The following is a 57,671-nucleotide window of genomic DNA, read 5'->3' as shown; positions in this document are numbered from 1 at the left end:
TACAAATTATTCGTCAGACCTATCAAGCGATTCGAGCACAGCTCGAATTAGACGTGAGCTACACCGGCTCGGAGATTCGCAAACATATTCAGCAACTACCCAAGCCACTCAAACCCGAGAGTAGCAAGAGCCGCCTAAAAGCGTTACGCCTGAGTCAACTAACGCTGAGCTTACCGATAGTGCAACAAACCGAGATCGATAGCCTATCAGAAGCGCAGCAAAACAAGTTCAATCAGCTACATCAAAGCCTCGCAGAGCTCATTTCAGAGCAGCGTTCGCTACAACAAAAGCTGATCAGTGAACTATCACAACTACTGCTCATACAGGAGCAATTTAATCAGCAGATCATAGATAGTCGAACACTGTTTAATAAACATCTACTCTGGCTACCCAGTACCACCCCTCTATCGCTGCAGTGGCCTAACCAAGTTGGCCAAGGTTTTATCTTACTCATCGATGAGATTCCCCGATTACTACAACCCTATCTCAGCCAGTTGAGCAATACATTAGCCCTCCCCCTCGGATTACTGATCATCACTTTACCGCTGGCACTGTTCTGCCGTCGCTACCTAAATAACCGTCAACCGCAATGGTGTCAGCTGATAGGAAATGTCTCGCAAGATAATATTCGTCATACCCTTCGCCCACTGTTGTATGGCCCCTTGATTGCCTTACCAATCCCATTGTCTCTATATGCCCTCGGTCGGCAGTTCGATGAGGATGCTGCATCGATGAGTAACCTGCTGTACCTGCTGGCATTTATAAGTTGGCTCTATCTCACGTTCATGCGTTGGCTGCAACAACCCTATGGCCTATTACAAGGACAATTTAGCCTGCCAGAACAGACGACTCAAACTTTACGCCAACGCTTACACCTGTTGTTCTGGACCAATACCCCCTTAATCGCGTTACTGTTTATACTCGACCTAAGTAACCACGAGCTTATTATCGCCGGCCCTACTCGATTGATCTTACTGATCATCACGCTCGGTTTCACACTGTTCTGGATCAGTTTATGGCGCTCTATACCGCAATCTCAGGCGCCCGACCCCTCGCGCTTATGGCATAATGCAGGTCTCTGGATCGGATTTATCATTGCCTTTAATATGGCCATGGCAGGCCTAGTGATATGGGGTTATATGCTCTCGGCCAGTATTCTAACCGGGCTGATGTTGCTCTTGGTGTGTATCGCCATCTTAGCCTACCTTATGTTTCATTTAGGTCGACGTTGGTTATTGATTGAAGAACGCAGACTCTACTTTAACCGCGCACTCGCTCGTCGAGCCGATATCCTGTCTGCCCGAGAAGAACAAAAAGATACGCCACCGATAAAAGAAAACTTTATCGATATTCAGACGATTTCAGAGCAGGGTAATATGCTGCTCAAGACGGTCACCGCACTCATGTTTATCACCCTCGCGTGGTTCACTCTCGGCTGGACACTGCCGGCCCTCGATATGCTCGATTCAGTGACGCTCTGGTCAACCAGTAGTAGCGACAATGGCATCCTCAGCTTTATCACCCTCAAGCAGATTATTTTTGCCCTCGCCGCACTCACAATTACCTTTATTGCGGCCCGCAACTTACCGGGGTTATTCGAATTACTGGTGCTGAACTATCTACCACTGGCACCCGGCACCGGTTTTGCGATATCCACCCTACTGAAATATTCACTCTATATTATCGGCTTGATCAGTTTCCTCAATTTTCTCGGTTTAGAATGGGGCAAGCTACAGTGGCTCATCGCGGCAATGGGGGTAGGCTTGGGGTTTGGTCTACAGGAGATCGTGGCCAATTTTGTTTCCGGCCTCATTATCTTGTTTGAAAAACCTATTCGTATCGGCGATACCATCACCATCGGCGGCGTCACCGGCAATGTCAGTCGCATACATATTCGCGCTACCACCATTACCGATTGGGATCGCAAAGAGGTGATTATTCCCAATAAAACGTTCATCACCGATCAGTTAATCAACTGGTCACTCACCGACCCTATCACTCGCATTATTGTACCGGTGGGGGTTGCTTATGGTTCCGATACGGGGCTAGTCACTGAGTTACTATTGCAAGCGGCTGCGGTTAACAAAAACGTGCTCACTGAACCGGCACCACTGGCTTACTTTCTCTCCTTCGGTAACAGCACACTAGATTTTGAACTACGCGCTTATATTAGTTCAATGGATAAACGTAATCAGGCGACTCATGATCTCCATCGCACCATTGATCAACTATTCAAGGAACACGATATCGAGATCGCCTTCCCACAACTCGATCTGCACGTGAGAACGAATGATGGCGCTAAACAAACCGATCAAAATGAGCAAAAATAGTTTAATATCAGCTAAATAGTAACGACGACAAAGGACATGCCGTGATCAGCAAAGAAGATAATTTCCGCCAGCTACATCAATGTCAAATCCCCGTCCGCTGGGGCGATATGGATGCCTATGGGCATGTTAATAACGCGCTCTATATGCGCTATCTCGAAGAAGCCCGCGTACAGTTTTTGGCGCAGCTTGGTGCAGCCGTCGATGGTAACGGTACCGACCCAGTGATTATCAATGTCGGCTGTACCTTTCTACGCCCCATCAGCTATCCGGCCACCGTTAATATCAAAATATCTGTCGGTGAGATTGGCCGCAGCAGCTTTATGACCTGGTATGAACTCAGCACCACCGATGCACCTGATGTGATCTGCAGTGAAGGCTACTCTAAGGTCGTCTGGATGGATCATAACACCGGCCGCTCCGTGCCCCTACCGGACGCTATCCGTCAACGTATTTCATAACCGCTAAAAGGAAATTAACCTTCATGAATGACGTAACACAAGCCTCTAGCGATAAAGGCAGTAACGCGAAAATTATCTATATTCTCTATCTCGCCAGTCTCATCTTCGGTATTACGGGCCTCGTCGGCCTGATCATGGCCTATGTCAATAAAGCCGATGCTCCCGAGTGGTTGAAAAGCCATTATCAATGGCAGATCCGTACCTTCTGGATGGCCCTGCTCTATACCGTGATTGGCATTATCACGGCCTCGTTCCTGATCGGCTTTCTGATTCTGCTATTAAATGTTGTGTGGTTTATTATCCGCTGTATCAAAGGCCTAAGCGCACTGGATAAACAACAACCACTGCCACAACCCACCAGCTGGTTGTTCTAAGCGCGACAACCCTGCATGAAGCTGCTCATGGCAGCTTTTTCTTTATTCACGCAAGCGCTTCTCGCTTGATCGAAGCGCTATCCCACATTGTGAAATGAATACCTCTGATTAGCTTCATACTTTAGCATTGCTAGAGAGGACAGGCTCGGTAAAGTGCGATACTGTTGCGATGCACAAGCCGAAACAGCAGTGATACCGATAGGCACACTGAATTGCGGCATACAAAAAATCACCTAATCCGGTTGCCTCGCGCCGGATGCTGGACGATTAAAAATGAGGCAGTATATGACGAGTCAACGGATACAAACAGGCGGCCTGCAGGTTGCTGAAGCGCTTTACACTTTTGTTAATCAGCAGGTTATTCCGGGCACCGGCGTGACCGAAACACAGTTTTGGACCGGCCTAGACGCCATCGTCCACGACCTAGCCCCCGAAAACCGCGCCCTGCTGGCAAAACGAGATGCCATTCAAGAACAGATCGACAACTGGCACCGCGAAAACCGTGCCAATGGCTTCGATCTGGCAAGCTATAAAGCATTTCTGCAGGAAATCGGCTATCTGCTACCGGAAGGCGAAGACTTCAGCGCCACCACCAGCAATGTTGACCCAGAAATGGCCACCATGGCCGGCCCTCAGTTGGTGGTGCCGGTGATGAACGCTCGCTTCGCTCTAAACGCAGCCAATGCTCGCTGGGGAAGCCTATACGATGCCCTCTACGGCACCGATGCTATCGCCGCAGATAATGGCGCCGAGATCACCGCCAGCTACAATCCGGTTCGGGGCGCGAAAGTCATCGAATTTGCTCGCAACGTCTTGAATGAAGTCGCCCCGCTAAGTAATGGCTGCCATAAAGACGCTGTTCGTTACAGCATCGAGAACGGTCAACTAATAGTCACGCTCAACAATGGCACTGAAACGGGCCTACAAGATGCGTCGCAGTTGATTGGTTATAACGGCGAAACCTCTACACCGAGTTCTATTCTGCTGCAACACAACGGCCTGCATCTCGACATTCAAATCGATCGCAGCAGTCAAACCGGCGCAACCGATGCCGCAGGCATCAGCGATATTATCGTCGAAGCGGCGTTAACTGCGATTATGGACTGCGAAGACTCCGTTGCCGCCGTTGATGCGGAAGACAAAGTAGTGGCTTACAAAAACTGGCTCGGCCTGATGAAAGGTGATCTCACTGAAGAAGTGACCAAGGGCGGAAAAACCTTCACTCGACGCATGAATCCAGATCGTCAATACACCGGTGTTGATGGTACTCAGGTTAGCCTCAAAGGCCGTAGTTTGATGTTTGTGCGTAACGTTGGCCATCTGATGAGCAACAACGCCATTCTCGATAAAGACGGCAATGAGATACCTGAAGGCATTCTCGATGGTATGCTTACTAGTCTGATCTCAATTCACGATGTCAAAGGCACCGGTCAATTCAGTAACACCACCACCGGTTCTATCTATATCGTTAAACCGAAGATGCACGGCCCCGAAGAAGTCGCCTTTGCAAATACTCTATTTGGCCGTATCGAAACCGCCCTAGGATTGCCAAACTTCACGATTAAAATGGGCATCATGGATGAGGAACGTCGCACCACGGTTAACTTGAAAGAGTGTATCCGTGCAGCCAAAGACCGTGTGGTGTTTATTAATACTGGTTTCCTCGATCGTACCGGTGACGAAATCCATACCTCAATGGAAGCCGGCCCCATGATCCGTAAAGGTGAGATGAAAGCCGCTGCATGGATCGGCGCTTACGAAGATTGGAACGTTGATAACGGCCTCTCCTGCGGTCTACAAGGGCGTGCTCAGATTGGTAAAGGCATGTGGGCAATCCCCGATCAGATGGCCAACATGCTGACGGCTAAAATCGGACATCCGCTGTCTGGGGCAAACACCGCCTGGGTACCATCGCCAACGGCGGCGGCACTGCACGCACTGCACTATCATAAGGTTGATGTTTTCGCCCGTCAGGAAGAACTCAAAAGCCGCCCTCGTGCCAGCCTCGATGATATTCTGACCATCCCCGTTGCCAGCGACACTAACTGGTCGGCTGACGAGATTCAGAACGAACTGGACAACAATGCTCAGGGTATCCTCGGCTATGTGGTACGTTGGATCGATCAAGGCGTGGGTTGCTCGAAAGTGCCAGACATCAATGATGTCGGCCTAATGGAAGACCGTGCAACACTGCGGATCTCCAGCCAGCATATCGCTAACTGGCTACATCACAATATCTGTACCGAAGCGCAGGTCATGGAAACTATGCAGCGCATGGCGGCCGTGGTTGACCGTCAGAACGAAGCTGATCCACTGTACCAGCCCATGGCACCGAACTTCGATGACAGCGTGGCCTTCCAAGCGGCATTAGAACTCGTCATTCAAGGCCGAATTCAACCAAATGGCTATACCGAGCCCGTACTGCACCGCCGCCGATTAGAAGCGAAGGCCAAGCAGAACGCTTAAACTCTAGCCCTCACCGACTAAAAAACCGCGCACCGCGCGGTTTTTTATTGCCAGCAATTAAGATTATTCACCCATGATATAAGGGCTGATATTAGCCATTGCTCGAGTAACATAGTCATCTTTTTCTGACACCGGCGCAACATAATGCAATGCCGCTTGCGCCACCTCTATTCCTTCCGACTTAGCCAGCACCCAAGCAGCTAAGTACTGCGAGGCCAAACAGCCTCCGGCAGTGGCGATATTATGCTGTGCAAAAAAAGCCTGCGGTAACACCTCAATTCCCGCCTCTTTAACCCAAGGGGTAGTGGTCAAATCAGTACAGGCGGGTATACCATTCAATAATCCAAGCGAAGCTAACAGCAACGCGCCAGAGCATTGCGCACCGATTAACTGACGCGTTGGATCTAACTCGAGCTGCGACATCAAATCAGCATCGGCCACCACCTCACGAGTTTTCATGCCACTTCCAATTAAGACAACATCCGCTTCGCTGGCTTCACTCAAATCGATATGTCGTTCCAATATGACACCGTTCATCGACTCAACCCTTAACGTCGGACTGGCGATAGACACTCGCCAACCGGGTCGCTTAACCCGATTTAAAATTCCCAGTGCGATCAAGGAGTCAAGCTCATTAAAACCATCAAAAGTTAGAATAGCAATATGCATCATGGGACTCCTTCTAGATATGCAGCCGGCATAAAACCCGACTATTCGGCCGGTTAAGCCTATAAGATCAGTTGCGTTAACCGATTATATGACCTAAATTCATGACAATAAAATTATTGTCATGGATACAATGTAGATGGTGCAGGCCCGTTACAAGCAACTAGTTGATAACCTCGCGGCAGATATCCACAACGGACTTCTGTCCCCCGGCACTCAACTACCAACCCATCGCCAACTAGCCCGCCAAGAAAATATTGCCCTAGTCACCGCTTCAAGGGTTTATACCGAACTCGAGCGTATGGGGCTGGTCAGCGGTGAAACGGGCCGCGGAACGTTTGTCAGAGAAACCGCGCTACCGCCTGGGCACGGTATCGACCAACCCGCTCCACGCGAAGGTATGATCGATCTTAACTTCAACTCACCGGCACTACCCCGGCAAACAGAAATGCTGCGTAAAGCGCTGCGTCAAGTAGCGATCTCCGGCGATATCGATGCCCTATTGCACTATCAACCCCATGCCGGTCGTGCCCATGAACGAGCGATTATTGCTCGTCACCTTACTGCCCGGGGCCTAACGGTGAGTGCCGAGAATATTGTTATTGTTAGTGGCGCCCAACAGGGGCTCGCGGCCACCGTTATGTCACGCTTACAGCCCGGCGATGTCGTTGCTGTGGACGCCCTCACTTACTCTGGATTTAAAGTACTGGCTGAACTTCATCATCTCGAGTTAGTCCCCACCCCCATCAATGATGACGGGCCTGATCTGGCAGCCTTAGCCCAGCTTTGCCAACAGCGGCGGGTCAAGGCAGTTTACTCAATGCCAACACTACATAATCCGCTCGGCTGGATAATGACACAGGCACAGCGACAGCAACTGGTTGCCATTGCTCGGCAACACCAACTATTAATCATCGAAGATGCTGCCTACGCCTTCCTCGCAGACAATCCGCCACCGCCATTACAAACGCTAGCGCCAGAACGCACATTCTATGTTTCGGGGTTATCGAAAAGTGTGGCCACAGGCCTGCGCATCGGTTTTATTGCTGCCCCACTGGCGGATGTACCGTTGCTCGAACGTACCATCAGAGCGATCGCTTGGAATACCCCAGCACTGATTACCGCTATCGCCTGTGGCTGGATCGAAGATGGCACTGTCGCGCAACTCGAAACGGATAAACGCCAAGATGCCGCCATTCGGCAAGCACTCGCTCATAAAGTGTTTAAAGGATTACATCAGGCCAGCCACCCTAACGGATACTTTATCTGGCTATACTTGCCAGAAGAGGCCCGCGCCGACCAAGTCGTGATGGCCCTCAGCAATGCCAATATTTCCGTCTCAACGGCCGACCCTTTCACCACCAGTGAACATGTACCCCATGCTATTCGTTTAGCACTCGGATCGGTTTGCCTAGAACGCTTACAGGGCGCCTTAGAAACCGTCAGACAGGTCATCGACGAACATAGCTATTAGTTAACGCGCAAGCACGGCCACTATGGATTACACTATCCCTATGCCATCGACTCCAAAACAAGTTACGCCTATGCCATCTCCCCCTATGCCGACACCTAAACACTCGTCTGTAAACGCTGCGGCTACCAGCCAGCCCCTCGCCGATTTTATCCACCAGCACCCACGCCTGTTTATTCTTACCGGTGCCGGTTGCAGTACTCAATCGGGCATTCCCGATTATCGCGATAGCAATGGTCAGTGGAAACGTCAACCACCGGTGCAACATCGCGATTTTATCAGTCGTCTCGCCACGCGACAGCGTTTCTGGGCCCGCAGCCTAATCGGCTGGCCATTAATGGCCAATGCTCGGCCCAATAGTGTGCATAACAGCCTGCAGCAGTTAGAACAAAAAGGCTATTGTCAGCAACTGGTCACACAGAATGTAGACCGGTTACATCAACTGGCTGGTCAGCAACAGGTCATTGACCTTCACGGCCGTTCTGACCAAGTCATCTGTATGGATTGTCAGCAACTACATGATCGAAATCAGATACACCAACAGATGGCCGCTGAAAATCCAGCGTTTGCTCACTATACCGCCAGTGCCGCACCGGATGGCGATGCTGACTTAGAAGGCGTCGACTTCAGCCGTTTTAAAGTCACCGGTTGCGTGGCCTGTGGCGGTATTCTCAAGCCAAATGTCGTGTTTTTCGGCGATAACGTCCCCAAAGAGCGAGTATTTAGCGCCCTCGATAGCTTAGAAAAAGCTGATGCGTTACTCGTGATCGGCTCATCGCTGATGGTGTATTCCGGCTTTCGCTTCTGTAAACAAGCCGCGCAACGAAACATTCCCATGGCCGCCATCACCCACGGTAAAACCCGTGCCGATGAACTCCTTAGCTTAAAACTCGATGGTGATATCAGTGCTTTTCTGACGCCCTGTGTGAACGCGCTAAGCCTGCGCCTTTAACACCACATTCTACTGCTCATTAAATCAACAACGGGCTTAACAAAGCAGCGATAGCCGTGCGTATCAGGTATACTGACGGCCAATTGAATCCTGATTCCGAGTACAACTGTGTCTGATACCTCTTTTTCCTCCCTAAACCTGCCTCCCGCCATGCTTAGCAACCTTGCTGACCTTGGCTACAAAGAAATGACTCCCATTCAGGCCCGTAGTCTTCCGCATGTACTGGACGGCAAAGACCTGATTGCCAAAGCAAAAACCGGTAGTGGTAAAACCGCCGCTTTCGCCATCGGCCTACTGTTAAATATTAATCAACGGGACTTCGGTACCCAGGCGATCGTGATCTGCCCCACCCGCGAGCTCAGTACTCAGGTGGCGCAGGAGATTCGCCGACTGGCGCGCTTTAAAGATAACCTCAAACTGGTAATTCTCTGCGGCGGACAATCGGTTGGCCCACAGATCGGTTCTCTGGAGCACGGAGCACACATCGTGGTAGGCACCCCCGGCCGAATTCAAGACCTGATCCGTAAAGGTAAGTTAGACCTGTCCCGTTGCGGTACCGTGGTACTCGATGAAGCCGACCGGATGCTCGATATGGGCTTCTATGAACAGATTGAAGGGGTTATCAAACACACGCCTAAGCAGCGTCAAACCCTCCTTTTTTCAGCCACTTACCCCGACGGGATAAAAAAACTCAGCGCCGATCTACAAAACGATCCGGTTGAAATCACTGTCGAAGCAGTACACAGCACCAGTCAGATCGAACAATCTTTCTACGCTTTAGAACAAACCAAGAAACCAGAAGCCTTGGCACGGATTCTTAGCCATTTCAGCCCCGAATCCACGGTGATCTTCTGTAACACCAAAGATCAGTGCCGCGAAGTGTCCGAACATCTGCGCAATCTGGGCTATTTTGCTGCTGCTCTCCACGGTGATCTGGATCAGCGCGACCGCGATCAGGTGCTGGTGCAGTTTGCCAACCGCAGCAACACCATCTTGATCGCCACCGACGTGGCCGCCCGTGGGCTGGATATCAGCGATCTATCACTGGTCATCAACTACGACCTACCCCGTGATCCGGAGATCTACGTTCACCGTATCGGACGTACAGGCCGCGCCGGCAAAGAGGGCATGGCCATCAGCCTCTTCCGGGACTCTGAACAGTACAAGATGGAGATCATCAGCGAATACCTGTCGCAGACACTCGAGACTAAATCCCTCAGCAGCCTGAAAAAAATCAGCTCGGAAGAGCCCGTTAAGCCGATAATGCGAACTCTCTGCATTGCCGGTGGTCGAAAGGATAAGATACGTCCAGGCGATATCCTTGGCGCACTCACCGGTGACGCCGGCATTGATGGCAGTGCGGTGGGTAAAATCAATATTTATGATTATGCCGCCTATGTCGCGGTAAGACGTGAAGAAGCCCGTAAAGCCCATAGTCGCTTACTCGATGGTAAGATCAAGGGGCGTCGCTTTAAAGTAAGAATGCTGTAAAACCATTTACTCGGATAACAAAGGTATTTTAATATGGCGGTAGCATCGGCGCGGCATATTCTAGTTAAAACCAAAGCCGAAGCTGACAAGCTAAAGCAACAACTTGAAAAAGGGGAGGATTTTGCCCGCTTGGCAAAAAAACACTCTCTGTGTAACTCGGCCAAACGGGGTGGTGATCTGGGCGAGTTTCGGCCCGGCACGATGGTAAAAGCGTTCGACAATGTGGTTTTTCGTAAAAAAGTATTGGAAATCCACGGACCGGTGAAAACAAAGTTTGGTTTTCATCTTATTCAGACCCTTTATCGCAGTTAGCGAAAAAACTGTGATAAAAGTCGCCAACTTAAGGAGGCAGTTCCTATGAAACCGGCCAAGAAACAGCAACAACACCCCAAGTTTATCGAAGCGATGCAGAAACTCTCTGCCATGAATGAAGATGAACGCCTCTCCGAAGAAAACAAAGAACTCTTCGATCAAGCCATCGCCTACGCGCCACTGGAAGCTCAGCCGGCACTGATGGCGATACAACGCAAATATGCTGAAGTGCATTAAGGGCTGAGACGAAGCTCGACATCGCTGCGCGACTTGCCCGAGGTTCGCTACTCGAAAAAGCGTCAGATCAAAAAACAAAAGAGAGCCGCGGCTCTCTTTTTTGCTTTGTATATGAAACCGAGTAAAGAGCTTACGAACAGCTTATTCAGTAATAATAGCGACAGGAAATCATGGTGATCGCACGCTCATCAACGGTATAAACCAGCTTATTAGCATCATCGATTCTGCGCGACCAGAAACCCGACAAATGCTCTTTTAATGGTTCTGATATACCAATCCCCTCGAACGGCGAACGTTTTACATCGGCAATTAATGTAGTAATACGTTTAAGCGTCTTTTTATCTTGGGTCTGCCAGTATAAGTAATCGCTCCAAGCGTCATCAGTCCATGGTAACAGCTCGTTACTCATCGACTAATTCCCGCTGTGCGGTTTTCACCTCACGATATTGCGCAATCGACCTGTTTAGATGCTCAGCATTGGCTGGCGAACGAAGTAAATGGACAGCTTCTATTAAACTATTGAAGTAACCCAAAGACATCACCACAGCAGCTTGAGAATCACGATGAGTAATCACAGTCGTATCCGCATCATTGATGACTCCGTCTAAAACAGCTTTCAAGCTATTTCTTGCTTCGGTAAAAGAAACTATTCTCATATGCCACCTCATATGTTCAACTTAACGTACAGTATCGGCAGGCACGATGAACATTAGCGTTAGCTGTGCATGTTCATCTTAGTGGATAACATAACTGATCATTATGAGATGGGCGGGGAACGACTAGCAAGCATCTTAAATTCGTGGTGATACCACAGGCTCAAAGCCTTTTTCAATCATCTACACCGCCAAAAAAAGAGGCCAACAAGCCTCTTGTTTTACGCTTTTTCGAGCAACGAACAAGCGACGAAGCCGCATTGAGCGAGTAATGTACTATTCATTACGCTCTTAGGTTTTCTTCTTTCTTGCATCTCGCACCAGAAAAGACCGTCCCTGCCCTCGCTTCAGCTCAAACAGATCGACGGCTTTAAATAAGCTACTCAGATTCTTGAAACCATAGTTGCGGCAATCGAACGAGGTGCGGTTGGAGATATTCGAGCCCACGGGGCCTAGTGGCGCCCAACCATCTTCATCTTCGTTGGCTTCAATCGCCTGACGTAACAAGTTGATCAGTTTCGTATCCGATTTGATATTTTTGGGCTTCGCGTTTTGCGTGCTTTCGACAGATTCAGGCTGATCTAAGAAGAGAAATTTAGAACAGGCATTGACGAAAGGCGAAGGGGTTTTGCGCTCGCCAAAGCCTAACACCATTTTGCCTTCGGCTAGTGCGCGCGTCACCATCGGGGTAAAATCGCTGTCGGATGAGACAAAGCACATCACATCGATGTCTTTGGTATACATGACATCCATCGCATCGATCACTAAGGCGATATCCGAGGCGTTTTTACCTTTAGTTAAGTCATACTGCTGCACCGGTTGAATGGCATACTCATGTAGCAGGTCTTCCCACGATTTCAGGGTGGGCGATTTCCAATTACCGTAAGCCTTACGAATGGTCACCACACCATATTTCGCCACTTCACTGAGCACATTTTCAAACTTACTGGCCGGCGCATTATCGGCATCAATAAACAGCGCTATCTTTTGTTTTATCTCGGTCATCGGAATCCATCTTCATGCAATCGACTGAATAGAATCTTATTATAACGAAACGTTAGCAAACTCCGCAGTAAAGAAACCGTTATCCCCAGATCCAGGCCAAACTCGCAACAGCGATCACTAAAAAAGCCCACCAAAGCGGCGTTAAACGCTTCAGTCCGGTATTAGAATGACTCAACACAAGGCCGCCAAGCCCTAATAACAATAGCGGTAACGCTAGCATGGCGGGTATCATCCATGAAGTACTCTGTATCGCATTTGAGGCGTAATAACCAAAGCACATCACCAGCGGTAATAGCGTCACGATCACCCACTTCACTAGCCATTCAGGCAGTTTATTCATCCCTGTTTACTCAGCAATATTTTCTTGATTGAGCACCTTCTGTACCCGCTGCTGTAATACGGGCAGCAACTCACATTCAAACCACGGATTGTTGCGCAACCAGATATTATTACGGGGGCTCGGATGAGGCATAGGAAATATCGCCGTACTCTCTATTTCGCTGTATTCCCGCCAACGGGAAACGATTTTGGTCACAGACCCTTGTTCTTGCAGGTGCCAAGCCTGAGCGTACTGACCAATCACGAGAATCAGCTGCAGATTCGGTAAACGATCGAGCAGTAGCTGTCGCCACTGTGGCGCGCACTCTTTACGGGGCGGTAGATCACCCGACTTACCCGTGCCTGGATAACAAAACCCCATGGGCAGAATGGCAATCTGTTTAGCATCGTAGAACGTTTCTCGGTCGATACCCAACCAATCCCGTAAACGATCACCACTCGGATCATTAAAGGGAATGCCCGTTTCATGTACTCGCCGACCCGGCGCTTGCGCCGCGATGAGTATGCGCGCGGCTCGATCAAACTGAATCACCGGCCGCACACCATCGGGTAGATAGGGGGCACAGATATCACAGGCCTTTACTCGGGCAATCAACTGCTGATCAGATTCCACTCTATCTCTCCTATGAATAGGCTCAGGCTGCAATGGTTCATTAAACGCTTTAGCCTAATGAGCGCCTTTTTGTTGTACCCGTTTACGATAATGGCTGGGCGATTCCCCCAGTGCTTTTTGAAACAATCGCCGTAGCGAGCTAGGGCTAGCATAACCGACTCGCTCCACGATCTGTTCTAGGCTCAAACTGGTCGTTTCTAATAAAAGCTTGGTCTGCTCAAAACGCAGCTGCTGTTGATAATCGGCAACACTGATACCGTTCGCCGCTTTGAAGCGACGCGCAAGGGTACGCACACTGACCCCGTGGCCACTGGCTAAGGTCTGTAAACAAAGCTTATGCGATACGTCCCGTTGTAGCTGACTCTCAATCGCCAATACCAAGCTATCTTGATGATCGCTGTTTTCCTGCATAAAAATATAAGGGGATGCCGTACTTTGAGCCGCATCTATCAACATATTTCGGGCAGCGCTCTGCGCTAAATGGCGACCGACTTGCTGCTCCACCAAGGCCAGCATGGCGCCTAAGTTAGCGGTCATAGAGCCGGACGTATAAGCGCCCTGATCATTCACTAACATGGTATCAGAACAGTGTTCAACCGCCGGATAGCGGTTGCTAAAAGCCTTACCTAACCACCATGCCGTGGTTGCCCGCTTACCAACTAACCCGCCCGCATCACCCAACAGAAAAACACCACTGCAGTTTGCCGCTATCGGTATTCCCCGTTGAATATATTGGCTTAACCACTGAGTCTCTTCATCGAGCTGGGCTAAACGCTTGAGCAATGAACGCACATCGAGATGGTGAATACCGGGGATAACAATCAGATCGGCCTCGGGCATCTGCGCGAATGAAACATCGGCCATAATCCGCATACCATTGGAGCATCTCACCCAACCGCCATCACGCGAAGCCAACTGACACTCATATAGAGTGTCATCCTCGCCCCCCGTCTGCTTCCAGATAGAGTTAACGACGTTAAATACATCGAAAGGTGAGGTCAGCCCTGTGGCTTGACAACCATCGAAGGCTAATCCAATAACTTTGTACATAATGACCTGATTTGCTCGTTAATTGGCGAACTAATGTCTTAATTTGATCGATTTTTCAGCGTAACCTAGATCTATCATTGACACCAGACAGAGAGATATAAAAATAATGACTCAACCCATCAGTCGCTATCCGATTACAGCACTACCCGACCTGCCCGTCGATATCCGCGACAGAATTTTGGCTGTACAAGAAAAAGCGGGCTTTATCCCCAATGTTTTCCTGACACTCACCTACCGGCCCGATGAGTTTCGCGCTTTCTTCGCCTATCATGATGCCGTGATGGCTCGGGAAGGCAGCACCCTCAGTGCGGCAGAGAAAGAGATGATTATCGTCGCCACCAGCGCCCTAAACGGCTGTCAGTATTGTGTCATCGCTCACGGCGCTCTGCTGCGTGTCTATTCAAAAGAGCCTTTATTGGCCGATCAGATCGCGATTAATTACCGCCATGCTCCACTCACCGATAAACAAAAAGCGATGCTCACCTTTGCCATCAAAGTTTCACGGGCGCCGGAAACCATCGCAGAAGACGACTATGCAGCATTAAAAGACTACGGTTTTGATGATGATGACATTCTCGACATAACGGGCATTACCGCCTTTTTTGGCCTTTCAAACCGAATCGCCATTGTCACCAACATGCAAGCTAACAACGAATTCTACACCCTTGCCCGCGTCCCCCGGACATAATCTAGCGATCTAACCGCCGGCCCTGAGCCATCAGGGCCAACCGATCACTCCCGTCAAACCTTGTCTGCCCGTTGTCACCATCTGTTCATCTGTTTTAAAGCCCCGTGTCATCTTTCACCGCCATACTGTCTCCAAACTGATTGTTGGACGGTGATATGCAGAATATCCACACCATGTTTATCTCAGATGTACACTTGGGCACGCCGGATTGTCAGGCGCAGCTCCTCAGCAAAGCCTTAACAGAACTCGCCCCGAAAAAACTTTATTTAGTGGGCGATATTATCGATCTGGCGGCGATGCGTAAAAAAGCAGTGTTGCCGCAAGATCAACAATTGTTACTCGGTCAATTCTGGCAGATGGCGAGAGAGGGCTGCGAAATTATCTACATCCCCGGTAATCACGATGCTCCCTTGCGTAAAGTCTGTGGTTTAAAGCTAGGCAAGCTTCAAATCCGTCGTAAAGCGATCCACAAAACCCGCGATGGGCGTCGTTTTCTGGTGTCTCACGGGGACGAATTTGACGGCCATGTGCGTATTCACCCCTTCATGTTGCGGCTCGGTGATCATGCCCATCAACTACTGCTGTGGCTAAACCGTTGTTACAACAAGGTGCGTCAGTGGCTCAATCTGCCCTATCGCTCACTGGCAGCCATGATTAAACAGCGCTTCAGTAGTGCTCAACGCTATATTCAAAACTTTCAGGATGCCGCTTGCATAGAAGCTCGACGACAATCGCTAGATGGTTATATTGGCGGGCATATTCATCAGGCGGGATTTAGCCATCGTCAAGGCGCTTTATACTGTAATGATGGTGATTGGGTCGAACACTGCACCGCATTAGTAGAAACCAATAGTGGCAAGTTACAACTGCTGCAATGGCCCAGTATGAAAGTCCTCGGCGAACCCTCTGCGCCCCTGCCCTTTGCCAGCGAACGGGTGAATAGCTGAGACAAGCACCACTCACGGTAAGTTTTACGGCGCTGATACTCTTAAGCCTTGCAGACGGTTCGCGATAAAATTAGCCATCAAAGCTAAGTTGATCGAGCTCATCAAATCACTAAATACAGCCGAAATAATTTTCCGTATCGCCACCTAATTCTGATAATATTGCAAATACGATTCACTATCATTTGCGTTTGCCATGAAGCCTCTTGCTCTTATCATCACCGCCGTCACGCTAATCGCCGGTTATACTCATACGGATATCTCAGTGGCACAGCCTTTACTGGATAAGGCAGCACTCGGACAGCAGCTTTATTTTGATACGCGCTTGTCGGCTAATCGTAGTGAAAGTTGCGCCACCTGTCATGCTCCCTCAGCAGGCTTTGCCGACCCTCGCGATAACGCTGCACAGGGGGCTGTATCGCTCGGCGATGATGGTCACTCATTAGGCGACCGTAACACTCCCACCGCGACTTACGCCATGTTTAGCCCCGACTTCCAACGCACGAAAGGCGGGATTTATAAGGGTGGACAGTTTCATGATGGTCGAGCAAAAAACCTGCAACAACAGGCGGGTGGCCCACCTCTCAATCCGATCGAAATGGGTATGCCATCGATGGCGGCCGTGGTCGAGCGACTAAAAGAAATTCCCCTTTATCGCACCAATTTTACGGCACTCTATGGCGCTGATGTTTTTAAACAACCAGAACAAGCCTACAGTGCCATGACCGATAGCATCGCGGCATTTGAGCGTACCGAACTGTTTGCCCCATTTGATTCTAAATATGACCGTTTCTTACGCGGTGAATATCAGTTGACCCCGGAAGAAGATCTGGGCCGCACCCTGTTTTTCTCGCAACAATTTACTAACTGCAATCAGTGTCATCAGCTCAAAACCAGCCCTCGCGCTAAAGGTGAAACATTCACCAATTACGAATATCACAATATCGGTGTACCTGTTAATCAACAAGCACGAACGGTTAACGGCGTCAGTCCTGATTTTATCGATCAAGGTCTATTCGATAATCCCGCCGTTTCAGACCCTAACCAAGCGGGTAAATTTAAAGTGTCTACCTTACGCAATGTCGCTGTCACCGGCCCCTATATGCACAACGGTGTATTTAAAGATCTACGCACCGTTGTGCTGTTCTACAACAAGTACAACAGCCGTAATCCTGCCCGCCAAATCAATCCCGAAACCGGACAGCCTTGGGCGGCCCCTGAAATCGCGTCAACGATCTCCCTTAAAGAACTCGAAAGTGGTCCTGCTCTCAACGATCAACGGATTGACGCACTGGTCGCTTTTATGAAAACCCTCACCGATCAGCGCTATGAAGCCTTGCTTGATTAATTCAATAAACCTCCTTAACCCGGCAAAGCCCTCGCCGCGGATTGCTAATCATCAGAATAAGTATGCGGAGAGTATTATCTGCTCTCTGCTTATCTGATATGGTGTATCCCGTTTATAACAATAAGAATCTACAGAGAGTGATGTCATGACCGATTACAAACCGATTCAATGCGACTTACACGATGGTTTTGAGCTAGCCTGTATGCGCAGGTTGGTCGATCAAGTAATCTGGCAGGATAATAACGGTCAGCTACAACGGGATAAACTCCGCTTTATTAACATCGATATCCGCAACGGTGAAGAGTGCCTGATTGCCGCCGATCATAATGGTCAACAGTTACGCATCCGGCTCGACCGGATTCAATCGAAACCGCCGGGTTGCTAGCCTCGGCGGCTACACACCCATAGCGGTTCAAACACTCAATCGTAGGGCTGTTTGCTCTACCAGTGAGGCAATACGGTCAGAGCCTAACGCTTGATGTGGCCGCGCCGCCGATTGTAATACCACCGCCACCGTTGCCAGTTCCGGTAACCCTAGCTCTGCCGGTAGGCGATACAGATCGGCGGGCACACAACAAGAGGCTAAAGTAGTCATCGCTTCTCCCCGTCTAACTAGCTCAATTAACAATGCACAACTACCGCTAATACAGATCACGTCAAAATTACGCCCCTGCTTGCTCAAACCATCCACGGCGGTGCTGTGAAATTTACAGTCTGCATCCACCAACGCGAGCCGAAGCGGCTGCTCCGGTTTAATAAAATCCGCCGTGGGTGCGACCCAAACGCCCTTATCTTGAAGCAACAGATAACCTTCCTCGGTTTCAGGACGACGGGTAAGAATTGTCAGATCCAACTCCCCCTTATCAATCAATGCCCTTAGTTGCGCCGACGTGCCGGTGCGCACCTGTACCTGCAAACCGGGCATCTGTAGCCGGATCTCAGACAGCAACGGTGGCAATACACCGGTGACATAATCATCCGGACAACCTAACATCAAAGGGCGAGATCCCGTCTCTGATGACATGACCCCCAACGCTTCATCATGCAGTTTCATCATGCGCCGTGCATAACTCAACAGCTTTAAGCCATCATCGCTCAGTTGTAGTTCACGCCCATCCTTTAGGAACAGCTTTTTATCCAGTTGCACCTCCAACCGTTTCATCTGCATACTCACCGCCGATTGCGTCCGAAATAGCTGGGCTGCAGCCCGGGTGAAGCTGCCACTATCAACCACTGCGATAAAGCTGCGAAGCAGTTCATTGTCTAACATCAAGGGGATTGATACCTGTTATCAGATTTATTCGTTTGAGAGCACTCACATTAAGCGCCAGACTAGCCTTTAAACTAATCGACTTAACAGAGAAAAGGAATCTTGCGATGCAACTGATTATCGGTAATTACAACTATTCAAGCTGGTCACTACGCGCTTGGCTGATGCTGCGTCATTTTGACTTAGCCTTTGATACCACTCGCATCGCTCTCTTTACCCCCGGTTCCGCTGAACAGATCAAAGCCTACAATCCAGCCGGCAAAGTCCCGGTGCTGCTCGATAATGGGACAACTGTCTGGGACTCTCTCTCAATTTGTGAATATATCAGCGAGACATACCTGCAAGATCAAGGCTGGCCAAGCAACCCGGCACGACGCGCCCATGCCCGCAGTAGCTGTGCCGAAATGCATAGCGGTTTTATGGCACTACGCAGCGCCATGCCCATGAACTGCCGCCGCCATGTGGATAACTTTACCATCTCGGTTGCCGTTCAGCAGGATATCGATCGTATCAGTACGTTATGGCGTGAAGCCCTAAGCAAAAGCGGTTCAGAACAGTTTTTATACGGGGATTTTTCCATTGCAGACGCCTGCTATGCACCGGTTGTTTTCCGCCTAACCGGCTATGGCGTTAAGCTGCCCGCAGAACTGCAAGCCTACTGCGATCGCATGCTCGCCCTACCCGCTTGCCAAGAATGGTTATCACTGGCTCAACAGGAAAGCGAAGTGATTGAGGAAGAAGATGTTTAGCCATCGCTGTGATAAAAAAACGCTCCGCGGTAAAACCCGAGGAGCGTTTTTTATCTCAGCAGATAACGGCTATTACAAACCGTAAGTATCCGCCATGCCTTCTAGAGAAACCGGCACGATCTGATCCGCATGACCGGCAGTACCGAACGCTTCATAACGCGCGATACAGATCTCACTCATCGCATCCATGGTCACTTTAAGGAATTTACGCGGATCAAACTCTGATGGATTCTCAGCCAAGAAGCGACGTACCGCACCGGTCGACGCTAAACGTAAATCGGTATCGATATTGACCTTACGCACACCGTGCTTAATGCCTTCAACGATCTGCTCAACTGGCACACCGTAAGTCTCGGGAATCTCACCACCGAATTCATTGATGATCGCCAACCACTCTTGCGGCACAGAAGACGAGCCGTGCATCACCAAGTGAGTGCCAGGAATACGATCATGGATCGCTTTAATACGATCAATCGCCAAAATATCACCGGTCGGCGGACGGGTGAATTTATACGCACCGTGAGAAGTACCGCAAGCAATCGCCAATGCATCAACACCGGTTTTGGCCACAAAATCGGCGGCTTCATCAGGGTCCGTCAGCATCTGATCGTGGGACAAAGTACCCTCAGCGCCAACCCCATCTTCTTCACCGGCTTGACCGGTTTCCAATGAACCTAAGCAACCCAGCTCACCCTCAACCGATACGCCACAAGCATGTGCCATCTCAACTGTACGCCGTGTTACATCGACGTTATATTCATAATCTGAAGGTGTTTTACCATCCGCCATCAGTGAGCCATCCATCATAACGGAGGAGAAACCCATGGCGATAGAACGCTGACAGATCGCTGGTGTTGTACCGTGATCCTGATGCATACACACCGGAATATGTGGAAATTCAGCGATCGCTGCTAGAATCATATGTCGCAGGAAGTTAGAACCCGCATATTTACGTGCACCAGCAGAGGCCTGAACAATCACCGGCGAGTTGGTCTTGTCAGCGGCTTCCATGATAGCGCGCATCTGTTCCAGATTATTCACGTTAAACGCCGGGATACCGTATTCATGCTCAGCGGCATGATCCAGTAGCTGACGCATACTGATAAGAGCCATATGTTCACCTTTTTAAATTAAGCCTATGCGGCTGTAAATTCTATTTTAAGTAGCGATAAAGTCCAGCGATAGAGCCCAACGAGAGCCCCCTGCTAGAGAGCCTCTACTCAACGCTATATTGCAATGTTTTATCCCATTCGCAGCACGATTAAAGCGTCTCGGCTTTAATTATGCGCGAGATTCCAACATCGCCACGGCCGGTAAAACCTTGCCTTCAACAAACTCAAGGAAAGCACCACCGCCAGTCGAGATATACGATACCTGCGCGGCAATATTGTATTTATCCACAGCGGCTAACGTGTCACCCCCCCCCGCAATTGAGAATCCTTGACTCTCAGCAATGGCCAGTGACAGAGTTTTAGTGCCTTCGCCAAACTGATCAAACTCAAACACGCCAACGGGGCCATTCCAGATAATTGTTCCAGCTTGTTTCAACATGGCCGCGAGGTTCGCCGCCGATTGAGGACCAATATCCAAAATCATGTCATCTTCAGCGACATCATCAACCAACTTCACCGTTGCCGTCGCCGTTTCAGCAAACTCAGTGGCTACCACCACATCCACTGGCAATGGAATATTCACTTTTTCCATCAACGCCTTCGCGGTTGGAATAAGATCGTGTTCGCACAGCGACTTACCCACAGGCTTGCCTGCTGCCGCGAGGAAGGTGTTGGCAATACCGCCACCGACAATCAATTGATCAACTTTATCCGACAATGATTCAAGCACTGTCAGTTTAGTCGACACTTTTGAGCCACCCACAATCGCCGCCATGGGCCGCGCAGGATTATCCAATGCTTTCGCTAAGGCATCGAGCTCCCCCGCTAATAATGGACCGGCACAGGCAACCGTCGCAAACTGAGCGACACCATGTGTCGATGCTTGAGCCCGGTGAGCCGTACCAAATGCATCCATCACATAGATATCACACAACGCAGCCATTTTTTTCGATAACGCGGCATCATCTTTCTTTTCACCGACATTAAAGCGCACGTTTTCCAGCAACACGACTTCGCCTTCAGCCACATCAAAATCGCCTTCGAGCCATGCTTTAAGCAGCGGCACATCACGCCCCAGTAAACCACTTAAATGACGGGCCACCGGTGCCAGTGAGCTAGCCTCGTCATAAACACCTTCCGTCGGGCGACCGAGGTGCGACATCAGCATCACCTTAGCACCCGCATCGAGGGCGTATTTAATGGTTGGCAGTGCTGCGCGAATTCTGGCGTCGCTAGTCACTTGGCCATCCTTGACTGGCACATTGAGGTCTTCACGGATCAGGACGCGCTTGCCCTTGAGATCCAGTTCGGTCATTTTCAATACGCTCATACTTACTTCCTGCTTTTTATCGCTAAAATTAAAGCAATAACCCGAACCGAGCTATCGCCTTGAATTACTTAATATTCAGCCAATCCTGTGCGACATCGAGCATGCGGTTTGCAAACCCCCACTCGTTATCGAACCAACACATCAGTTTAATCATATTGCCGCCGCTAACACGGGTCTGAGTGCCATCAACAATCGCGGAACGAGGATCACGATTAAAATCAACCGATGCATGCGCTTCTTCGGTATACCCCAACAATCCACGTAAAGGGCCATCCGCAGCGGCGCGCACAATTTCATTAACCTGTTTGGCAGAGGTGGCCTGACTTACATTCAGAGAGATATCCAACAACGACACATTAATCGTCGGCACTCGAACATGCAGAGATTCAAAGCGTCCCGCCAGTTCGGGTAACAGACGATCGATACCGCGATTCAGCCCCGTATTCACCGGAATAATAGAGTTCATCGCACTGCGGGTCAGTCGCAGATCGGTCTGATGATAGCTATCGATCACCGGTTGATCATTCATCGCCGAATGAATCGTGGTCGTCACACCACTAATAATATCGAGCTCACGATGCAGTAAACTCAGTATCGGCACGATACAGTTAGTCGAACAGGAACCCGCCGCGACAATGGTTTGCTCGGCGGCTAACAGCCGTTGATTAAAACCGTAGATAATCGTCGCATCCACATCGGCTTCAGCCGGCTGAGAAAACAGCAATCGCCGAGCGCCACTATCCAGGTGTTGTTGTGCGGTTTTTCGATCACTAAAGGAACCTGAACATTCGAGTACTAAGTCGATATCCATCGTCTGCCAAGGCATCTCGGCAGCATCGGCTTGATTAAGGACACGAATGACATCGCCATTGATCAGTAACTCACGTCCATTATGCGCTACCGGCATGGGGAAACGACCGTGCGTGGTATCATAGCGGGTCAGATAGGTGACCGTTTCAATATCCGATAACTCATTGATCGCCACGACTTGCAGCTGATCACGATAGCCACACTCATAGATAGCCCGCAGCACGCTCTGCCCGATCCGGCCATAACCATTTATTGCAACCCGGAAAGCCATATCACCTCATCAAACAAAAAAAGCCAACTGAATCAGTTGGCCTTTCGAACCGTCTGTTTTATAGAACAGACTTTACTTTCTCAACAACATTGTCGACGGTAAAGCCGAACAGTTTAAAGAGATCGCCCGCCGGAGCCGACTCACCGAAAGTAGTCATACCGACAATCGCGCCATCGAGGCCAACATACTTATACCAATAATCCGCTTGTGCCGCTTCTACTGCTACCCGCGCCTTCACGGCGGCCGGCAGCACAGACTCACGGTAAGCCGCATCTTGCTTATCAAACAGATCGGTACACGGCATAGACACAACTCGTATCTGCTTACCTTCCGCTGCCAGTGCCGCAGCGGAATCCATTGCCAAGCCCACTTCAGAACCGGTAGCGATAAGAATCGCATCCGGCGTGCCTGCGGTATCTTTAAGAATATAGCCACCGCGAGCAACATTGGCTAATTGCGCATCAGTACGCGCCTGATGTGGCAAGCTTTGACGCGAGAAGATCATTGCCGTTGGACCATCGGCGCGTTCCAGCGCAGATTTCCAAGCGACCGCCGATTCCACCGCATCGGCTGGACGCCAAGTACTCATATTCGGGGTATGACGCAGATTAGCGATCTGTTCAATCGGCTGATGGGTTGGGCCATCTTCACCCAGACCGATAGAATCATGAGTATACACATGAATCGCACGGACCTTCATCAACGCTGCCATCCGCAGCGCATTGCGGGCATATTCCATAAACACTAAGAAGGTCGCACCGTAAGGGACAAAACCACCGTGCAGTGCAATACCGTTCATGATGGCTGACATACCAAATTCACGCACGCCATAGAACATGTAGTTACCCGACGCATCATCTTTAGTCACGCCCTTGCAACCCGACCACAGTGTCAGGTTAGAACCCGCTAGGTCGGCAGACCCCCCCATCAGTTCAGGTAACAGCGGACCGTAAGCATTCAATGCATTCTGCGAGGCTTTACGTGAAGCGATGGTTTCACCCTTCGCTTGCAGCTCTTGAATATAAGTATCGGCTTTTTCAGAGAAATCAGCCGGTAATTCACCGGTATATCGACGGATTAACTCGCGGGCTTCAGCAGGATAATCTTTGCTGTATTCGGCAAAACGCTCTTCCCAATCATTTTCCAATACCGCGCCGCTTTCAAGGCCATTCCACTGCTCAGCAATATCTTCGGGGATAACGAAAGGCTCATGTTCCCAACCGAGTTGTTGACGTGCCAAGGCGATCTCATCATCACCCAGAGGCGCACCGTGACAATCTTCTTTACCCTGTTTATTCGGTGAACCAAAACCGATAATCGTTTTACAGCAGATTAGCGTGGGTTGATCTTCATTATCTTGAGCCGCTTCGATCGCGGCTTTAATCTGTTCCGCATCGTGACCATCAACGTTCGGAATAACTTGCCAGCCGTAAGCTTCGAAACGCTTCGGTGTATCATCGGTAAACCAACCCTCGACTTCACCATCGATGGAAATACCGTTGTCATCATAAAACGCAATCAGCTTGCCCAGTCCCAGCGTACCGGCCAATGAACAAGATTCGTGAGAGATACCCTCCATCAAACAACCGTCGCCTAAGAAAGCATAGGTGTGATGATCGATGATCTCATGTCCTTCACGGTTAAACTGCGCCGCCAATGATTTTTCGGCAATCGCAAAGCCGACCGCATTGGTAATCCCCTGACCCAGTGGACCCGTCGTCGTTTCAACGCCCGGTGCATAACCGTATTCCGGGTGACCGGCGGTTTTTGAATGCAGTTGACGGAAATTTTTCAAATCATCAATGGAGAGATCGTAACCCGTTAAGTGCAGCAGGCTGTAGATCAACATAGAGCCGTGACCGTTCGACAGAACAAAACGGTCGCGATCTAACCAATGCGGATTCGCCGGGTTATGTTTCAGGAAATCATTCCATAGGACTTCAGCGATATCAGCCATTCCCATCGGCGCACCAGGGTGACCAGATTTAGCCTTTTGGACAGCATCCATACTGAGGGCACGAATTGCATTGGCAAGTTCTCTACGCGAGGACATTCATTCACTCCAGGGCTGAAGAAGCCCAAGTTGAGATTAAAAAGTGTGTTGATGCGACTGCCTCACCTTTTAACTAAAAAAGATGAGCCGTTGGGCACCGATAAAAAATAGGCCGCTATTTTCTCGTAACCGTCCGCTCGCTTCAAACCTATTTCAGAGAAATTTAATGAAAATGAGCCGTTTTCATCTAAAAAAGTAAAAAAATCATCTAAAACAGGAACACCGCCCATGCAATCACGCCTGAACACGATTAAAATAGCATCCATTCTAATACTCGGACCATCGGTCCGATGCCATACATCATTCTCATAAGCTAGGATTGAAGACGCGTAATGAGCGAATACAGCCTGTTTACTTCGGAATCCGTTTCCGAAGGTCATCCTGACAAGATCGCCGATCAGATTTCTGACGCAGTTCTTGATGCAATTATTGCTGAAGATAAATACGCCCGTGTGGCATGCGAAACCATGGTTAAAACCGGTGTCGCGATTGTCTCTGGCGAGATTACTACCTCCGCCTGGGTTGATTTAGAAGCCCTCGTCCGTGGCGTTATCTGTGATATCGGTTACACCTCCTCCGATGTTGGCTACGATGGCGCGACCTGTGGTGTCCTGAACATCATCGGCAAGCAGTCACCGGATATCAATCAAGGTGTCGATCGTGCCAACCCTGAAGATCAGGGTGCTGGCGATCAGGGCTTGATGTTTGGTTATGCCAGCAACGAAACCGATGTGCTGATGCCCGCGCCCATCTGCTACGCTCACCGCTTGGTTGAGCGTCAAGCCGAAGCGCGTAAATCCGGTTTATTGCCTTGGTTACGCCCCGATGCCAAGAGTCAGGTGACCTTTCGCTATGAGAATGGTCAGCCGGTCGGTATCGATGCGGTGGTATTATCGACGCAACATAACCCTGAAGTATCGATGGCCGATCTGCAAGAAGCGGTCATGGAACTGATTATCAAGCACACCCTGCCGGCTGAATGGATCGACAAGAGCACCAAGTTCCACATCAATCCAACCGGTAACTTCGTGATCGGCGGTCCAGTTGGCGATTGTGGTCTGACCGGCCGTAAAATTATCGTTGATACCTACGGCGGCATGGCCCGTCACGGCGGCGGTGCATTCTCCGGTAAAGACCCATCGAAAGTAGACCGTTCAGCAGCTTACGCGGGGCGCTATGTCGCCAAAAACATCGTTGCGGCAGGCTTAGCCGACAAGTGCGAGATACAGGTATCTTACGCCATTGGTGTCGCAGAACCGACCTCAGTATCGATCAACACCTTCGGCACGGGCAAAATTTCCGACGCGAAAATCATCGAACTGGTAAGTAATCACTTCGATCTACGGCCTCATGCGATTACTCGGATGCTGGATCTATTACACCCGATGTACCGCCCAACCGCGGCTTACGGTCACTTCGGTCATAACCCTTATGAGATGACGTCCGGTAATGAAACCTTTACCGCTTACTCTTGGGAAAAAACAGATAAGGCTGATGAACTGCGCGCGGCCGCCGGTCTATAAGTACTGAGCGACGCGGTTAAACGTCTCAAGAGCGCCTGACGGCCTATCTCAGACGACAGTTTAACCACCCCAAAAACAGGGCAGAGTACTCACTCTGCCTTTTTTATACGCCGATAGTGTATCTTGAGAGGGCGTCTCTATTCCATCGCCACATAACCACGCCCATCAGCCCGGATACGGCGCATCACCGATCGTGCTATCCGCTTATACAACAATATCCGGCTAACTGATCGTTTGTGGCCGTGGCATAATAACCGCTTAAATCCAGATCTGATTGATATACACATGAGAATTCCACGTTTTTATGAGCCTCAAGCGATCACCGCAGGCCATGATCTTTGCCTCAGCGATAGCGTTGTTCAGCATGTCTGTCGAGCACTGCGTATGCGTCCCGGTGATTCACTCGTGCTCTTCAATGGCGATGGCTGTGAATATACCGCCAAGCTAACGGAAGTAGCGAAACGCAGCGCGACCGTGCACATCACGCAAGCGACGCAACCGCAACGACTATCCCCGCTGAAGATCACCATTGGTCAAGCGATCTCCCGCGGCGAGCGAATGGATTATGCGGTACAGAAAGCCACCGAGTTGGGTATGCAGGCCATGGCGCCGCTATTTACCGATCGCTGCGAAGTACGGCTAAACAACGAACGTCAAGATAAACGCCGACAACACTGGCAACAGGTGGCTATCAGTGCCTGTGAGCAGAGCTTACGTTGCGATCTGCCCGAAATCGACGAGCCACAATCGCTACATAGCTGGCTCGATAACGTTGAGGCCGATCTAAAACTGGTATTACACCACCATACCGAGCAACCGCTCGGTGATTTTGATAAACCCAACTCGATTGCCCTCTTAATCGGGCCTGAAGGTGGATTAAGTGAAACCGAAGTTGCCTTGGCGCTGTCCAAGGGGTTCAAACCGGTGGCCTTTGGCCCTCGGGTTTTTCGTACAGAAACCGCCCCAGTTGCGGCGTTATCGGTACTACAATATCTCTGGGGTGACCTCAGATAAGCAGAACAAACCACGGTAACACTGGTGATGACCGTAACAGGCGGGTAGAATTCGTTGACATTAACGACGGCTAATTAACAGCTAAACTTTTAAGATAAACAAGGCGCATCAATGACAGTTAAAATCGGCATAGTGATGGATCCGATCGAAGCCATCAGCTTCAAGAAAGACAGCTCGCTCGCCATGCTTTGGGCCGCTCAGCGTAAAGGCTGGGAGATATGGTACATGGAGCAGCAAGATCTTTACCTACGTGATGGTAAAGTCTTGGCAAAGATGGCACCGATGAACGTCGAGATGAACCCTGAAAAATGGTTCACTCGCGGCGACTATCAAGTGCAAGAGGTCAGTACACTCGATGTCGTCTTGATGCGTAAAGATCCGCCGTTCGATAACGAATTTATCTATTCCACTCACCTGCTTGAAATGGCCGCGGCTCAGGGCAACACCCTGATGGTTAACCGACCTCAAGCACTACGAGATTATAACGAGAAAATCTTTGCTACCCATTTCCCGCAATGCTGCCCACCGGTATTGGTGACACGGCGTGACGATCTACTGCGGGAGTTTCATGCGGAATTCAAAGATGTCATCTTCAAACCCCTCGATGGGATGGGCGGCACCTCAATCTTCCGTATTCAGGAAGAAGGCGTCAACCTCGGGGTCATTATCGAAACCCTCACCAAGTTCGGCACCGAAACCATTATGGCGCAGCAATATCTACCGCAAATTGTCGATGGTGATAAGCGTATCCTGATGATCGATGGCGAGCCGGTACCTTACGGCCTCTCACGGATCCCAACCAATGGCGAAACGCGCGGTAATCTCGCCGCCGGAGGCCGCGGCGAAGGCCGTCCGCTGACCGAACGAGAACGCTGGATTGCCGCGCAGGTAGGCCCAACACTCAAAGCTCAGGGTATTCTATTTGCCGGTTTAGATGTCATCGGTGATTATCTCACAGAAGTCAACGTCACTAGCCCCACCTGTATCCGCGAACTGGATGATCAGTTTGGCTTGGATATCGGGATGCAACTGATGGATGTCATCGAAGCCAAACTTAAGCAGAGCCATGGATAAGCTTGCACATCAACCCTTGACGGCCGAGAACGCGCGATGAGTAAAGCCATCGCCGCTGTTTCTGCCGCTGACCGCCTCGGCTTTACGTTATTTCTGGCCGTGGCGGTGCATGCCGCCGCTATTCTTGGCATTGGCTTTGCTGTCACCCCCAAAGCGCCGCCAGCGCAGACGCTGGAAATAACCTTAGCCCAGTTCAAGAGCGATAAACCACCGGAAGAAGCTGATTTTATCGCTCAAGCGGATCAACAAGGCAGCGGTCAACTGGATGAAAAAGCGCTACCCGCGACTCGCGAGAAAGCCGACTTTCAGCATCGGGATATACAGGAAACCGCTGCGTCACAACCGCTAACTCAGCCCGTCAAGGCTGAGCCGCTCCCCACCCCGATTAAAACCGCGCCGCCCGCCGCGATTGTCGATAACACTGAAGCCGCCGTTAGCGCCAAACAAGCCGTGCTCGTCACGCAGGCGCAGCAAGAGCGAAAAAATAGCCATAAGCCCAAACAGCATCGCGCCTCGGCACCGCCGCCCCCTCCTCCTGGGAGTTCTCAATCACTGTTATCACGAAGCCTCGAGATCGCCAGCCTCGAAGCTCAGCTAGAATTTCAACGGCAGGAATTTGCGAAGCGACCACGAGTAAAACGCTTAACCTCCGCTTCAACCAAGAGTCACAGTGATGCGGTATACCTCGCTAACTGGCGCCGTAAAGTGGAATCAGTGGGTAATCTTAATTATCCACAAGAGGCTCAGCAAAATCAGCTATACGGTAGTTTGCGCATGATGGTGCGTATCTTACCCGACGGCAGCGTGAAGGAAATCCTCATCACGCATTCCTCGGGTAACAAGGTGCTCGATGATGCGGCGATGCGGATCGTGCAACTAGCGGCCCCGTTTCAGAAGTTTCCTATCGAGATGCGCAAAAATACCGAGATGCTGGAAATCATTCGTACGTGGAAATTCGAAAAATCGATCCGAGCATACTAGCTCTTATTGGTCTGAACCTCACAGACTCGATCACTTACCATCTGACTTCGATACGACTCAAGGGCAGGTAATCATGATGACAACATCGTCCGCTTCACTTTATCAGCCCGGCAGTCTGCAGGGGCATTTTCTGCTATCCATGCCGCACCTCGATGATCCCGGATTCGCGCAGAGCCTCATCTATATCTGTGAACACAATGAATCCGGCGCCATGGGCATTGTCATTAATCAGCCCACTGAGATGGATCTCAATGAGCTACTGCAACTGCTCGAGTTTAATCATGATCACGTTCAGCCAGGTATCCGCATTTATACCGGCGGCCCAGTACAGGCCGATCGCGGTTTCATTCTTCACTGTCATAGTGACAATCAATGGGATTCTAGTTACCCCATCAACGCTCAAGTAAGTCTGACGACCTCGATGGATATTCTTCAAGCCATCAGTGAAAACCGTGGCCCAGATACCTTTTTAGTAGCCCTTGGATACGCTGGCTGGGGAGCCGGACAGTTAGAACACGAATTGTCTGATAATGCGTGGTTAAGTTGCCCCGCTAATTTAGATATAATGTTTCACACTCCGGCGCAGGAGCGACTTCAAGCGGCAGCAGCAAGCATGGGAATTAACCTTAACCTGTTAACCTCTCAAAGCGGTCACGCTTGATCGGACTCCTCACCATTAACCCACGCAAAGAAGCGGAATGATCACACTATCAGGTCCAGTTATAGGCTTCGATTTCGGCACCACCCGGATTGGCATAGCCGCCGGTCAGGCAATTACCGGTACAGCCTCGCCTTTACCGCCAGTTAGCGCCCGCGATGGCATTCCCAACTGGCAAACCATTGAAACACTCATCACTGAGTGGCAGCCCGTCGCTATCGTTGTCGGTATTCCTCTGAATATGGATGGCAGCATCAGCGATATGTCGCGTCGAGCACGCAAATTTGCTAACCGTCTCAAAGAACGTTGTCAGCTCCCCTGCTATTTGATGGATGAACGGCTCTCAACCCGCGAAGCCAAACAGATCAGCTTGGCCCGAGGTGGCAGTCATAATTTTAAAGAAAATTCCGTTGACGGCATCGCCGCGCAACTGATTCTGGAAAGCTGGTTTGAATCGGATCAGCTAATTTCCAGTGAAACTCGACTGGAGGACCTCTATGGTATCGGGCGTAATTAAAGTAGATCACCTGTTAACCAAAATGGCGGCAGATCTCACCACTCTAATCAAAGCAAGACAGATCAGCGATCCGATGATTATCGGTATCCGCACCGGTGGCGTTTGGCTGGCAGAGCACCTACATCAACAGCTCGACCTCGATAGCCCGCTGGGCACACTGGATATATCATTCTATCGAGATGATTTTACTCGCGTCGGCCTCAACCCCAAAGTTCAGCCTTCGGCATTGCCGAGCTCCACTGAGGATCGTCATATCATTCTGGTAGACGATGTCATCATGAGTGGTCGAACGATTCGAGCGGCCATGAATGAGCTCTTTGATTACGGCCGACCGGCCTCCATTACGCTGGTCACACTACTCGATTTGAATCAACGTGAGCTTCCTATTCAAGCGGATGTAACGGGCGATATACTGCAGTTAGACGAAGACGAGCAGGTCAAACTCACCGGACCAACACCGTTAGCACTGGAAATCCGCAAGAAAACTCATTTATAACTCATCGTCGGAATCTGCCATGTTTGTACAACAAGATCCCAATCTGATCCAGCTGAACAGCGCCGGTCAGCTTAAACACTTCCTCACCACCGAAGGGCTCAGCCGGGAGATGCTGACTGAGATCCTCGATACTGCCGACTCTTTTGTGGATATGAATGCACAACAAGTTAAAAAGGTGCCACTGCTGCGAGGAAAAACGGTCGTCAATCTATTCTTTGAGGCCAGCACGCGTACCGCCAGCACCTTTGAACTGGCCGCCAAGCGGCTCTCAGCGGATGTGCTAAATCTAAATATCAAAACCTCGTCAACCTCCAAAGGTGAAACCCTTAAAGACACCCTGATGACGATGGAAGCGATGCATTCCGATATGTTCGTCGTACGCCATTCCGATAGCGGCGCGGCGCACTATATTGCGCGCGATGTGACTCCCCATGTCGCCGTGATCAATGCCGGTGATGGACGGCATGCTCATCCAACGCAAGCAATGCTGGATATGCTCACGATTCGTCAGCACAAAGGGGCATTTGAGCCGTTAACCGTTGCGATTGTGGGTGATATTCTCCACTCCCGAGTGGCGCGCTCACAAATTCACGCACTACGCACACTAGGGGCAACCGAGATTCGTGTCATTGCACCGACTACGCTGCTCCCCAGACATATTGAAGCCCTCGGGGTGACTGTGTTTACCGATATGCAACAGGGACTCAAAGATGTCGATGTCGTCATGATGTTACGGCTGCAGAAAGAACGCATGCAGAGCGCCCTACTACCGAGCGAATCCGAGTTTTACAGCCGTTACGGTCTTACCGAAGAGAAACTCAAGCTCACGCATCCCGACTCCATCGTGATGCATCCAGGGCCGATTAACCGCGGCGTAGAGATCGAGACCTCGGTTGCCGACGGCCCTAAGTCGATGATTCTCAAACAAGTAACAAACGGTATCGCCGTTCGCATGGCGGTGATGTCAATGGCGATGGGCGGACAGATCACCGAACAACAGGCCGCGCGGGAAAGCGAGTAACGTTATGACACTAAATATTGCAATCAAAAACGGTCGCGTCATTGATCCAGCCAACAATCTCGATCTGCTCACCGACCTGTATATCAGCGACGGCAAGATCGCCGCATTAGGTCAAGCGCCAGATGGCTTTGTTGCGGATCAAAATATCGATGCCTGCAATCTGATCGTTAGCCCAGGATTAATTGATCTCTGCGCTAACCTGCGAGAGCCCGGTTATAGCCGCAAAGGCACCATCGCCAGTGAAACCGCCGCCGCTGCCGCCGGCGGTATCACCACCCTGTGTATGCCTCCGCTGACGAAACCGATCGCCGATACCACCGCGGTGATTGATCTTATCGAAGATCTCGCCAAACAAGCAGGCAACGCCCGAGTATTACCGATGGGGGCGCTAACACAAGCGCTAAAAGGCGAACAATTAAGTCCTATGTATGGCTTAAGTCAATCCGGCTGTATCGGCTTTACTAACGCGCGTCAGCCAATTCATAGCTCTCTCACTCTAGTGCGCTGCCTAGAATACGCCGCGACACATGATCTATTGGTTATTTTTCAACCGATGGATGCCGATCTAGCAGCGGGGGGGACTATGCATGACGATATCACCTGTACTCGTCTCGGCCTTAGCGGTATTCCGGAAAGCGCGGAAACGATCGAAGTCGCTCGCTGCCTATTACTAGTGGAACAAACCGGCGTTAAAGCTCACTTTGGCCAACTCTCTTGTGAGCGTTCAGTCAAAATGGTCACCGATGCCCGTCACCGCGGTTTACGCGTGACCGCCGATATCGCCATTCAAAACCTACTCCTAACCGATGAAAACGTTAACGGTTTCGATCCTAATTTTCACCTGATTCCACCGTTACGCAGTCAGCTCGATCGCGCAGGTTTACGTCACGCGCTTGTCAGCGATGGTTTTCAGGCTATCTGTTCCGATCATCAACCGCATGAACTCGCCGCCAAGCAAGCGCCTTTTGCCGCCACCGAGCCGGGCATGACAGGGCTTGAAACACTGCTATCGCTATCACTGATGCTGGTACAACAAGAGCTTATCTCGTTACCGCAAATGCTAGCTAAGCTAACCTCGGGCCCCGCCAGCGTACTGAATATTGATTTGGGAACTCTCACCCCCGGCAGCAGCGCGGATATCTGCATCTTTGATCCACAACAGGAATGGATGCTCACCGATGAAAACCGTCGCTCAGCTGGGGCCAATACGCCCTTTATGAATTTCCCGCTAAAAGGCGTTGTGCGCTACACCCTGCTTAATGGAGCATTAGTGTTTCAACAGTAAAGCTAAACGCTAGACACAAAAAACTCCGCTCAAGGCGGAGTTCATCTCAAGGCGATCACTCTGATCGCCTTTTTGTTGCGGCTGAACTAACGATTAGCCAAAGATGCCCTTCAGGGTAAAGAAAATAATGATAGAGAGCAGCGCACCCGCTGGCAGCGTCACCACCCATGAAACGAAAATCGTACCGACAACCTGTAGGTTAAGCGCCGATAGACCTCTTGCCATGCCCACCCCTAACACGGCACCCACGAGGGTATGCGTGGTCGAAATCGGTAATCCGGTGCCTGAAGCAAATACCACGGTAGAAGCCGCTGCTAACGTGGCCGCGAAACCACGGCTGGGAGTCAGTTCGGTAATATTATTACCCACGGTCGCGATCACTTTATGACCATACATTACCAATCCAGCCACGATACCACCGCCACCAAGTAACAAGATCCACACCGGCATCGATGATTCCTGTGCCACTTCACCCGCGGATGCCACCACACCGACCACAGCCGCTAACGGCCCCACGGCGTTGGCCACATCATTAGAACCATGCGCGAAGGCCATCGCGCAGGCAGTAAACATCATCAATACGCCAAACACTTTTTCAACACTGGTAAAGTGATAATCAACGTTCTCTTCGGCGAGTACATGAATTTTACGCAGCATCAAGATACCCAGCCCCATCGTAAGCAGCGCAATACCGACAGAGATTAGCGCACTCATGCCGAAACCCGGGTTTAAACCAACATGCTTAAGCCCCTTGGTAAATGTCACCATCGAGATCATGAAACCCACGATAAAAATGTACATCGGTACATATTTTTTCGCATTTCGAAACGGATGTTCAGTATCAAGAATCAATCGCTGCACACTACGAAATAAGAAGAAAGCGATAATACCGGCCGTCAACGGCGATACCACCCAGCTCGCCACAATTTTGCCCACCTTACCCCAATGTACGGCATCAACCGAGATACCCACGGCAGCAAAGCCGACGATCGCACCAACAATAGAGTGTGTGGTAGACACGGGCCAGCCCATGGCGGTAGCAATCAACAACCAAATACCTGCGGCCAGCAACGCCGAGAGCATGCCATACACTAGCAAATCAGGCGAACCCGCGAGGATACCCGGATCGATAATGCCTTTACGAATGGTCGCGGTAACCGCACCACCCGCCAAATAAGCACCGGCAAACTCGAAGATAATCGCGATAATAATCGCTTGTTTCAAGGTTAATGCTTTTGAACCCACCGAGGTTCCCATCGCATTAGCCACATCGTTAGCGCCCACACCCCAGGCCATAAAGAATCCAAACACACATGCCATAATGACCAGGATATTGCCATAGTCTGCAATGATGCTCATGATAACTACCTAATTTAAAAATTCAGAGAAAGTTTATTCGCAGCGATTATTTAGCCAGCAACAACTGCAGGCGACTGCCTACTTGTTGTGCCTTATCGGCAAGATCACCGATCCACGTAATAATCTGATAAAGGAACATAGCGTCGATCGGATGCAGCTCTTTCTCCACATCAAACAACGAAGAGCGCACCTCTCGTTCCATCTCATCGGCATCGTGTTCCATATCATCTAAGTCATGAATCATCTGCTCTACGACATCGACTTCATGGCCACGAAACCCCGTGGTAACGAGCTCATCAAGCTCATTCAAGGCAATCAGTGCCTGTCCTGAGGTTTTCAGGGAAGACCGAATATAATCGGCAATGGCGGGTTGTATCTGCACCGGAATCAACATTTTTCGGCCCAACATCAGACCGGCAATATCTTTTGACCGATTAGCAATTTTATCCTGCATCCGCAGTAATTCGAGCAGATCGGTGCGCGGCACAGGGAGGAACAAACTATTAGGGAGATTCATGCGAATCTCTTTTTTCATGGTATCGGCTTCACCTTCAAGCACCGCAATAGTGTGCTGAATTTCAGCCGCCTGTTGCCAATCTTCGGCCATCACAGCATCAAAAAAAGGAATAAGCTGAATAGCGCATGAGTGGGCCTTTGCAATATGTTCTTGCATCGGCTGAAAAGGAGATCGTGCAAACATCTGCATAATCGGGTTATTAGTCACCATAAAATCACCGGCGTTAGTGCAAATTTTGGGCGAGTATACGTGGGCTTTACATCTATTTGTAGTGAAAATGAAACATAAGTGTCATCCAATTGATTTTAATTAATCGCATTTTCACAACACACACACGAAAGCTAAATTTTAAATCGCTGTTTTATAGACTTTTTATCCTGAGAAACAACGATTATTAAATTTTAATTACAGTCCTATTCTACTAAAACCAGTCGAGACAAAAAATACTTTTTGTTAAGCTGAAAAGATCAATCGATCAGCGAACAGAGTACCTCGATTATGCTCAGTCAATTAATTCAGCAACAGCCCTCTCTGATTCAAGCCAATACAACACTGAACCTCGATAAAATCACCGAGGCCATCGAGCCATTATGCGCTCAAAATGAGCATTTTTATAGCGATCTGCTACGCGTGTTAGCTGGCAGTGATTATGTCGCCGATCAATTGAGTCGTAGGCCTTTGCTACTCTGCGAGCTACAACAGGCCAATGATCTCTATCGCGCCTATGCTGCCGATGAATATCAACAGCAGTTGCAACAGCGTCTAGACGCAATCGACACCGAGGTACAACTCCAACAAGTGTTGCGACAGTTCCGGCAACGGGAGATGGTGCGTATTATATGGCGAGACCTGAGCCGTGCGGTCGATATGCGAGCCACCACCTCTGATTTGTCTGCGTTAGCTGACGCTTGTATCGATCAGGCTCTCACTTGGCTCTATCGTGATTGCTGTACTAAGTGGGGCACCCCTCATAACGCGCCAGATGATGGCTCGCCCAAGCAAGCGCAACAATTGGTGGTATTGGGCATGGGTAAACTCGGTGCTCACGAACTCAATCTATCGTCGGATATCGATCTCATCTTTGCTTATCCCGAAAAAGGCATGACTGAAGGCGGGCGCCGCGTTCTGGCTAATCAAGACTTCTTTAGTCGCTTAGGTCAAAAGCTCATTCAAGCACTCGATAATATCACCGCCGATGGCTTTGTTTTCCGTACCGATATGCGGCTCCGGCCCTATGGGGCTAGCGGTCCATTGGTCTGTAGTTTTCCTGCGATGGAGGATTACTATCAAACTCAGGGCCGGGATTGGGAACGCTACGCCATGATCAAAGCCAGAGTCGTGGCCGGTGATCAGCAAGCAGGCGCCGAATTATTAACCCTACTACGTCCCTTCGTGTATCGAAAATATATCGATTTCAGCGCGTTTGATTCACTGCGTTCCATGAAAGAGATGATCAGTAAAGAAGTTCGCCGTCGAGGCTTACAAGGTAATGTGAAGCTCGGTGCCGGCGGGATTCGCGAAGTGGAGTTTATTGCTCAAGCATTTCAATTGATACGCGGTGGACGTGATCCGCGTTTACAGCAACGAGAATTGCTGACTATTTTACCGCTACTGCCAGAAACCGTGGGACTGCCGGCCTCCGCCGTTACCGATCTAAGCGATGCTTATATCTTTTTACGTAATGCCGAACATGTGATTCAGGCGGTCGCCGATCGGCAAACACAAGAGCTCCCGACAGAACCCATTGGTCAAGCGAGGATGGCTTATAGCATGGGCTTTGATGACTGGGACTGTTTTATGGCGGAACTCAAGCGTCACCGCCATAAGGTGAGTCAATATTTCAGTGACGTTATCGCCCCAGCAGAGCCCGTCAGTGATCAAGATGATCAGCATAGTGACTGGTTACTACTGTGGAACAAAACATTTGATAGCGATGAAGGTGAAACTTTTTTTGCCCGTCACGGCCTAGATAATCCACAACGTGCATGGCAGGCGTTTAATCATCTCAAATCCAGTCGTTCAGTACAGGTCATGCAGGCCGTTGGACATGAACGCTTACTGGCGGTGCTCCCCAAACTCATGACGGAAGTAGTCGCTGTGGATAACGCCAGTGAAACTCTCGAACGGGTGTTATTACTGATACAGGCGATTATCCGTCGTTCCTCTTATCTGGTGCTCTTAGCCGAAAACCCCGATGCGATGAAACAGCTGGTGCGACTCTGTTCTGCCAGTGCATGGTTCAGTCAAACCCTGACGAAACAACCGGTACTACTGGATGAGTTGATCGATCAGCGACGTCTATACTCGCCGCCCTCGAAAGAAGCCCTACAATCCGATCTACGTCAGCAGCTGTTACGCATTCCTGAAGAAGATGAAGAACAGTTGATGGATACTCTGCGTTACTTCAAGAGCGCTCATATGCTTAGCGTTGCCGCCTCAGACATCACCGGCGCACTGCCACTTATGAAAGTCAGTGATTACCTCACTTGGTTAGCAGAAGCGATTCTCGAGGTCGTGCTAGACATCGCTTGGCGACAATTATCTGAAAAACACGGTGTCCCCATGCGGGTTCCCGGTATTCCCTGCGATCCTGACTTTATCATCGTCGGTTACGGTAAGTTAGGAGGCATCGAGTTATCCTACGGTTCAGATCTTGATCTGGTGTTTATTCATGATGCCGATGCCAGCCTGTACACCGAGGGCCGGAAACCGATCGTAAACTCGGTTTTCTTTACTCGTTTAGGGCAAAAAATCATTCATATACTGAATACCTTTACCACCGGCGGTGATCTCTATGAAGTCGATATGCGACTGCGCCCCTCGGGTAAATCAGGTTTACTCGTCAGTTCACTCAAAGCATTTTCCGAATATCAAGAAAAAGAGGCATGGACATGGGAGCATCAGGCCTTAGTCAGAGCGCGCGTCATTACCGGATCAAGCGCATTGAAAGAGAAATTTGAAAGGGTACGTCATGCTATTCTCAGTCAACCTCGGGAGCAAGCGAGCCTCGCCGCAGAAGTGATCAAGATGCGGGAAAAAATGCGCGATCATTTAGGTACCGCCGATAAAGACGCGCATACACTCTTCAACCTGAAACAGGATCGCGGCGGCACGGTGGATATAGAGTTTATAGTGCAATACAACGCGTTAACCTATGCCCATCAATACCCCGAATTAATCCATTATACCGATAACATTCGTATTCTCGAGGCCATGGAAAAGACCGGCATCATGACCGACGAAGAAGCTCAGATCCTGCGAGAAGCGTACAAAGACTATCGCTCCGTTGGGCACCGTCAGGTACTGCAAGGCCGCACCAATAGCGTTAGCGCCGATGAGTTAGAAGAAGATCGACAAGCCGTCAGCCGTATCTGGGAAACTCAGTTGACTGTCAAATGTCGCCCTGCAGCCGAATAAGCCGTGGTTAGGGAAGGTGCGAATAAGTCAATTACGCCTCTGGCTTACAGAGAAGCTGGAGATCAAGGCAACAGTTACAGGCATACTGGTTGTACGTCGAAAAATGTTAACGCTGAGATCCTGCTTCTCTGAAAGCCCCGAAGGGCGGATATTAGAATGGTCATCTACTTTGTCAGCCAGTTTGAAAAGGTCCAGACATTTCGCTGCACTGGCTTTCGCGTATCTGGCCATTCTAATGTCCGCAGAGAATATAACGGACTTATTCGCACCTTCCCTAAAGCTGCGTTATGCAGCTTTTTTTATGTCTTTAAGCAATGAGCTCAGCAACAAGCCAAATATGGATTGTCGACAATTGATTTGAATCAACATTTTTTTAGCCTAAATACTGGCTCAAAAAGCGCTTTGAGTCATGATTCTTTCCATATCGTATGACAATATAGCCTTTTGTAGTAGTTCCATTTATAACTATCTCGGTTAGAGTGTGCCTCAATTAGTGAATACCGGCGCATACTATGATCGGCTTAAGTTAAGCGAATGCTGTCGGCCTAACACAGATAATAAAGGTTATACTGAAGGGCCAGTGCTATGTCATATAAAGAAGAATACAGAAAATCAATCGAAACCCCTGAAGCGTTCTGGGCTGAGAAAGCTGATGCGCTTAAGTGGTTTAAGACCCCTGAAACCATTCTCAGCAAGGATGAAAACGGGATTGATCGCTGGTTTGCCGATGGTGAGATGAATACCGCTTATCTGGCGCTCGATTACCACGTTGAAACGGGACGCGGAGATCAAGATGCGCTGATCTACGATTCGCCGGTGACGAATACAAAACAACGCTATACCTATTTAGAACTGCGCGATGCGGTGGCTAAATTTGCCGGCGTGCTCAAAGCACAAGGGGTAGAAAAGGGCGATCGGGTGGTACTCTATATGCCGATGATCGCCGAATCGGTGATTGCGATGTTGGCCGTTGCCCGTCTGGGTGCGATCCATTCGGTGGTGTTTGGTGGCTTTGCGCCTCATGAGCTGGCCGTGCGTATTGACGATGCCGAACCGAAGGTCGTGGTGACCTCTTCTTGCGGTATCGAAATTGAAAAAGTGATTGCTTATAAGCCGCTATTGGATGAAGCCATCGAGAAATCAGCGCATAAACCCGATCGTTGTATTGTGTTTCAACGTCCACAGGTCAGCGCAGAGATGATCGAAGGTCGTGATATTGATTGGGCTGACGCGATGGCCGTCGCTGAACCCGCCGACTGCACTCCGGTGAAGGCTACCGATCCTTTATATATACTTTATACCTCGGGTACGACAGGTAAGCCGAAAGGTGTTGTACGTGATAATGGTGGTCATGCGGTAGCGCTGAAATACAGCATGAAAGCGATTTACAACATGGAGCCGGGCGATGTTTTCTGGGCCGCTTCCGATGTCGGTTGGGTCGTGGGTCACTCTTACATTGTGTATGGTCCGCTGCTAGCGGGTTGCACCACCCTTGTTTATGAAGGCAAGCCGATTAGAACACCCGATGCGGGTGCGTTCTGGCGCGTTTGTAATGAGTACGGTGTTAAAGCGCTGTTTGCCGCGCCGACCGCTTTTCGCGCAATAAAGAAAGAAGATCCAGATTCGGAGCTGTTGAAGGCCTATGATCTGAGTCAGCTAGAAACTGTCTTTATGGCCGGTGAGCGGCTTGATCCGCCGACCTATCACTGGACCAAAGAGACCCTCGGTAAACCTGTTATCGATCACTGGTGGCAGACTGAAACCGGCTGGGCAATCTGTGGTAACCTCACCGGTGTCGAAATGCTCGAACCTAAACCGGGTTCTTCGACGGTGCCGGTAAGTGGTTTCAATATCCAGATTTTAGATCATGAAGGCAATGAGTTGCCCAATGGCGAGCAGGGCAGTATCGCGATTAAATTGCCACTACCGCCAAGCTGTCTGCCAACGGTTTGGGGTGATTTCGAACGCTTTCGCACCGGGTATCTGACCGAGTTCCCTGGTTATTACTGTTCTGGCGATGGTGGCTATAAAGACGATGAAGGCTATGTTTTTATTATGGGCCGTACCGATGATGTGATTAATGTGGCAGGGCATCGTTTGTCTACCGGAGAGATGGAAGAGATCGTTGCTGATCACCCATCGGTGGCCGAGTGTGCGGTCATTGGCATCGATGATCCACTGAAAGGGCAGCAGCCTATCGGTCTGGTGCTACTTAAAAATGGTATAGAAGTCGATGAGAAGCAGATTGAAGCCGAGTTGGTAGCAATGGTGCGCAAGGAGATCGGCGCAGTCGCTTGCTTCAGGCGCGCCGTTATCGTGCAGCGTTTACCTAAAACGCGCTCGGGTAAGATCTTGCGTAAGTTGCTGCGTCAAGTCGTTGACGGACAAGATTACACGGTGCCATCAACGATTGATGATCCAGCCTCTTTGCCTGAGATTAAGGCGATCATGGAGCGTAGCGGACTGATGGGTTAATCCCAGTAGTATTTTTTAGTGGTGTTGTTAGCGATACATTTTAACGGTATCTCTTAGTACGACAAAAAAGACTTATCAAGGCAGCCAGTTGGCTGCCTTTTTTGTTTTAGGCTACTTTGTAATGTAACGTCTAGCTGACAAACTTTCCGTTCTTGCATGGATTCAACTCGAAAGTGTCAGACACCTGAATGCACATCGAGGAAGTTGTTATGTCCAAGAACCCAGTTGTTTGGTTTGAAATTTATGTCGATAACATGGCGCGAGCACAGAAGTTTTATGAGTCCGTACTCGATATTAGCTTAGAGGTTTTGCAAGACCCTAATGATTCGGGTGTCGAAATGTTATCTTTTCCGTCAGATATGGAAGAATATGGCTCAACGGGGGCCTTGGTTAAAATGGAGGGCTTTTCTGCGGGTGGAAATAGTACGTTGATCTATTTTTCATGTGAAGATTGTGCGGTTGAGGAGGCGCGAGTCGATTTGGCAGGCGGTCGGGTTCTTAGGCCCAAAATGGCTATTGATGCGTATGGCTTTATTTCGTTGGCGACAGACACCGAAGGTAATATGTTTGGCTTGCACTCGAACATTTAGGTTCGAGTGCAAGGGCTTAATTATTAGTAATAACGGTTATCGTCGCTTATAGTCGCTAAAAGTTGTGACTGAAGTGCACGATTCAAGCCTTCGTTATTTGTGTTCGGATGCAGATGCCTTAAGCAATAGCCAGTCCAGTAGCCGAGTGGATAATATTCGCCGGAGAAAGCCGAAAAGATAGGTCGGCAAGGTGACATAGTAGCGTGCTTTAGGACGTTTGCTTTCTAACGCATGGATCACTTTGTCTAACACCGCGTCGGGCCCTAATGTGAAAAGATCATCGCCGCTATCTGCGCTACTTAAGCGTTGCAGTACTTTCTTATAGGTGTCGCTAAAAGGGCTCGATGCCACATCAATATTGGCTTTAAATGCCTTCAAGCCGTTTTCTCTAAACTTGCTTTTGATCGGCCCTGGCTCAATCAGTGATACAGAGATACCGCTGCCAGCGAGTTCCTGACGCAGCGTATCAGTATAACCTTCAAGGGCAAATTTACTGGTATTGTAAGCACCACGAAAGCGCATCGTGATCAGCCCCAGCACGGAGCTATTTTGAATAATTCGGCCCACGCCCTGACGACGCATTAAGGGCAGTACTCGGCAGGTGAGTTCATGCCATCCCAAGAGATTGGTCTCAAGCTGTTGTCTTAGTACATCACGACTGAGGTCTTCTATGGCGCCAGGCTGACCATAAGCTCCGTTATTAAACAGGGCAAACAGTTTTCCCTCGGTTTGCCTTTCAAGCCAATCCATTGCCTGATGTATGGAAGCCGAACTGGCTAAATCTAAGGGGATCGATTCAAGCCCTTGCTGTTTTAATTTTTCAACGTCGGCAGGCTGACGCGCGGTGGCGATCACTCGATAGCCACGCTGTTGTAAACCAACGGCTACATGGTAGCCAATACCGCTAGAACAACCGGTAATCAGTATCGTTTTCATCGTTTTGTCTGTCGCTGATTCATCGTTAAAGTCATATCGTAAGCCGCAGCACTGATGAGATCAGGCGTTATGGGTGCCGTTATCATTCCATTGATGGGCTTTATGTGAGTAATGCCAGAAACGCGGCCTCAGGCACTGCCTTACTGAATAAATACCCTTGCGCATAACGGCATCCTTCTTCAATCAGAAATTGACGCTGCTGTTCTGTCTCCATGCCTTCGGCAATCACTTCCAGCCCAAGGCTATCCGCTAATGCGATAATGGCACGAGCGATAGCCTGATCATTGCTATCTTGCGGGATATCGCGAATGAATGAGTGATCAATCTTCAAACGATCCAGAGGCAGTGCTTTTAAATAGCTGAGCGAGGAATAGCCGGTGCCAAAGTCATCGATGGCGATGTGGATCCCCATTTCTCGCAGCCGCATCAGCTCTTTACCGGCGCGTTGAGGGTTATTCATAATCACTCCCTCGGTAATCTCAAGCTCAATCATATCGCTACAGCACTGATGACGCGCGAGTATCGCCGAGATTTCATCGGTTAATGAATTAGAACCAAAGTGACGCGCAGAAATATTGATCGATATCGGCGGTACTTGATACCCCGCCAGTTGCCACTGACGAATATTGCGGCACACGGTATCCAGCACCCAATGATCGATGAGTTTAATCATGCCGGTTTTTTCTGCGAGCGGGATAAAACGGTCTGGGGAAATGTTACCCAACTGCGGATCGTGCCAGCGTATCAGCGCTTCGGCACCAATAATGCGATTATCGGTAATATCAATTTGCGGTTGATAATGCACAACAAACTGCTCATGTTCGATCGCCTTGCGCATTGCACTCACCAGCACAATGCGTTCAAATGCCTCATCGGTCATCTCCTGAGTGTAAAACTCATAACGATTTTTGCCGGCGGCTTTGGCGCGATACATGGCGGTATCGGCATTACGGATTAGGTTTTCGGCGTCATCGGCGTCATGAGGGGATAGACTGATCCCAATACTGAGGCTGATATGCAGTTGCTGTTGATCCAAGATAATGGGTGCATCGAAAGCACTCAGCAAGTTTTGCGCTATCAGACGGGCATCTTCTGGCTGCTGGATATCTTCAATAATAATGGTGAATTCATCGCCACCTAAGCGGGAAATAGTATCGTAATCACGTACATGTTGCTGCAGCCGCTTAGAGACCTTAATGAGCAACTGATCCCCCAGATTATGACCAAAACTATCATTCACTTCTTTGAATTCATCTAAGTCGATAAACAGCAGAGCGATGCTTCGCTGTGTGTGATGGGCATGACGTAATGCTTGCTTTAATCGATTACTGAAGAGTAAGCGGTTAGGAAGCTTGGTTAGCGCATCGTGATGAGCAATATAATCGAGCGTTGATTCTTTTTCTTGGAGTGATTTCTGCGTGGCGATATGATCGGTAATATCTCGACTGGATTCGACTAACCCAGTGAGGCTTCCCTCGCTATCATAAAGCGGGCTTGCCATGAGTTCGAAGGTACGTGTTTCACCGTCGTTATTTTGATGTTCATGGATACGAGTAGTGGCTTGCCGGCTTTGCATCACTTTTTTTAACGGACAACTGTGACAAGGCTTGCCTCGATCGTGGGCGATACTGTAACAGGGTTGATCTTGTTCTTTTAAGCAATGAAAGCTGTAATCGTTTGCGGCCCGATTGGATTTCATGACACGGTAGTCAGTGCCGATAACCATCACTGGGTCCCCGATACAGTCAATCACCGCTTGTAAAAAATCACTCTCTTGACGTGATTTGGCTTCTGCTAACTTTCGATCGGTTATATCTCGCACGGTGGACAAGACAACCTGCTCACCGTTGGAGTCGAGTAAGGTCGAACTAATTTCTACGGGTACTCGGCGACCATCGGCGGTGCGATGTACGGATTCAAACACAGCGTTTTTCTTATTACTATGCAGGTGCTGTATGACCTTTTGCCACTGCTCAAGGTTCTGATGTTTCTCGCTGATATCAATGGTACGTTTATTTAACAGTTGCGCTTGGCTATAAGCTAAGTAGTCGCAACTCGCCTGATTAACATCGATTATCTGAGCGGTCTTGGCATCGATCACAAAGAGCGCATCGTTACTGCGTTCAATGAGTTGACGAAACAGATGTAACTGCGAATCCACGCGATGCTTTTCAGTCAGGTTAGTCAGTAGACAATGGGTCTGTAAGAACTGATGTGCTTCATCGTGTATGACGTGAGCATTAAGCTGCACATCTAATCGATTGCCGCTTTTGGTTAATAACCGATAATATATTTTTTCAACGCTTCCGGCCCGTTTAAGTTCAGCAAAACCACGCTTAAAATGGGCTTCCTGTCCTGCGGCCATCAATTGACTGAAGGGCTTACCAATCACTTCGCTAGCCTCATAACCCATCATTAAACGCCAGCTAAGATTCACGTCGAGTAAGTTGCCGTTGCTATCGAGCGACTGACAGGCCACCGGTGAATTTTCAAAAAAGCGATGATAGTGCTTGGCTTTTTGTTGGCTGAGTTGAAGCTGCTGATTGAGCGCATCGAGCGAGCCGCGCATGCTTTCTACAAAATGGCTCTGTAACCGGTTAATCAGGTGTTGTCGCGTCAGTAAGCCAATAATGCGTGCTTCAGCATCACATACTAGTAACCGACGAATGCTTTTGGCTTGCATCATTAAGCGCGCGTCTAACAGTGATGTATCGACATCAATGACTTCAACCGGATAGCTCATATATTGACTAACGTTAGCCGCTTTTAGATCGATTTCATCATCTAGCAGGCGCACCACATCGCGCTCAGTCAAAATGCCATCGGCACGATGTCCCTCGCCAACCACAACACTACTGACTTTTTTTTCATTCATCAGAACAAAAGCCTGATACAGGCTAGCAGCGGGCGAGATAAACAGAATATTTCGCTCCATGACCGCTTCGACATGCTTGATTTCAGCTAGATATTCAAAGCCTAGGTGTTGTACAAAGTCGGTCTCAGTAGCGATTCCTCTGAGGCTGCCATCGTGATTGATAACAACAATATGACGTAACTTTTCTCGATGTAACTGTTCATAAGCATGTTGAAAGTCGCACTCAGCGGGTAGTGTCTTAACCGGCGAAGTCATGATATCGGCGGTGGTTAATTGGCTAAGATCCTGATTGGCAGAGCCGACTAAGCGGAGAATGTCTGTTTCGGTGATGATGCCGAGTGGCTGATGATTATCAACAATCACTAGAGAACTGATATAGGCATGACGCATACGTCGCAACGCATTGAGTACTGAATCAGTCGGAAGAGCGTATAAAACCTCTAGACTACAAATATTACCTAGAGTAACGACTGATTCCGGCATATGGATTGAACCCTTAAATTGTTGCTCGCGTGAATAGAATATTGAACTGCATTGTTGACTGATATAGCGCTGACTTTGATCTTAAGTACAGCGCACAGCTGAATCGCGTAAATTACCACAGAAAGGGCATTATGTTCGCATTAAATATGCCTCATTATAAGAGGTTGACGCCCTGTTAGTCACTCAGTCCGGCGTTATTATTTACCGATTGGAATTATTGTATTTATCCGTTTCGGATTGAAGCCAGACCGGCTTCTGTTACCGTAGCTAATAATTTACATCGGACATTAATCGTGCCGGTATAAGACTGCACCGTTGATAATTCATAATAGCTGAGAGTTAACCATGCCTGTATTGAATGAAACCCATAATCCGGACCTACGTTGTTGGATCAGCTCAGCCAACCGTGCCACCTGCGATTTTCCGATTCAAAATCTACCATTTGCTGAATTTCGTCGTAAAAATACGGCTGAAGCATTCCGCGGTGGCGTGGCGATTGGCGATCAAATAATAGATTTGGCGGCAGCCAAAGGGCTTTTTTCAGGCGAGGCGGCAGTGGGACTTAGCGCCTGCGCAGAGCCAACACTGAATCATTTTATGTCATTGGGTGCATCGGTATGGTCGGCGCTACGTTTAGCGTTATCTAGAGCACTGCGTGAAGCTGCCACGGAACAAAAGGCACTGGAAAAGTGTCTTGTCCCTCAAGATGAAGCCGAATATAGCTTGCCTTGTCAGATTGGTGATTACACAGATTTCTATACCTCGATCTTTCATGCGACGCGAGTAGGTAGTCTGTTCCGGCCTGATAATCCCTTGCTACCCAACTATAAATGGGTGCCAATCGGTTATCATGGCCGTAGCTCATCGATCGATGTGTCTGGACAAACGTTTCGCCGTCCACAAGGTCAATTAAAAGCCCCCGATGCCGAGGCACCGAGTCTGAACAGCTGTAAACGACTGGATTATGAGTTAGAAGTGGGTATCTATATCGGTAAGGGTAATGCTTTGGGCGAACCGATAGCGCTAGATGAGACGGATCAACATGTGTTTGGTTATTGTCTATTCAATGACTGGTCGGCCCGAGATATTCAGGCCTGGGAATATCAACCGCTCGGCCCGTTCCTCGCCAAAAATTTTGCCTCTACCGTGTCTCCTTGGATTGTCACTAACGAAGCGCTGTTACCGTATCGCACCGAATTTAAACGCGATGCCGCAGACCCGCAACCCTTAGCATATTTAGCCTCTGCCAAGAATACTCAGCAGGGCGCTTTAGATATTAAGTTGGAGGTACTGTTACAAACGCAGCAGATGCGGGCGCAAAATCAAGCGGCCACGGCGTTATCGGAATCTAACTTTGTTTACTCGTATTGGACGGTCGCACAGATGGTGGCGCATCACACGGTGAATGGTTGCAACCTTCGTCCGGGTGACTTTTTTGGTTCTGGAACTCAGTCCGGACCGGATGAGGAGCAGGGCGGGTCAATGTTGGAACTCAGTCAAGGTGGCAAAAAATCGATTCAGCTGCCCAATGGCGAGCAGCGAACCTTTCTCGAAGATGGAGATACCGTGGTGATGCGCGGCTATTGTCAGCAGTCAGATGGGGTTCGCATCGGCTTTGGTGAAGTCAGCAGTACGGTACTACCGGCTCATGAATCGGCTCACGATTAGGCGGCGTTTGGCGTATTTCAGGCATGACGAGTTCGTCATGTCTGCAGCGTTACGCTCGTTTAAAGGTTTTGTTAACAGCCTTGTGTTAACACGCATTGATGGCGCTAGTCTCAATGACCATCGTTAATCATTATTCAGAGACTAGTGCGATCAGCAGGCTAATTAGGGAAGGTGCGAATAAGTCCGTTATGTGTTCTCTGCGGCCATTAGAATGGCCAGATACGCGAAAGCCAGAGGCGTCATTGACTTATTCGCACCTTCCTTAGGCTTACTTCTGCGGTTTCTTCCGGAAAATGTTGAGTAGCTTCTGTTTCGGATCATGCTCTTCGGTGGGCAAGGCTTTTTCAAACTTGTTTTTCATGTCCTTCAATTGCTGCTCTTTGCGCTTATGACGCACATCATCTCGCTTGCTATTGATATCGACAACTTTATCGTTCATATCCTCGACTCTTTATTGGCAGTAATTTAGACGGTAGGTCAATCCAGTTTAGCTTTGTAACACTTTCAGCGGAAGCCCCAGCAAAGCATCACCCATGCCGTGAAAATACCAGATGATGGCAATGAGTCCCGCTACGGTCAGTCCATACCAGAGCGCAGAGACGATTTGACCATAACGATCCAGCGGTAATAACAAACTTTGATGTCGGCCTCGCCATTCAAATAATACTTCAATGCTGCCAATCAGCAATAAAAAGCCTAGCAGCGCTAAACCAAAGTAGTAACTCAACCAGATTCCCCCTGCCGCAGCGGCACCACAGAGCAGCAACCCAACCAGAGAGTTCATGGAGAAGGCGATGCTCTTGAGCAAATGGCCCCCATCTAAAGGTAAAATAGGCAGAAGGTTAAACAGATTCAAGAGGGCATTGAAGGCACTTAAACCGGCAAAAAACAGTGAGCCGGTTAGCCAGTAAGCCAGCAAGCTTAAAAGAGATAAAGCCAAGCCAAAAAATGGCCCCATCATCGAAATACAAACATCCTGCCAGCGCGTGTTGATGCGGGCATCGCTTAATGCTAAACCGCCGACGAATGGAATGAGATAGATCCCCTTGGTCTTCATGCCAAAGTGCTTCATGGCGCGTATATGACCATACTCATGTACCACCAGACAAAAGATGAGTGCGAGCGCAAAGGGTAGCGAGAAAAACCAAGAATAGGCGGCCAGACTCGCCCCCGCCATCACGGCTTTTATAACCTTGGCGCTTTTTAGTAGTTTTAAGCCCAGCGCACCGAGACCGATAATACTAAACGAACGCTTTTCCTGACGAATAGGCGCTTGAGGCACTTGTTTTTCCATCAATTCACGCCCATGTTCACCATGATTGATGAGTTGATCACCCATATAAAAGCGGTAACGGATGTTAACGGGCTCCCATTGCACATCGGTTTCTAATCGACATAAGAGTGTTTCACCCTGCTGATTCTGTAGCTCAAAACGATGCTCACTTAGACCATCGAAATCGTCAGTTGCATCGCGACGAGAGACGGGGGTGTTATTCCAGTACAGCAATTGCCAGCCCGCCATCGAGCCTTCAAGCCGTAGGCTATGACCCTGACAATCCAGATTTAGTAGTTCCACAACGGTTCCTTAGCATAATGACCGAGGCATAGTTGCATAACTTGATAGGAGTTTAAAGGAACTTATGCCGCAAGCCAGCGAGTGATGTCACCATGAGGCAGCATAACGAAGAATAGCCTGCTGTCATGACGATGGTTTTGCCGCATATTCTCAGGCGTTAATCATTCAGAATTCCATAGCCGTCGCTGATGGCAATCGCGATGAAGCGCTGCCCTAAAAAGTGACTATCGATTGAGGAAACGTCGGTCTGATAAGGCTATTCTATACTGTTATCCATACGGGCGAATAACAACACCGGCGAACGCTGACCTATTGCGTGCATAACGCTTCACTTATGAGCGCTTAAATTAGAACTAATCAGTAATGCTTGGCTAATAGTGCTCAATTCATAGTACGGTTAGCGATGTCCGATAAGGCAATGGTTGTATCCTTGCGTTAATATGCTCTGGTACCGCAGTGCAACAATTTTAGTTGATGGAGGTGTGCGCATAATGCCCTATATACCGGCGAAATTCTCCGCTCACTACGATAAAACGGGTGTTTTGGTGAGCTTAGTAGAGGTATCGATCAATTATCATTACATTTCAAAATTGTCCGTTTATATCAATTAATGATCTTTTTTGATCATTGTTCCACTCTTTTTTTCAACGGAGAATGAAATGCATTAAAGCTATATTCCTGAGACACCGAGCGAACAACGCCGTTGTTAAATAACGACGCTAATTAATAATGAGCGCGCAGCGATAACAACAGGAGATTTTATAAAAGTGCCACGTATGAAGCGATATACGGTAGAGAACCGGTCTCTATATGTATGCGGTTGAACCTGGCATCCGCTGATTTTTTCCAACTCACAAGGTGAAACCATGCAAACAAAAATAATAAAACCTGCAGCTAATGCACACGACTTTCCACTCTTAATCAAAAGCCTACTGCTATCGGGTCAACGTTTTCAGCCCGACAACGAAATCGTTTATAGCGATGTGATTCGCTATGATTATCGCACGCTGTATAAGCGTATTTGTCGATTAGCGAATGTTCTCAGTAATGCCGGTGTGAAAGCGGGTGATACCGTTGCCGTGATGGATTGGGACAGTCATCGTTATTTGGAAAGTTACTTTGCCGTGCCGATGATTGGCGCAGTGTTACATCATGTCAATATCCGCCTCAGTGTCGATCAAATTGGCTATACCATGAACCATGCGGAAGATAACTTCGTGCTGTTGCATGATGATTTTAACGTGATTGCTGAACAGCTTGCCGATCAGCTGCCGAGTGTGCGTGGTTATATACAATTAACCGATGAAAAGTCACCTTCATCAACCAGCCTTAACACGGTAGGCGAATATGAAGCCTTACTGACGGCGGCATCGGACGAATATGACTTTCCCGATTTCGATGAAAATTCAGTTGCCACACTGTTTTACACCACCGGCACCACCGGTAACCCGAAAGGTGTTTATTTTAGCCACCGTCAGTTGGTACTCCATACCTTAAACGGTGCGACTACGTTAGGTTCTTTCGAAGGGCAGCCATTATTGCGTTCCGATGATGTCTACATGCCGATGACGCCGATGTTTCATGTGCATGCTTGGGGCGTCCCTTATATCGCCACGATGCTAGGGGTAAAGCAGGTTTATTCTGGTCGTTATGATCCGAATAAACTGCTACGTCTATATCGTGAGGAAGGCGTGACCTTCTCCCATGGCGTGCCAACGGTACTGCAGATGATCCTTAATTGTGATGAGACAGAAGCGACGGATATGAGCGGTTGGAAACTGCTAACCGGTGGTAGTGCCGCTACCCCAGCATTGGCGCGACAGATGGTTGAACAGGGTATCTTACTCTTTACCGCCTACGGCATGTCTGAAACCTGCCCATTGGTTAGCGCGGTCTTCTTGCGGCCATCCGAACGTGAACTGACGCTGAGTGATCAGATACCGCTACGCATCAAAGCCGGCGTGCCGATCGGTCTTGTCGATCTAAAAATCGTCGACCCAGATGGTGATGATGTTGCTCATGACGGTGAGGCGGTCGGGGAGATCGTGGTGCGCTCGCCTTGGTTGACGCAGGGCTATTATAAAGAGGCTGATAAAGGTGAAGAGTTGTGGCACAACGGCTGGTTACATACCGGTGATGTTGCCTCGATTGATAAAAACAATGTCATTCAAATTAAAGACCGTATTAAAGATGTTATTAAAACCGGTGGCGAGTGGATTTCATCGTTAGAACTGGAAAACTTAATCAGTCGACACCCGTCTGTCTCTGAGGTAGCGGTGGTGGGGGTGCCGGATAATAAATGGGGCGAACGTCCTTTCGCATTGGTTGTGCCAGTGCCGGGCGACGAACTCGAAGGCACGGCTATTCAAGAACACTTACAGCAATTTGTTGTCAGTGGGCATATTAATAAATGGGCCGTGCCACAGGATATTAAGATCGTCTCAGAGATACCTAAAACCAGTGTCGGTAAAATTAACAAGAAAGTGATTCGTACACAGGTAAGTTAACGGCTGCCGATGCATTGAGAGCAAGGGAGCTGTGACTCCCTTTTTATCGCTGCGTTGAGACAGCGTAAGCTAGATGATGAGGTGATTGATCGTTTAGCCATTCGCTAGCGTTGAGGGATTGGCCGATAAAGCAATAATTTCTTATGAGGTCAACAGTGTTAATCCATTGTTGATAACGCTGATTTTTAATTGATTTGTTAAAGTCTGTTAAAAAAGGCATGAATGTCGTGATTTTGGCGCTATTTATACACTAACTACTCAATAGGTAAGCTATTTTAATAGGCTGTCGATCTTTTTGTTATTAACTTTGGCTGGCCGTTTTTATCAATGAATAAGCTTTTTTGATCATTGTTCCGTTCGTTTATTCGATAGAGAATGAAGTCTATTGAGGTGCCAACGTAACAAACAGCATCATAACGAAAGACATCACACGGCCCGACAGGCCAACAAAAACAAGAGAGAAGACGATGAAAAAACGTGAAGTGGTCGTGGTCAGCGGTGTTCGTACTGCCATTGGTGGTTATGGTGGCAGCTTGAAGGGTCATAAACCGACGGAATTAGCGGGAATGCTGGTGGCTGAAGCCGTGAAGCGAGCCGGTATTGCGGCCGCATCGGTTGAACAAAGTGTGTTTGGTAATGTTATTCACTCCGAGCCGGCTGATATGTATCTTGGTCGTGTGGCGGCGCTTAAAGGGGGGTTATCTGAAGAGACGCCATCGCTCACACTCAACCGTTTATGCGGCAGTGGCTTACAGGCGATCATCAGTGCGGCTCAACAGATTGAACTGGGGGTTTGCGATACGGTGGTGGCAGGTGGAGCCGAATCGATGAGTCGTGCCCCTTATCATCTGCCAACGGCGCGTTTTGGTCAGCGCATGGGCGACGGTCAAATGATCGATCCGATGGTCGCGGCACTTAACTGTCCGTTTAACCATATTCATATGGGTGTCACAGCGGAGAACGTCGCCGAAAAATATGCTATTAGCCGTGAAGCTCAAGATGAGCTGGCGGTGTTGAGCCATAATCGTGCTCAGCAGGCGATTGAAAATGGCTATTTTAACGATCAGATCATGCCGGTCGAACTCAAGAGCCGTAAAGGCGTCACGCTATTTGATACCGATGAACATGTGCGTATGGATTGCACCCTAGCAGAGATGCAGGCCCTACGACCTGTGTTTAAAAAAGAGGGCACCGTCACCGCAGGCAATGCATCAGGCCTCAACGATGCCGCCGCGGCCGTCATTATGATGGAACGTGATAAAGCGGAAGCCGAAGGTCGACAGATCATGGGACGCTTGGTTGATTATGCGCTGGTGGGTGTTGATCCGAGCATTATGGGTATCGGCCCTGTTGGAGCGATTCAACAGATTTTTGATCGCAACCATCTCTCCGCCAATGATATCGATGTTTATGAGGTCAACGAAGCCTTCGCTGCTCAGGCGCTGGCTGTGGCGCAACAACTAGATCTTCCTCGAGATCGTCTCAATCCCAATGGTAGTGGTATCTCATTGGGTCATCCTATTGGGGCTACCGGTGCCGTGGTAACGGTTAAAGCGCTCTATGAATTGAATCGTATTAAAGGCCGCTATGCGATTGTCAGCCTCTGTATTGGTGGCGGGCAGGGGGTCGCCGCGCTGTTCGAGCGAGTATAAGTTAGGTTCGATTCTGGTTAAATCATGACCACCTGGCGTCATTATGAGAGGCTGGGTGGCCCTCTTTATTTTCTGTTATTGGTTTTCGAATATCTCATATAGCCGGTTATCCTTATCGCTGGCTAGGCATCCGCTTGGCTGTCAGTTTTGAGATCGTCGCTAAACGAGTCGAGGTATTACTATGTATCAAGGTCAGACGTTAAGCCTAAATAAACTGCCGGCGGGGCTGGTCGAATTAATCTTAGATCTGCAAGGCTCATCGGTAAATAAGCTCAATCAACTCACCCTCAGTGAACTGGCAGATGCGGTTGAGATATTAACGGATGACCCTGAGATCAAAGGCTTACTCATTCATAGCGCTAAATCGGCTTTTGTTGTCGGTGCGGATATTACGGAATTTGTCGATAACTTCCGTTTAACCGAGCAGCAACTAACCACGTGGGTCGGCAACACCAACCGCTTATTTAGCGCACTCGAAAACCTGCCTTATCCGACGGTCGTTGCGATTAATGGCTTAGCATTAGGCGGTGGTTTTGAATTAGCCCTCGCGGCCGATTTTCGTGTGCTTGCGGATAACGCCAAAGTCGGTTTTCCGGAGGTTAATCTTGGTCTGTGCCCAGGTTGGGGCGGCACGGTACGTCTGAGCCGCTTGATCGGCGCCGCCGATGCGCTAGCGTGGACGGTGAGCGGCCAACCTCAGGCAGCAGAGCAGGCCCTCGCGGCGGGTGCCGTGGATCAGGTTGTCGCGGCTGACGAACTGCCAACCGAGGCGTTGGCGTTTCTGCAGCAGGCAGTCAATGGTGACGTCTGCTACACCAGCAACGCGGCGCGTAAGTTAGATGAACGCGCTGAAGCGCTCGATCTAACACAGTTGAAACAACAGTATCGTCGTCAACTGCGTCCCGGCTTTCCCGCTGCCGAGATGATTCTGGAGACGATCAGTCAACATGTGAATCTGCCATTCACGGCGGCCATAAAGGTTGAGACTGATTGTTTTGTTACGCTAGCCAAAAGCGCTGCCACTCAAAGCTTGGTGCGGTTGTTTCTTAACTCGACTCAGCTCAAAAAGCAGGCGGCTGCTTGGGTTAAACAAGCGCATCCAGTGACTCAAAGCGCCGTGTTAGGCGCGGGTATTATGGGCGGTGGCGTCGCCTATCAATCAGCCTCGACTGGCACGCCGATTATCATGAAAGATATCCATGATGAGGCGTTGACTCTGGGTATCAACACCGCCACCGAGTTGCTCGATAAACAGTTAGATAAAGGCCGTTTAGATGCTGCCGGAAAAGCTAAAGTGCTTGGCGCTATCACGCCGACGCTGGATTATACGCATTTCAAGGGTGTCGATCTGGTGGTTGAAGCGGTGATTGAAAATCCCAAGGTGAAAGCTGCAGTCTTGGCCGAGGTTGAACAGCATGTGCCGAATCATGCAGTGCTGGCATCGAATACATCCACCATTTCTATTGATCTGCTGGCTGACAGTGTTCAGCGTCCTGAACAGTTCTGCGGTATGCATTTTTTCAACCCAGTACATCAGATGCCATTGGTTGAGGTGATTCGTGGCCGTCAAACCAGTGATGCTACGATCGCGACCACCGTCGCCTATGCAACCGCAATGGGTAAAACACCGATCGTGGTGAATGATTGCCCCGGTTTTTTAGTTAACCGGATTTTGTTTCCCTATTTTAATGGCTTTAACCGGCTATTGAAGCAGGGCGTAGATTTTCGTCGTATCGATAAAGTGATGGAGCAGTTTGGTTGGCCTATGGGGCCGGCTTATCTTGCCGATGTGATCGGTATCGACACCATGGTGCACGCCGATGCGGTGATGCAGCAAGGTTTTCCTGAGCGTATGTCCCATGACGGCAGCGTGATCATGGCGTTGTTACTGGCGGATGATTGCTTGGGACAGAAAAATGCTAAGGGTTTCTATCAATATGGCGTTGATGAGAGTGGTCGACGTTATAAAGAGGCGTCTGGTTCGACGTTGGAACTGATTGCCACACAGGTGACCAGTCAGGTGGAGGTGACGGATCAAGAGATTATCGATCGAATGATGATCCCGTTATGCACCGAAGCGATGCGTTGTCTGGAAGACGGTATTGTTACCACGTCAGCCGAAGTGGATATGGGCTTGATTCTGGGGCTGGGTTTTCCACGCTTTCGTGGTGGACCACTGCGCTATATCGATACCCTTGGCTTGGAGCAGTTTGCCGCCATCGTCAAACAGCATCAAGATCAAGGCCCATTGTATCGGCTTACCGATGGCTTTATGCAGCGTCTTAAAATCGGTCAGACCTTCTTTGCCTAACCCGTCTCGCTACTGACTATGGATAACAAAAGGTTGATGATAAACGCATCGACCTTTTTAGATCTGAGTTCACTTTTGTTTACAGCCCAAGCGCACAACAGATGTGATGCTTATCACACATTAAACGATCAACTCATCAGCACTTTGATGCCGATGGCGACCATCGCGCCGCCCAGTAGTCTATCGATCCAATGACTGATACGGTTGAATTTTCGATTGATAGCGGGCGCTGATAACAGCAACACGACTACCGAGAACCAGATTAGATGAATCATCATTATCCAGGCACCATAGATGGCGAGATGTGCATTAGGCATATTGGGGGAAAGGACGAAGGTGAAGAGCGTAACATAGTAAATTGGCGCTTTGGGATTGCATAGATCGCAGATCAATCCCCGCTTGAATAACTGCCAATCGGTGATGGATCTATCTTTATTGCTCCAGCTTAATGCCTGATCCGTAGATTTAGACAGCAGTCCGCTGATGCCCAAATAGATTAAATATCCACCACCGATTATCTGGATGGCCAACAATGCATCGGCTGAGCTTGAGATAATGGCGGCTAAGCCAAACGCTGAATATACAATATGTATAACAAGCCCCGACATCGTTCCGGCTAATGATAAAAAACCTGCTCGGCGTCCATATCTCAATGCTTCTTTAGAAATCAGCATAAATTCTGGTCCAGGGGACAGTGTCGCGATGAAGTGTATGGCCGTTAACGTTAATAAACCATCGAGCAGATTCACTAGGTTATTCCTATTTAGATTAAATCGAGTCAATTCTCTTCGAGAGAGTCTATCTTGACTGACAGGAATAACCTTGCTAAAAGCATTACTTATGTACGTTAAAATAGAAGAATCTGCTATCAATGAGCAAAGAAAAGAAAGAATCAACTCAAGCACCGATCAATAGCATTGATTTAAAGATACTCAACAGGCTTCAGTCCGATGCTCGAGTCAGTAACAGCGCGTTATCGGAACAGGTGAATCTTAGTGAGACACCTTGCTGGCGCCGTTGGAAAAAGCTCGAAGACGAGGGTTATATCGATGAATACCGCGCCGTATTGAATCGACGTAAACTTGGGTTTGGCGTCGTTGTTTTTACGCAGGTATCTTTTACGAGTCATGATGTTGGGCTCACCAATCAATTTGAACAGATTATCAGTGAGTTTGAATGGGTTCAGATGTGTCACTGCATTACCGGCAGTGTTGATTATATTTTGCAGCTTGTTGCCCGTGATTTAGATGAATTTTCGCAACGTATTACGCTGATTAGGCGCATCCCCGGAGTGAATGCTGTTCAGTCACATATCTCGGTCAAAGAGATTAAGAATACCTCGAATCTTCCACTGTCATAACCGGTTTTACGGAGGATAACCGAGGCAATCAAAGCCGCTACGTACAATAAATATCAACATAATCTTGATATTTGGTTTGCCGCCATCGGCAAACAGTATCAAGCCCCGTTGTATCGGCTTACCGACGCCTTTATGCAGCATCAAGCAGTAGGGGAGAGGTACTTTGCTTAATCGGTGTTTGCTCGCTGAGTATTGCGGATGAGTAAGCGAAACAGGCGGATGTTTAATACATCCGCCTTTTTATTGGCCGATATTCAACGCGCCTACATCGCGTTCAGCTAAAGAGAACATTAGCGTAGGGTGCCGGGAGCCTGTAATTTAAATTGTGTATCTGCTTATAATTAAGCCAGTCATGGCTAAGGATAAGCAATATGGATAAGAAAG

Annotated in this window: 51 protein-coding genes (1 of these 51 running past the window's edge); 31 read left to right on the top strand and 20 right to left on the bottom strand. The window is 49.3% G+C overall.

Annotated elements, in window-relative coordinates; all coding sequences use genetic code 11:
* From Q4488_RS06415 to Q4488_RS06400, 4 genes are all read left to right on the top strand, one after another.
* Positions 1-2,330 carry the 3' portion of a mechanosensitive ion channel domain-containing protein gene (locus Q4488_RS06415; RefSeq protein WP_303579645.1) on the top strand. Its footprint begins 856 nt before the window's first position, so the window shows 2,330 of its 3,186 coding nt (coding positions 857-3,186); its start codon lies off the left edge, out of view; its stop codon occupies positions 2,328-2,330.
* A gap of 41 nt (positions 2,331-2,371) precedes the next feature.
* On the top strand, positions 2,372-2,788 hold the full coding sequence (locus Q4488_RS06410; RefSeq protein ID WP_303579644.1) for a thioesterase family protein: 417 nt from the start codon (positions 2,372-2,374) through the stop codon (positions 2,786-2,788).
* Positions 2,789-2,811: 23 nt separating this feature from the next.
* A complete protein-coding gene (locus tag Q4488_RS06405; protein ID WP_303579643.1) occupies positions 2,812-3,162 on the top strand; it encodes a hypothetical protein in 351 nt (116 codons plus the stop codon).
* A gap of 285 nt (positions 3,163-3,447) precedes the next feature.
* Positions 3,448-5,628, top strand: coding sequence for a malate synthase G (locus tag Q4488_RS06400; protein ID WP_303579642.1), 2,181 nt, complete (start codon positions 3,448-3,450; stop codon positions 5,626-5,628).
* A 63-nt stretch (positions 5,629-5,691) separates the two neighbouring features.
* On the opposite strand, the gene Q4488_RS06395 is transcribed toward Q4488_RS06400, so the two are convergent.
* Positions 5,692-6,300, bottom strand: coding sequence for a DJ-1/PfpI family protein (locus Q4488_RS06395; RefSeq protein WP_303579641.1), 609 nt, complete (start codon positions 6,298-6,300; stop codon positions 5,692-5,694).
* A gap of 133 nt (positions 6,301-6,433) precedes the next feature.
* On the opposite strand from Q4488_RS06395, the gene Q4488_RS06390 reads away from it, so the two are divergent.
* The 5 genes from Q4488_RS06390 to Q4488_RS06370 all read left to right on the top strand — a co-directional run bounded on the left by Q4488_RS06390 (position 6,434) and on the right by Q4488_RS06370 (position 10,757).
* Positions 6,434-7,768 (top strand): PLP-dependent aminotransferase family protein, encoded by a 1,335-nt coding sequence (locus tag Q4488_RS06390; protein WP_303579640.1) that lies wholly within the window; start codon positions 6,434-6,436, stop codon positions 7,766-7,768.
* Positions 7,769-7,838: 70 nt separating this feature from the next.
* Positions 7,839-8,717: an NAD-dependent protein deacetylase gene (locus Q4488_RS06385; RefSeq protein WP_303579639.1), complete on the top strand. Its 879-nt coding sequence runs from the start codon at positions 7,839-7,841 to the stop codon at positions 8,715-8,717.
* A gap of 108 nt (positions 8,718-8,825) precedes the next feature.
* Positions 8,826-10,208 carry an ATP-dependent RNA helicase DbpA gene (gene dbpA, locus Q4488_RS06380; protein ID WP_303579638.1) on the top strand — a complete coding sequence of 461 codons (1,383 nt, stop codon included), beginning with the start codon at positions 8,826-8,828 and terminating at the stop codon, positions 10,206-10,208.
* Positions 10,209-10,241: 33 nt separating this feature from the next.
* Positions 10,242-10,520 (top strand): peptidylprolyl isomerase, encoded by a 279-nt coding sequence (locus tag Q4488_RS06375; protein ID WP_126157185.1) that lies wholly within the window; start codon positions 10,242-10,244, stop codon positions 10,518-10,520.
* A 45-nt stretch (positions 10,521-10,565) separates the two neighbouring features.
* Positions 10,566-10,757, top strand: coding sequence for a hypothetical protein (locus tag Q4488_RS06370; protein ID WP_303579637.1), 192 nt, complete (start codon positions 10,566-10,568; stop codon positions 10,755-10,757).
* 145 nt (positions 10,758-10,902) lie between these two features.
* On the opposite strand, the gene Q4488_RS06365 is transcribed toward Q4488_RS06370, so the two are convergent.
* The 6 genes from Q4488_RS06365 to Q4488_RS06340 all read right to left on the bottom strand — a co-directional run bounded on the left by Q4488_RS06365 (position 10,903) and on the right by Q4488_RS06340 (position 14,417).
* The gene (locus tag Q4488_RS06365) at positions 10,903-11,166 is read right to left on the bottom strand and encodes a Txe/YoeB family addiction module toxin (protein WP_303579636.1); all 264 of its coding nucleotides are present in this window, start codon (positions 11,164-11,166) and stop codon (positions 10,903-10,905) included.
* Positions 11,159-11,413, bottom strand: a complete 255-nt coding sequence (locus Q4488_RS06360) for a type II toxin-antitoxin system Phd/YefM family antitoxin (protein WP_303579635.1) — start codon at positions 11,411-11,413, stop codon at positions 11,159-11,161. The genes Q4488_RS06365 and Q4488_RS06360 overlap by 8 nt, the downstream gene beginning before the upstream one ends.
* A gap of 288 nt (positions 11,414-11,701) precedes the next feature.
* Positions 11,702-12,415: an NYN domain-containing protein gene (locus Q4488_RS06355; protein ID WP_303579634.1), complete on the bottom strand. Its 714-nt coding sequence runs from the start codon at positions 12,413-12,415 to the stop codon at positions 11,702-11,704.
* 79 nt (positions 12,416-12,494) lie between these two features.
* On the bottom strand, positions 12,495-12,755 hold the full coding sequence (locus Q4488_RS06350) for a hypothetical protein (protein ID WP_303579633.1): 261 nt from the start codon (positions 12,753-12,755) through the stop codon (positions 12,495-12,497).
* Between the two features lie 6 nt (positions 12,756-12,761).
* Complete coding sequence (locus Q4488_RS06345) at positions 12,762-13,367, bottom strand: uracil-DNA glycosylase family protein (RefSeq protein ID WP_303579632.1); 606 nt, start codon at positions 13,365-13,367, stop codon at positions 12,762-12,764.
* Between the two features lie 54 nt (positions 13,368-13,421).
* Entirely contained in the window at positions 13,422-14,417 is a 996-nt protein-coding gene (locus Q4488_RS06340; protein ID WP_303579631.1) for a GlxA family transcriptional regulator, read from the bottom strand.
* Positions 14,418-14,523: 106 nt separating this feature from the next.
* Here Q4488_RS06340 and Q4488_RS06335 point away from each other — a divergent pair, with 106 nt between their 5' ends.
* The 4 genes from Q4488_RS06335 (at position 14,524) to Q4488_RS06320 (ending at position 17,782) form a co-directional block, all read left to right on the top strand.
* Positions 14,524-15,105, top strand: a complete 582-nt coding sequence (locus Q4488_RS06335; protein ID WP_303579630.1) for a peroxidase-related enzyme — start codon at positions 14,524-14,526, stop codon at positions 15,103-15,105.
* Between the two features lie 155 nt (positions 15,106-15,260).
* A complete protein-coding gene (locus Q4488_RS06330) occupies positions 15,261-16,052 on the top strand; it encodes a UDP-2,3-diacylglucosamine diphosphatase (RefSeq protein WP_303579629.1) in 792 nt (263 codons plus the stop codon).
* Positions 16,053-16,245: 193 nt separating this feature from the next.
* Entirely contained in the window at positions 16,246-17,397 is a 1,152-nt protein-coding gene (locus tag Q4488_RS06325; protein ID WP_303579628.1) for a cytochrome-c peroxidase, read from the top strand.
* A gap of 145 nt (positions 17,398-17,542) precedes the next feature.
* Positions 17,543-17,782, top strand: coding sequence for a Rho-binding antiterminator (locus Q4488_RS06320; RefSeq protein ID WP_303579627.1), 240 nt, complete (start codon positions 17,543-17,545; stop codon positions 17,780-17,782).
* Positions 17,783-17,809: 27 nt separating this feature from the next.
* Here Q4488_RS06320 and Q4488_RS06315 read toward each other — a convergent pair whose 3' ends face one another.
* Positions 17,810-18,667: a LysR family transcriptional regulator gene (locus Q4488_RS06315; RefSeq protein WP_303579626.1), complete on the bottom strand. Its 858-nt coding sequence runs from the start codon at positions 18,665-18,667 to the stop codon at positions 17,810-17,812.
* Between the two features lie 107 nt (positions 18,668-18,774).
* Between Q4488_RS06315 and Q4488_RS06310 the strand changes: the two genes are divergently transcribed.
* Entirely contained in the window at positions 18,775-19,416 is a 642-nt protein-coding gene (locus Q4488_RS06310; protein WP_303579625.1) for a glutathione S-transferase family protein, read from the top strand.
* A gap of 72 nt (positions 19,417-19,488) precedes the next feature.
* Here Q4488_RS06310 and fba read toward each other — a convergent pair whose 3' ends face one another.
* The 5 genes from fba to Q4488_RS06285 all read right to left on the bottom strand — a co-directional run bounded on the left by fba (position 19,489) and on the right by Q4488_RS06285 (position 25,258).
* On the bottom strand, positions 19,489-20,529 hold the full coding sequence (gene fba, locus Q4488_RS06305) for a class II fructose-bisphosphate aldolase (RefSeq protein WP_303579624.1): 1,041 nt from the start codon (positions 20,527-20,529) through the stop codon (positions 19,489-19,491).
* Positions 20,530-20,697: 168 nt separating this feature from the next.
* Entirely contained in the window at positions 20,698-21,858 is a 1,161-nt protein-coding gene (locus tag Q4488_RS06300; protein WP_303579623.1) for a phosphoglycerate kinase, read from the bottom strand.
* 64 nt (positions 21,859-21,922) lie between these two features.
* A complete protein-coding gene (locus tag Q4488_RS06295; RefSeq protein WP_303579622.1) occupies positions 21,923-22,939 on the bottom strand; it encodes a type I glyceraldehyde-3-phosphate dehydrogenase in 1,017 nt (338 codons plus the stop codon).
* Between the two features lie 58 nt (positions 22,940-22,997).
* Complete coding sequence (gene tkt, locus Q4488_RS06290; RefSeq protein WP_303579621.1) at positions 22,998-24,992, bottom strand: transketolase; 1,995 nt, start codon at positions 24,990-24,992, stop codon at positions 22,998-23,000.
* Between the two features lie 62 nt (positions 24,993-25,054).
* Positions 25,055-25,258 carry a hypothetical protein gene (locus Q4488_RS06285; protein ID WP_303579620.1) on the bottom strand — a complete coding sequence of 68 codons (204 nt, stop codon included), beginning with the start codon at positions 25,256-25,258 and terminating at the stop codon, positions 25,055-25,057.
* A gap of 66 nt (positions 25,259-25,324) precedes the next feature.
* On the opposite strand from Q4488_RS06285, the gene metK reads away from it, so the two are divergent.
* From metK to Q4488_RS06240, 9 genes are all read left to right on the top strand, one after another.
* Complete coding sequence (gene metK / locus Q4488_RS06280) at positions 25,325-26,515, top strand: methionine adenosyltransferase (RefSeq protein ID WP_303579619.1); 1,191 nt, start codon at positions 25,325-25,327, stop codon at positions 26,513-26,515.
* 285 nt (positions 26,516-26,800) lie between these two features.
* On the top strand, positions 26,801-27,529 hold the full coding sequence (locus Q4488_RS06275; RefSeq protein ID WP_303579618.1) for a 16S rRNA (uracil(1498)-N(3))-methyltransferase: 729 nt from the start codon (positions 26,801-26,803) through the stop codon (positions 27,527-27,529).
* Positions 27,530-27,640: 111 nt separating this feature from the next.
* Complete coding sequence (gshB, locus tag Q4488_RS06270; protein ID WP_303579617.1) at positions 27,641-28,603, top strand: glutathione synthase; 963 nt, start codon at positions 27,641-27,643, stop codon at positions 28,601-28,603.
* A 36-nt stretch (positions 28,604-28,639) separates the two neighbouring features.
* Entirely contained in the window at positions 28,640-29,584 is a 945-nt protein-coding gene (locus Q4488_RS06265; RefSeq protein WP_303579616.1) for an energy transducer TonB, read from the top strand.
* A 73-nt stretch (positions 29,585-29,657) separates the two neighbouring features.
* Positions 29,658-30,245, top strand: a complete 588-nt coding sequence (locus Q4488_RS06260) for a YqgE/AlgH family protein (RefSeq protein ID WP_303579615.1) — start codon at positions 29,658-29,660, stop codon at positions 30,243-30,245.
* A 37-nt stretch (positions 30,246-30,282) separates the two neighbouring features.
* Positions 30,283-30,759 (top strand): Holliday junction resolvase RuvX, encoded by a 477-nt coding sequence (gene ruvX, locus Q4488_RS06255; RefSeq protein ID WP_303579614.1) that lies wholly within the window; start codon positions 30,283-30,285, stop codon positions 30,757-30,759.
* Entirely contained in the window at positions 30,740-31,255 is a 516-nt protein-coding gene (gene pyrR / locus Q4488_RS06250) for a bifunctional pyr operon transcriptional regulator/uracil phosphoribosyltransferase PyrR (protein WP_303579613.1), read from the top strand. Before ruvX ends, pyrR begins: the two co-directional genes overlap by 20 nt.
* Before the next feature lie 19 nt (positions 31,256-31,274).
* On the top strand, positions 31,275-32,276 hold the full coding sequence (locus Q4488_RS06245) for an aspartate carbamoyltransferase catalytic subunit (protein ID WP_303579612.1): 1,002 nt from the start codon (positions 31,275-31,277) through the stop codon (positions 32,274-32,276).
* Between the two features lie 4 nt (positions 32,277-32,280).
* Complete coding sequence (locus Q4488_RS06240; protein WP_303579611.1) at positions 32,281-33,561, top strand: dihydroorotase; 1,281 nt, start codon at positions 32,281-32,283, stop codon at positions 33,559-33,561.
* 93 nt (positions 33,562-33,654) lie between these two features.
* On the opposite strand, the gene Q4488_RS06235 is transcribed toward Q4488_RS06240, so the two are convergent.
* Together Q4488_RS06235 and Q4488_RS06230 are read right to left on the bottom strand one after the other, a co-directional pair.
* A complete protein-coding gene (locus Q4488_RS06235) occupies positions 33,655-34,920 on the bottom strand; it encodes an inorganic phosphate transporter (RefSeq protein WP_303579610.1) in 1,266 nt (421 codons plus the stop codon).
* Between the two features lie 46 nt (positions 34,921-34,966).
* On the bottom strand, positions 34,967-35,647 hold the full coding sequence (locus Q4488_RS06230; protein WP_303579609.1) for a TIGR00153 family protein: 681 nt from the start codon (positions 35,645-35,647) through the stop codon (positions 34,967-34,969).
* A 288-nt stretch (positions 35,648-35,935) separates the two neighbouring features.
* On the opposite strand from Q4488_RS06230, the gene glnE reads away from it, so the two are divergent.
* The 3 genes from glnE (at position 35,936) to Q4488_RS06215 (ending at position 41,919) form a co-directional block, all read left to right on the top strand.
* The gene (gene glnE / locus Q4488_RS06225) at positions 35,936-38,854 is read left to right on the top strand and encodes a bifunctional [glutamate--ammonia ligase]-adenylyl-L-tyrosine phosphorylase/[glutamate--ammonia-ligase] adenylyltransferase (RefSeq protein ID WP_303579608.1); all 2,919 of its coding nucleotides are present in this window, start codon (positions 35,936-35,938) and stop codon (positions 38,852-38,854) included.
* Between the two features lie 585 nt (positions 38,855-39,439).
* Positions 39,440-41,329, top strand: coding sequence for a propionyl-CoA synthetase (locus Q4488_RS06220; protein WP_303579607.1), 1,890 nt, complete (start codon positions 39,440-39,442; stop codon positions 41,327-41,329).
* 209 nt (positions 41,330-41,538) lie between these two features.
* Positions 41,539-41,919 carry a VOC family protein gene (locus Q4488_RS06215; RefSeq protein WP_303579606.1) on the top strand — a complete coding sequence of 127 codons (381 nt, stop codon included), beginning with the start codon at positions 41,539-41,541 and terminating at the stop codon, positions 41,917-41,919.
* A 93-nt stretch (positions 41,920-42,012) separates the two neighbouring features.
* Here Q4488_RS06215 and Q4488_RS06210 read toward each other — a convergent pair whose 3' ends face one another.
* Both Q4488_RS06210 and Q4488_RS06205 read right to left on the bottom strand, forming a co-directional pair.
* Complete coding sequence (locus Q4488_RS06210) at positions 42,013-42,855, bottom strand: SDR family oxidoreductase (protein ID WP_303579605.1); 843 nt, start codon at positions 42,853-42,855, stop codon at positions 42,013-42,015.
* 100 nt (positions 42,856-42,955) lie between these two features.
* On the bottom strand, positions 42,956-46,213 hold the full coding sequence (locus Q4488_RS06205; RefSeq protein WP_303579604.1) for an EAL domain-containing protein: 3,258 nt from the start codon (positions 46,211-46,213) through the stop codon (positions 42,956-42,958).
* 345 nt (positions 46,214-46,558) lie between these two features.
* On the opposite strand from Q4488_RS06205, the gene fahA reads away from it, so the two are divergent.
* Positions 46,559-47,881 (top strand): fumarylacetoacetase, encoded by a 1,323-nt coding sequence (gene fahA / locus Q4488_RS06200; RefSeq protein WP_303579603.1) that lies wholly within the window; start codon positions 46,559-46,561, stop codon positions 47,879-47,881.
* A 268-nt stretch (positions 47,882-48,149) separates the two neighbouring features.
* Here fahA and Q4488_RS06195 read toward each other — a convergent pair whose 3' ends face one another.
* Together Q4488_RS06195 and Q4488_RS06190 are read right to left on the bottom strand one after the other, a co-directional pair.
* A complete protein-coding gene (locus Q4488_RS06195; protein ID WP_303579602.1) occupies positions 48,150-48,320 on the bottom strand; it encodes a hypothetical protein in 171 nt (56 codons plus the stop codon).
* A 48-nt stretch (positions 48,321-48,368) separates the two neighbouring features.
* On the bottom strand, positions 48,369-49,457 hold the full coding sequence (locus tag Q4488_RS06190) for a site-2 protease family protein (RefSeq protein WP_303579601.1): 1,089 nt from the start codon (positions 49,455-49,457) through the stop codon (positions 48,369-48,371).
* An 866-nt stretch (positions 49,458-50,323) separates the two neighbouring features.
* Here Q4488_RS06190 and Q4488_RS06185 point away from each other — a divergent pair.
* From Q4488_RS06185 to fadB, 3 genes are all read left to right on the top strand, one after another.
* Positions 50,324-51,964, top strand: coding sequence for a fatty acid--CoA ligase (locus tag Q4488_RS06185; RefSeq protein ID WP_303579600.1), 1,641 nt, complete (start codon positions 50,324-50,326; stop codon positions 51,962-51,964).
* Positions 51,965-52,431: 467 nt separating this feature from the next.
* Positions 52,432-53,616, top strand: a complete 1,185-nt coding sequence (gene bktB, locus Q4488_RS06180; protein WP_303579599.1) for a beta-ketothiolase BktB — start codon at positions 52,432-52,434, stop codon at positions 53,614-53,616.
* 181 nt (positions 53,617-53,797) lie between these two features.
* Positions 53,798-55,927, top strand: coding sequence for a fatty acid oxidation complex subunit alpha FadB (fadB, locus tag Q4488_RS06175; RefSeq protein ID WP_303579598.1), 2,130 nt, complete (start codon positions 53,798-53,800; stop codon positions 55,925-55,927).
* Between the two features lie 128 nt (positions 55,928-56,055).
* Here fadB and Q4488_RS06170 read toward each other — a convergent pair whose 3' ends face one another.
* On the bottom strand, positions 56,056-56,676 hold the full coding sequence (locus Q4488_RS06170; protein ID WP_303579597.1) for a LysE family transporter: 621 nt from the start codon (positions 56,674-56,676) through the stop codon (positions 56,056-56,058).
* A 122-nt stretch (positions 56,677-56,798) separates the two neighbouring features.
* On the opposite strand from Q4488_RS06170, the gene Q4488_RS06165 reads away from it, so the two are divergent.
* On the top strand, positions 56,799-57,287 hold the full coding sequence (locus Q4488_RS06165) for an Lrp/AsnC family transcriptional regulator (protein WP_303579596.1): 489 nt from the start codon (positions 56,799-56,801) through the stop codon (positions 57,285-57,287).
* Positions 57,288-57,671: the final 384 nt, after the last annotated feature.

This window comes from Amphritea sp. 1_MG-2023, from assembly GCF_030547545.1.
Lineage (GTDB): Bacteria > Pseudomonadota > Gammaproteobacteria > Pseudomonadales > Balneatricaceae > Amphritea.
This window is presented reverse-complemented; position numbering and strand designations above follow the sequence as displayed.

Excerpts from the sequence above, each read along its gene's own strand:
- Q4488_RS06340 (WP_303579631.1), bottom strand. The coding sequence starts at position 14,417 with ATGTACAAAGTTATTGGATTAGCCTTCGATGGTTGTCAAGCCACAGGG.
- Q4488_RS06185 (WP_303579600.1), top strand. The coding sequence starts at position 50,324 with ATGCAAACAAAAATAATAAAACCTGCAGCTAATGCACACGACTTTCCA.
- Q4488_RS06365 (WP_303579636.1), bottom strand. The coding sequence starts at position 11,166 with ATGAGTAACGAGCTGTTACCATGGACTGATGACGCTTGGAGCGATTAC.
- Q4488_RS06400 (WP_303579642.1), top strand. The coding sequence starts at position 3,448 with ATGACGAGTCAACGGATACAAACAGGCGGCCTGCAGGTTGCTGAAGCG.
- Q4488_RS06265 (WP_303579616.1), top strand. The coding sequence starts at position 28,640 with ATGAGTAAAGCCATCGCCGCTGTTTCTGCCGCTGACCGCCTCGGCTTT.
- fahA (WP_303579603.1), top strand. The coding sequence starts at position 46,559 with ATGCCTGTATTGAATGAAACCCATAATCCGGACCTACGTTGTTGGATC.
- Q4488_RS06325 (WP_303579628.1), top strand. The coding sequence starts at position 16,246 with ATGAAGCCTCTTGCTCTTATCATCACCGCCGTCACGCTAATCGCCGGT.
- fba (WP_303579624.1), bottom strand. The coding sequence starts at position 20,529 with ATGGCTCTTATCAGTATGCGTCAGCTACTGGATCATGCCGCTGAGCAT.
- bktB (WP_303579599.1), top strand. The coding sequence starts at position 52,432 with ATGAAAAAACGTGAAGTGGTCGTGGTCAGCGGTGTTCGTACTGCCATT.
- Q4488_RS06320 (WP_303579627.1), top strand. The coding sequence starts at position 17,543 with ATGACCGATTACAAACCGATTCAATGCGACTTACACGATGGTTTTGAG.
- gshB (WP_303579617.1), top strand. The coding sequence starts at position 27,641 with ATGACAGTTAAAATCGGCATAGTGATGGATCCGATCGAAGCCATCAGC.
- Q4488_RS06275 (WP_303579618.1), top strand. The coding sequence starts at position 26,801 with ATGAGAATTCCACGTTTTTATGAGCCTCAAGCGATCACCGCAGGCCAT.
- metK (WP_303579619.1), top strand. The coding sequence starts at position 25,325 with ATGAGCGAATACAGCCTGTTTACTTCGGAATCCGTTTCCGAAGGTCAT.
- pyrR (WP_303579613.1), top strand. The coding sequence starts at position 30,740 with ATGGTATCGGGCGTAATTAAAGTAGATCACCTGTTAACCAAAATGGCG.
- Q4488_RS06370 (WP_303579637.1), top strand. The coding sequence starts at position 10,566 with ATGAAACCGGCCAAGAAACAGCAACAACACCCCAAGTTTATCGAAGCG.
- Q4488_RS06165 (WP_303579596.1), top strand. The coding sequence starts at position 56,799 with ATGAGCAAAGAAAAGAAAGAATCAACTCAAGCACCGATCAATAGCATT.
- Q4488_RS06215 (WP_303579606.1), top strand. The coding sequence starts at position 41,539 with ATGTCCAAGAACCCAGTTGTTTGGTTTGAAATTTATGTCGATAACATG.
- Q4488_RS06300 (WP_303579623.1), bottom strand. The coding sequence starts at position 21,858 with ATGAGCGTATTGAAAATGACCGAACTGGATCTCAAGGGCAAGCGCGTC.
- Q4488_RS06395 (WP_303579641.1), bottom strand. The coding sequence starts at position 6,300 with ATGATGCATATTGCTATTCTAACTTTTGATGGTTTTAATGAGCTTGAC.
- Q4488_RS06385 (WP_303579639.1), top strand. The coding sequence starts at position 7,839 with ATGCCATCTCCCCCTATGCCGACACCTAAACACTCGTCTGTAAACGCT.
- tkt (WP_303579621.1), bottom strand. The coding sequence starts at position 24,992 with ATGTCCTCGCGTAGAGAACTTGCCAATGCAATTCGTGCCCTCAGTATG.
- Q4488_RS06350 (WP_303579633.1), bottom strand. The coding sequence starts at position 12,755 with ATGAATAAACTGCCTGAATGGCTAGTGAAGTGGGTGATCGTGACGCTA.
- Q4488_RS06240 (WP_303579611.1), top strand. The coding sequence starts at position 32,281 with ATGACACTAAATATTGCAATCAAAAACGGTCGCGTCATTGATCCAGCC.
- Q4488_RS06195 (WP_303579602.1), bottom strand. The coding sequence starts at position 48,320 with ATGAACGATAAAGTTGTCGATATCAATAGCAAGCGAGATGATGTGCGT.
- Q4488_RS06315 (WP_303579626.1), bottom strand. The coding sequence starts at position 18,667 with ATGTTAGACAATGAACTGCTTCGCAGCTTTATCGCAGTGGTTGATAGT.
- Q4488_RS06260 (WP_303579615.1), top strand. The coding sequence starts at position 29,658 with ATGATGACAACATCGTCCGCTTCACTTTATCAGCCCGGCAGTCTGCAG.
- Q4488_RS06355 (WP_303579634.1), bottom strand. The coding sequence starts at position 12,415 with ATGACCGAGATAAAACAAAAGATAGCGCTGTTTATTGATGCCGATAAT.
- Q4488_RS06285 (WP_303579620.1), bottom strand. The coding sequence starts at position 25,258 with ATGGATGCTATTTTAATCGTGTTCAGGCGTGATTGCATGGGCGGTGTT.
- Q4488_RS06405 (WP_303579643.1), top strand. The coding sequence starts at position 2,812 with ATGAATGACGTAACACAAGCCTCTAGCGATAAAGGCAGTAACGCGAAA.
- Q4488_RS06205 (WP_303579604.1), bottom strand. The coding sequence starts at position 46,213 with ATGCCGGAATCAGTCGTTACTCTAGGTAATATTTGTAGTCTAGAGGTT.
- Q4488_RS06390 (WP_303579640.1), top strand. The coding sequence starts at position 6,434 with ATGGTGCAGGCCCGTTACAAGCAACTAGTTGATAACCTCGCGGCAGAT.
- Q4488_RS06335 (WP_303579630.1), top strand. The coding sequence starts at position 14,524 with ATGACTCAACCCATCAGTCGCTATCCGATTACAGCACTACCCGACCTG.
- Q4488_RS06235 (WP_303579610.1), bottom strand. The coding sequence starts at position 34,920 with ATGAGCATCATTGCAGACTATGGCAATATCCTGGTCATTATGGCATGT.
- Q4488_RS06220 (WP_303579607.1), top strand. The coding sequence starts at position 39,440 with ATGTCATATAAAGAAGAATACAGAAAATCAATCGAAACCCCTGAAGCG.
- Q4488_RS06360 (WP_303579635.1), bottom strand. The coding sequence starts at position 11,413 with ATGAGAATAGTTTCTTTTACCGAAGCAAGAAATAGCTTGAAAGCTGTT.
- Q4488_RS06230 (WP_303579609.1), bottom strand. The coding sequence starts at position 35,647 with ATGGTGACTAATAACCCGATTATGCAGATGTTTGCACGATCTCCTTTT.
- glnE (WP_303579608.1), top strand. The coding sequence starts at position 35,936 with ATGCTCAGTCAATTAATTCAGCAACAGCCCTCTCTGATTCAAGCCAAT.
- Q4488_RS06245 (WP_303579612.1), top strand. The coding sequence starts at position 31,275 with ATGTTTGTACAACAAGATCCCAATCTGATCCAGCTGAACAGCGCCGGT.
- fadB (WP_303579598.1), top strand. The coding sequence starts at position 53,798 with ATGTATCAAGGTCAGACGTTAAGCCTAAATAAACTGCCGGCGGGGCTG.
- Q4488_RS06310 (WP_303579625.1), top strand. The coding sequence starts at position 18,775 with ATGCAACTGATTATCGGTAATTACAACTATTCAAGCTGGTCACTACGC.
- ruvX (WP_303579614.1), top strand. The coding sequence starts at position 30,283 with ATGATCACACTATCAGGTCCAGTTATAGGCTTCGATTTCGGCACCACC.
- Q4488_RS06330 (WP_303579629.1), top strand. The coding sequence starts at position 15,261 with ATGCAGAATATCCACACCATGTTTATCTCAGATGTACACTTGGGCACG.
- Q4488_RS06295 (WP_303579622.1), bottom strand. The coding sequence starts at position 22,939 with ATGGCTTTCCGGGTTGCAATAAATGGTTATGGCCGGATCGGGCAGAGC.
- Q4488_RS06210 (WP_303579605.1), bottom strand. The coding sequence starts at position 42,855 with ATGAAAACGATACTGATTACCGGTTGTTCTAGCGGTATTGGCTACCAT.
- Q4488_RS06375 (WP_126157185.1), top strand. The coding sequence starts at position 10,242 with ATGGCGGTAGCATCGGCGCGGCATATTCTAGTTAAAACCAAAGCCGAA.